Annotated in this window: 53 protein-coding genes and 10 pseudogenes (1 of these 63 only partly in view); 29 read left to right on the top strand and 34 right to left on the bottom strand. The window is 34.8% G+C overall.

Annotated features, from left to right (window positions below):
* Positions 1 to 16: 16 nt before the first annotated feature.
* The 3 pseudogenes from OOK90_RS00590 to OOK90_RS00580 all read left to right on the top strand — a co-directional run.
* Positions 17 to 868, top strand: a pseudogene (locus tag OOK90_RS00590) (IS110 family RNA-guided transposase); the annotation flags it as partial.
* 265 nt (positions 869 to 1133) lie between these two features.
* Positions 1134 to 2480 (top strand): annotated as a pseudogene (locus tag OOK90_RS00585) (IS110 family RNA-guided transposase).
* A gap of 6 nt (positions 2481 to 2486) precedes the next feature.
* A pseudogene (locus OOK90_RS00580) lies at positions 2487 to 2807 on the top strand (class I SAM-dependent methyltransferase); the annotation flags it as partial.
* Positions 2808 to 3283: 476 nt separating this feature from the next.
* Here OOK90_RS00580 and OOK90_RS00575 read toward each other — a convergent pair.
* On the bottom strand, positions 3284 to 3931 hold the full coding sequence (locus OOK90_RS00575; protein WP_010963039.1) for a heme exporter protein CcmB: 648 nt from the start codon (positions 3929 to 3931) through the stop codon (positions 3284 to 3286).
* Between the two features lie 106 nt (positions 3932 to 4037).
* Between OOK90_RS00575 and OOK90_RS00570 the strand changes: the two genes are divergently transcribed.
* Together OOK90_RS00570 and OOK90_RS00565 are read left to right on the top strand one after the other, a co-directional pair.
* Entirely contained in the window at positions 4038 to 4430 is a 393-nt protein-coding gene (locus OOK90_RS00570) for a TraR/DksA family transcriptional regulator (protein WP_010963040.1), read from the top strand.
* 296 nt (positions 4431 to 4726) lie between these two features.
* A pseudogene (locus tag OOK90_RS00565) lies at positions 4727 to 5870 on the top strand (transposase).
* 9 nt (positions 5871 to 5879) lie between these two features.
* Here OOK90_RS00565 and OOK90_RS00560 read toward each other — a convergent pair.
* On the bottom strand, positions 5880 to 6089 hold the full coding sequence (locus OOK90_RS00560; protein WP_010081834.1) for a hypothetical protein: 210 nt from the start codon (positions 6087 to 6089) through the stop codon (positions 5880 to 5882).
* A 131-nt stretch (positions 6090 to 6220) separates the two neighbouring features.
* Here OOK90_RS00560 and der point away from each other — a divergent pair, with 131 nt between their 5' ends.
* The 5 genes from der to OOK90_RS00535 all read left to right on the top strand — a co-directional run bounded on the left by der (position 6221) and on the right by OOK90_RS00535 (position 10745).
* Positions 6221 to 7546 (top strand): ribosome biogenesis GTPase Der, encoded by a 1326-nt coding sequence (gene der / locus OOK90_RS00555; RefSeq protein ID WP_010963041.1) that lies wholly within the window; start codon positions 6221 to 6223, stop codon positions 7544 to 7546.
* A complete protein-coding gene (locus OOK90_RS00550; protein WP_010963042.1) occupies positions 7543 to 8064 on the top strand; it encodes a disulfide bond formation protein B in 522 nt (173 codons plus the stop codon). Before der ends, OOK90_RS00550 begins: the two co-directional genes overlap by 4 nt.
* Positions 8039 to 8581, top strand: a complete 543-nt coding sequence (locus OOK90_RS00545) for a demethoxyubiquinone hydroxylase family protein (protein WP_006279362.1) — start codon at positions 8039 to 8041, stop codon at positions 8579 to 8581. The genes OOK90_RS00550 and OOK90_RS00545 overlap by 26 nt, the downstream gene beginning before the upstream one ends.
* Before the next feature lie 580 nt (positions 8582 to 9161).
* On the top strand, positions 9162 to 10142 hold the full coding sequence (gene mraY, locus OOK90_RS00540; protein ID WP_209472500.1) for a phospho-N-acetylmuramoyl-pentapeptide-transferase: 981 nt from the start codon (positions 9162 to 9164) through the stop codon (positions 10140 to 10142).
* A gap of 6 nt (positions 10143 to 10148) precedes the next feature.
* Positions 10149 to 10745, top strand: a complete 597-nt coding sequence (locus tag OOK90_RS00535; protein WP_010082329.1) for a ribonuclease HII — start codon at positions 10149 to 10151, stop codon at positions 10743 to 10745.
* 3 nt (positions 10746 to 10748) lie between these two features.
* On the opposite strand, the gene virB9 is transcribed toward OOK90_RS00535, so the two are convergent.
* The 3 genes from virB9 to OOK90_RS00520 all read right to left on the bottom strand — a co-directional run bounded on the left by virB9 (position 10749) and on the right by OOK90_RS00520 (position 12489).
* Positions 10749 to 11531, bottom strand: a complete 783-nt coding sequence (gene virB9, locus OOK90_RS00530) for a P-type conjugative transfer protein VirB9 (protein ID WP_010082330.1) — start codon at positions 11529 to 11531, stop codon at positions 10749 to 10751.
* 185 nt (positions 11532 to 11716) lie between these two features.
* The gene (gene mlaD, locus OOK90_RS00525) at positions 11717 to 12172 is read right to left on the bottom strand and encodes an outer membrane lipid asymmetry maintenance protein MlaD (protein ID WP_010082331.1); all 456 of its coding nucleotides are present in this window, start codon (positions 12170 to 12172) and stop codon (positions 11717 to 11719) included.
* Between the two features lie 2 nt (positions 12173 to 12174).
* A complete protein-coding gene (locus tag OOK90_RS00520; protein WP_007548590.1) occupies positions 12175 to 12489 on the bottom strand; it encodes an NADH-ubiquinone oxidoreductase subunit NDUFA12 family protein in 315 nt (104 codons plus the stop codon).
* Positions 12490 to 12553: 64 nt separating this feature from the next.
* On the opposite strand from OOK90_RS00520, the gene OOK90_RS00515 reads away from it, so the two are divergent.
* The 3 genes from OOK90_RS00515 to purF are packed head-to-tail and all read left to right on the top strand — an operon-like array spanning position 12554 to position 16588.
* On the top strand, positions 12554 to 14020 hold the full coding sequence (locus OOK90_RS00515) for a proton-conducting transporter transmembrane domain-containing protein (RefSeq protein ID WP_264705939.1): 1467 nt from the start codon (positions 12554 to 12556) through the stop codon (positions 14018 to 14020).
* A 53-nt stretch (positions 14021 to 14073) separates the two neighbouring features.
* Positions 14074 to 15177, top strand: coding sequence for a rod shape-determining protein RodA (gene rodA, locus OOK90_RS00510; RefSeq protein ID WP_253303503.1), 1104 nt, complete (start codon positions 14074 to 14076; stop codon positions 15175 to 15177).
* 25 nt (positions 15178 to 15202) lie between these two features.
* Positions 15203 to 16588 carry an amidophosphoribosyltransferase gene (gene purF / locus OOK90_RS00505; RefSeq protein ID WP_010082377.1) on the top strand — a complete coding sequence of 462 codons (1386 nt, stop codon included), beginning with the start codon at positions 15203 to 15205 and terminating at the stop codon, positions 16586 to 16588.
* On the opposite strand, the gene OOK90_RS00500 is transcribed toward purF, so the two are convergent.
* The gene (locus tag OOK90_RS00500; RefSeq protein WP_038199418.1) at positions 16570 to 17109 is read right to left on the bottom strand and encodes a DNA-3-methyladenine glycosylase; all 540 of its coding nucleotides are present in this window, start codon (positions 17107 to 17109) and stop codon (positions 16570 to 16572) included. The two genes, purF and OOK90_RS00500, sit on opposite strands and share 19 nt — an antisense overlap.
* A 60-nt stretch (positions 17110 to 17169) precedes the next feature.
* On the bottom strand, positions 17170 to 17625 hold the full coding sequence (locus tag OOK90_RS00495; RefSeq protein ID WP_264705938.1) for a hypothetical protein: 456 nt from the start codon (positions 17623 to 17625) through the stop codon (positions 17170 to 17172).
* 157 nt (positions 17626 to 17782) lie between these two features.
* On the opposite strand from OOK90_RS00495, the gene OOK90_RS00490 reads away from it, so the two are divergent.
* Positions 17783 to 18615, top strand: a protein-coding gene (locus OOK90_RS00490; protein WP_094189578.1) for an IS5-like element ISWpi1 family transposase whose coding sequence is annotated in 2 segments (ribosomal slippage) — positions 17783 to 18152 and positions 18152 to 18615 — 834 coding nt in all. Because the reading frame shifts where the segments join, the coding sequence is not laid out codon by codon here.
* On the opposite strand, the gene OOK90_RS00485 is transcribed toward OOK90_RS00490, so the two are convergent.
* The 10 genes and pseudogenes from OOK90_RS00485 to OOK90_RS00440 form a co-directional block, all read right to left on the bottom strand.
* Positions 18590 to 19006, bottom strand: coding sequence for a hypothetical protein (locus OOK90_RS00485; RefSeq protein WP_264705937.1), 417 nt, complete (start codon positions 19004 to 19006; stop codon positions 18590 to 18592). The genes OOK90_RS00490 and OOK90_RS00485 overlap by 26 nt on opposite strands.
* A 77-nt stretch (positions 19007 to 19083) precedes the next feature.
* On the bottom strand, positions 19084 to 20064 hold the full coding sequence (ruvB, locus tag OOK90_RS00480; protein WP_264705936.1) for a Holliday junction branch migration DNA helicase RuvB: 981 nt from the start codon (positions 20062 to 20064) through the stop codon (positions 19084 to 19086).
* The gene (ruvA, locus tag OOK90_RS00475) at positions 20061 to 20633 is read right to left on the bottom strand and encodes a Holliday junction branch migration protein RuvA (RefSeq protein ID WP_209472514.1); all 573 of its coding nucleotides are present in this window, start codon (positions 20631 to 20633) and stop codon (positions 20061 to 20063) included. Before ruvA ends, ruvB begins: the two co-directional genes overlap by 4 nt.
* 862 nt (positions 20634 to 21495) lie before the next feature.
* Positions 21496 to 21825, bottom strand: coding sequence for an SWIM zinc finger family protein (locus tag OOK90_RS00470; RefSeq protein WP_007548583.1), 330 nt, complete (start codon positions 21823 to 21825; stop codon positions 21496 to 21498).
* A 371-nt stretch (positions 21826 to 22196) separates the two neighbouring features.
* Positions 22197 to 23153, bottom strand: coding sequence for an IS5 family transposase (locus OOK90_RS00465; RefSeq protein WP_209472359.1), 957 nt, complete (start codon positions 23151 to 23153; stop codon positions 22197 to 22199).
* Between the two features lie 165 nt (positions 23154 to 23318).
* On the bottom strand, positions 23319 to 24866 hold the full coding sequence (gene murE / locus OOK90_RS00460) for a UDP-N-acetylmuramoyl-L-alanyl-D-glutamate--2,6-diaminopimelate ligase (protein WP_264706159.1): 1548 nt from the start codon (positions 24864 to 24866) through the stop codon (positions 23319 to 23321).
* A pseudogene (metC, locus tag OOK90_RS00455) lies at positions 24841 to 26074 on the bottom strand (cystathionine beta-lyase). The gene murE and the pseudogene metC overlap by 26 nt, the downstream one beginning before the upstream one ends.
* Positions 26075 to 26081: 7 nt before the next feature.
* The gene (locus OOK90_RS00450; RefSeq protein WP_077188332.1) at positions 26082 to 26366 is read right to left on the bottom strand and encodes a BolA family protein; all 285 of its coding nucleotides are present in this window, start codon (positions 26364 to 26366) and stop codon (positions 26082 to 26084) included.
* A 70-nt stretch (positions 26367 to 26436) separates the two neighbouring features.
* A complete protein-coding gene (gene dnaK / locus OOK90_RS00445) occupies positions 26437 to 28359 on the bottom strand; it encodes a molecular chaperone DnaK (RefSeq protein WP_264705935.1) in 1923 nt (640 codons plus the stop codon).
* A gap of 85 nt (positions 28360 to 28444) precedes the next feature.
* Positions 28445 to 30208, bottom strand: coding sequence for an Rne/Rng family ribonuclease (locus OOK90_RS00440; protein ID WP_095742804.1), 1764 nt, complete (start codon positions 30206 to 30208; stop codon positions 28445 to 28447).
* A gap of 149 nt (positions 30209 to 30357) precedes the next feature.
* On the opposite strand from OOK90_RS00440, the gene rpmG reads away from it, so the two are divergent.
* From rpmG to OOK90_RS00425, 3 genes are all read left to right on the top strand, one after another.
* Entirely contained in the window at positions 30358 to 30558 is a 201-nt protein-coding gene (gene rpmG / locus OOK90_RS00435) for a 50S ribosomal protein L33 (RefSeq protein ID WP_010082633.1), read from the top strand.
* 25 nt (positions 30559 to 30583) lie between these two features.
* On the top strand, positions 30584 to 30859 hold the full coding sequence (locus OOK90_RS00430) for a helix-turn-helix domain-containing protein (protein WP_264705934.1): 276 nt from the start codon (positions 30584 to 30586) through the stop codon (positions 30857 to 30859).
* Between the two features lie 308 nt (positions 30860 to 31167).
* Entirely contained in the window at positions 31168 to 32109 is a 942-nt protein-coding gene (locus OOK90_RS00425) for an IS5 family transposase (protein WP_264705925.1), read from the top strand.
* A 232-nt stretch (positions 32110 to 32341) separates the two neighbouring features.
* Here OOK90_RS00425 and OOK90_RS00420 read toward each other — a convergent pair whose 3' ends face one another.
* Positions 32342 to 33223 carry a zinc ABC transporter substrate-binding protein gene (locus OOK90_RS00420; RefSeq protein WP_010962934.1) on the bottom strand — a complete coding sequence of 294 codons (882 nt, stop codon included), beginning with the start codon at positions 33221 to 33223 and terminating at the stop codon, positions 32342 to 32344.
* Between OOK90_RS00420 and OOK90_RS00415 the strand changes: the two genes are divergently transcribed.
* Positions 33215 to 33955, top strand: coding sequence for a metal ABC transporter ATP-binding protein (locus OOK90_RS00415; protein WP_038199232.1), 741 nt, complete (start codon positions 33215 to 33217; stop codon positions 33953 to 33955). The two genes, OOK90_RS00420 and OOK90_RS00415, sit on opposite strands and share 9 nt — an antisense overlap.
* On the top strand, positions 33952 to 35382 hold the full coding sequence (gene ubiB, locus OOK90_RS00410) for a 2-polyprenylphenol 6-hydroxylase (RefSeq protein ID WP_070356945.1): 1431 nt from the start codon (positions 33952 to 33954) through the stop codon (positions 35380 to 35382). The genes OOK90_RS00415 and ubiB overlap by 4 nt, the downstream gene beginning before the upstream one ends.
* A gap of 416 nt (positions 35383 to 35798) precedes the next feature.
* Here ubiB and OOK90_RS00405 read toward each other — a convergent pair whose 3' ends face one another.
* The 5 genes and pseudogenes from OOK90_RS00405 to OOK90_RS00385 all read right to left on the bottom strand — a co-directional run.
* Positions 35799 to 36134 carry a transposase gene (locus OOK90_RS00405; protein WP_049973597.1) on the bottom strand — a complete coding sequence of 112 codons (336 nt, stop codon included), beginning with the start codon at positions 36132 to 36134 and terminating at the stop codon, positions 35799 to 35801.
* Between the two features lie 167 nt (positions 36135 to 36301).
* The gene (locus OOK90_RS00400) at positions 36302 to 36649 is read right to left on the bottom strand and encodes an IS630 transposase-related protein (protein WP_022626382.1); all 348 of its coding nucleotides are present in this window, start codon (positions 36647 to 36649) and stop codon (positions 36302 to 36304) included.
* 177 nt (positions 36650 to 36826) lie between these two features.
* The gene (locus OOK90_RS00395; protein WP_264705930.1) at positions 36827 to 37396 is read right to left on the bottom strand and encodes a hypothetical protein; all 570 of its coding nucleotides are present in this window, start codon (positions 37394 to 37396) and stop codon (positions 36827 to 36829) included.
* Between the two features lie 46 nt (positions 37397 to 37442).
* Complete coding sequence (locus OOK90_RS00390; RefSeq protein ID WP_264705928.1) at positions 37443 to 38441, bottom strand: hypothetical protein; 999 nt, start codon at positions 38439 to 38441, stop codon at positions 37443 to 37445.
* Between the two features lie 157 nt (positions 38442 to 38598).
* Positions 38599 to 39006, bottom strand: a pseudogene (locus tag OOK90_RS00385) (IS4 family transposase); the annotation flags it as partial.
* Between the two features lie 216 nt (positions 39007 to 39222).
* On the opposite strand from OOK90_RS00385, the gene OOK90_RS00380 reads away from it, so the two are divergent.
* Positions 39223 to 40170 carry an IS110 family RNA-guided transposase gene (locus tag OOK90_RS00380; protein ID WP_264705926.1) on the top strand — a complete coding sequence of 316 codons (948 nt, stop codon included), beginning with the start codon at positions 39223 to 39225 and terminating at the stop codon, positions 40168 to 40170.
* A 193-nt stretch (positions 40171 to 40363) separates the two neighbouring features.
* Here the strand turns inward: OOK90_RS00380 and OOK90_RS00375 are convergent.
* Positions 40364 to 41346 (bottom strand): annotated as a pseudogene (locus OOK90_RS00375) (IS4 family transposase); the annotation flags it as partial.
* 107 nt (positions 41347 to 41453) lie between these two features.
* Here OOK90_RS00375 and OOK90_RS00370 point away from each other — a divergent pair.
* Together OOK90_RS00370 and OOK90_RS00365 are read left to right on the top strand one after the other, a co-directional pair.
* Positions 41454 to 41606 carry a hypothetical protein gene (locus OOK90_RS00370; protein ID WP_155975182.1) on the top strand — a complete coding sequence of 51 codons (153 nt, stop codon included), beginning with the start codon at positions 41454 to 41456 and terminating at the stop codon, positions 41604 to 41606.
* Complete coding sequence (locus tag OOK90_RS00365; protein WP_264705925.1) at positions 41591 to 42532, top strand: IS5 family transposase; 942 nt, start codon at positions 41591 to 41593, stop codon at positions 42530 to 42532. Before OOK90_RS00370 ends, OOK90_RS00365 begins: the two co-directional genes overlap by 16 nt.
* Before the next feature lie 356 nt (positions 42533 to 42888).
* Here the strand turns inward: OOK90_RS00365 and OOK90_RS00360 are convergent, their stop codons facing one another.
* The 4 genes from OOK90_RS00360 to rlmB form a co-directional block, all read right to left on the bottom strand.
* The gene (locus OOK90_RS00360; protein ID WP_264705924.1) at positions 42889 to 43866 is read right to left on the bottom strand and encodes a quinone oxidoreductase family protein; all 978 of its coding nucleotides are present in this window, start codon (positions 43864 to 43866) and stop codon (positions 42889 to 42891) included.
* A gap of 170 nt (positions 43867 to 44036) precedes the next feature.
* A complete protein-coding gene (locus OOK90_RS00355) occupies positions 44037 to 44573 on the bottom strand; it encodes a cytochrome c oxidase assembly protein (RefSeq protein ID WP_010082343.1) in 537 nt (178 codons plus the stop codon).
* Complete coding sequence (locus OOK90_RS00350; RefSeq protein ID WP_010962942.1) at positions 44574 to 45296, bottom strand: Bax inhibitor-1/YccA family protein; 723 nt, start codon at positions 45294 to 45296, stop codon at positions 44574 to 44576.
* Between the two features lie 79 nt (positions 45297 to 45375).
* Positions 45376 to 46140 (bottom strand): 23S rRNA (guanosine(2251)-2'-O)-methyltransferase RlmB, encoded by a 765-nt coding sequence (rlmB, locus tag OOK90_RS00345; protein ID WP_038199241.1) that lies wholly within the window; start codon positions 46138 to 46140, stop codon positions 45376 to 45378.
* A gap of 92 nt (positions 46141 to 46232) precedes the next feature.
* Between rlmB and OOK90_RS00340 the strand changes: the two genes are divergently transcribed.
* Positions 46233 to 46733 carry a Smr/MutS family protein gene (locus OOK90_RS00340; protein ID WP_010082340.1) on the top strand — a complete coding sequence of 167 codons (501 nt, stop codon included), beginning with the start codon at positions 46233 to 46235 and terminating at the stop codon, positions 46731 to 46733.
* Positions 46734 to 47081: 348 nt separating this feature from the next.
* On the opposite strand, the gene OOK90_RS00335 is transcribed toward OOK90_RS00340, so the two are convergent.
* Both OOK90_RS00335 and OOK90_RS00330 read right to left on the bottom strand, forming a co-directional pair.
* Positions 47082 to 47213, bottom strand: coding sequence for a hypothetical protein (locus OOK90_RS00335; RefSeq protein WP_255356250.1), 132 nt, complete (start codon positions 47211 to 47213; stop codon positions 47082 to 47084).
* Positions 47214 to 47615: 402 nt separating this feature from the next.
* Positions 47616 to 48650 carry an aspartate-semialdehyde dehydrogenase gene (locus OOK90_RS00330; RefSeq protein ID WP_010962945.1) on the bottom strand — a complete coding sequence of 345 codons (1035 nt, stop codon included), beginning with the start codon at positions 48648 to 48650 and terminating at the stop codon, positions 47616 to 47618.
* A 140-nt stretch (positions 48651 to 48790) separates the two neighbouring features.
* Here OOK90_RS00330 and OOK90_RS00325 point away from each other — a divergent pair, with 140 nt between their 5' ends.
* Both OOK90_RS00325 and OOK90_RS06665 read left to right on the top strand, forming a co-directional pair.
* Positions 48791 to 49243, top strand: coding sequence for a hypothetical protein (locus OOK90_RS00325; protein ID WP_015589289.1), 453 nt, complete (start codon positions 48791 to 48793; stop codon positions 49241 to 49243).
* Between the two features lie 320 nt (positions 49244 to 49563).
* Positions 49564 to 50524: pseudogene (locus OOK90_RS06665) on the top strand (IS110 family transposase).
* 213 nt (positions 50525 to 50737) lie between these two features.
* On the opposite strand, the gene OOK90_RS00310 reads toward OOK90_RS06665, so the two are convergent.
* From OOK90_RS00310 to OOK90_RS00300, 3 genes and pseudogenes are all read right to left on the bottom strand, one after another.
* Positions 50738 to 52012, bottom strand: coding sequence for an APC family permease (locus OOK90_RS00310; RefSeq protein ID WP_010082345.1), 1275 nt, complete (start codon positions 52010 to 52012; stop codon positions 50738 to 50740).
* A 72-nt stretch (positions 52013 to 52084) separates the two neighbouring features.
* A pseudogene (locus OOK90_RS00305) lies at positions 52085 to 53431 on the bottom strand (IS110 family RNA-guided transposase).
* Between the two features lie 268 nt (positions 53432 to 53699).
* Positions 53700 to 54050 (bottom strand): annotated as a pseudogene (locus OOK90_RS00300) (class I SAM-dependent methyltransferase); the annotation flags it as partial.
* A gap of 139 nt (positions 54051 to 54189) precedes the next feature.
* Between OOK90_RS00300 and OOK90_RS00295 the strand changes: the two are divergent.
* The 3 genes from OOK90_RS00295 (at position 54190) to OOK90_RS00285 (ending at position 56549) form a co-directional block, all read left to right on the top strand.
* Positions 54190 to 55842, top strand: a complete 1653-nt coding sequence (locus OOK90_RS00295; RefSeq protein WP_264705921.1) for a 30S ribosomal protein S1 — start codon at positions 54190 to 54192, stop codon at positions 55840 to 55842.
* 29 nt (positions 55843 to 55871) lie between these two features.
* Complete coding sequence (locus OOK90_RS00290; protein ID WP_010963035.1) at positions 55872 to 56150, top strand: HU family DNA-binding protein; 279 nt, start codon at positions 55872 to 55874, stop codon at positions 56148 to 56150.
* A 72-nt stretch (positions 56151 to 56222) separates the two neighbouring features.
* Entirely contained in the window at positions 56223 to 56549 is a 327-nt protein-coding gene (locus OOK90_RS00285; protein WP_010082086.1) for a cell division protein ZapA, read from the top strand.
* Here the strand turns inward: OOK90_RS00285 and OOK90_RS00280 are convergent.
* Positions 56524 to 56802: an FAD assembly factor SdhE gene (locus OOK90_RS00280; protein WP_006279484.1), complete on the bottom strand. Its 279-nt coding sequence runs from the start codon at positions 56800 to 56802 to the stop codon at positions 56524 to 56526. The genes OOK90_RS00285 and OOK90_RS00280 overlap by 26 nt on opposite strands.
* Positions 56803 to 56901: 99 nt before the next feature.
* Here OOK90_RS00280 and rseP point away from each other — a divergent pair, with 99 nt between their 5' ends.
* On the top strand, positions 56902 to 57671 hold the 5' portion of the coding sequence (rseP, locus tag OOK90_RS00275) for an RIP metalloprotease RseP (RefSeq protein ID WP_010082085.1). 349 nt of this gene lie beyond the right edge of the window; only the first 770 of its 1119 coding nucleotides appear in the window; it begins with the start codon at positions 56902 to 56904; its stop codon lies off the right edge, out of view.

The following is a 57671-nucleotide window of genomic DNA, read 5'->3' as shown; positions in this document are numbered from 1 at the left end:
ACTATCGAGGTTTATTATGGTTACATCTTATCAAAATTTTATTGGCATTGACATCGGAAAATTTAAAAATGTCGTTGCAATTCACAAACAGAAGAATGCTGTCGAATTTGATAATAATGCTTCTGGTTGGCAACAATTATTTCAAGAGTTTTCAGATATTCTACCTAATGCTTTAGTGACTTTAGAAAATACAGGGAAATATGAGCTTGGCTTATCACATTTTCTTACCGACAAAAATATTGCCGTGCATCGAGCTAATACTCGTAAAGTAAAAAGCTTTATTTTATCTCACGGAACTTTAGCAAAGTCTGATAGATCAGATGCAAGAGCTCTTGCTCAATATGGATTTGAACGCCATAGAACTATCTCTCTATTTGTACCTACCTCTACAGAACAATCAACTTTGGCTGCACTTTGTCAACGTCGTGATGATATTACGCAAATGAGAACTCAAGAAAAATGCAGACTTGAAGCACCGGAAAATGATCATATAAAAGAAAGCTGTCAAAAGACCATTGAGTTTTTCGATAGTCAAATAAACGAACTCAATGATACTATACAAAAGATTATTGATGAAAGCCGCGAATTACAACAACGCCAAAAAATTCTTAAAACAGTTCCTGGAATAGGTAAAAAGTTATCACAAGATTTTTTGTGTTTAATGCCAGAGCTTGGTTACTTAAATAGAAAAGAAGTAGCAATTCTTGCCGGAGTTGCACCGCATCCAAAAGAAAGTGGTAAAGCTGTTGGTTACCGAAGGATTACAGGTGGTAGAAGTAACGTTCGTTCAAAGCTCTTTACAGCCGCTATGGCTGCTACAAGGTCAAAATCTATACTTGGCGCCTTTTATTCTAAGCTTGTTGAAAGCCCAGAACAGATAAAATCTGTAAAACCAAAAAGAAACTCCCTCTTTACTTTATGTTCTTTGGGTATAGTGTTATGAAGAAGCGCTTCTGCAGCTATAACCGAAACAATCAATGGTGCTATAAATGCCCGTTTGAAAGCATGGTTTTGGGGGAAATGGTAAAACCATTGATGGAGTTCTTTTTGGGCTACCTCGTTTAGAAGATTGTATAACCTAACCGTCCCAAGCTGAAGTGCTTCTTATCATAATAATATAGGAGGGATTTTATATGGCAGAAGCAAAAAGTAAATTAAAAACAATAAACCTTGATGCAGCAGGGATTGATATTGGCTCGACTGTACATTATGTATGTGTACCTGAAGGAAGAGATGAACAACGTATCCAAAAATTTGGGTGCTTTACAGTAGATCTACACAACTTAGCAAAGTGGTTAAAAAAGTGTCAGGTTAGAACTGTAGCCATGGAGTCAACTGGAGTATATTGGATTCCCTTATTTCAAATATTAGAATCACATAAATTTGAAGTAAAATTAGTAAATGCGCGACATGTCAAAAATGTGCCTGGTAGAAAGTCTGATGTTCAAGATTGTCAATGGCTGCAACAATTGCACAGCTATGGACTGCTTCAAGGATCATTTAGACCGGATAATCAAATGTGTGTACTGCGTAGTTACGTTAGACAACGTGCTAATCTAATTGAAAATGCAGCTAAACATACTCAACGTATGCAAAAAGCGCTAATTCAAATGAATATTCAATTACACAAGGTTATTAGTCATATTACTGGGATAACTGGTATGAAAATCATTGAAGCTATAATTGAAGGCGAAAGAGATCCTGAGAAATTGGCTAAATTCAGGGATGCACGAATAAAAAATGATCAGTCTACTATAGCAAAAGCGTTAGCTGGTGATTATAGAGAGGAACACTTGTTTGTGCTAAAACAAGAATATGCAGCATATACTTTTTTTCAAGAGCAAATAACGGGATGTGATAAAAGTATAGAAAATTACTATAAAACATTTGAAACAAAGTCGAATGAGAACAGGGCATTGAATAAGACACGAAAGAGAAAACAGAAGAATAGTCCAGATTTTGCCGTAGATGAAGATTTATATCGAATAACGGGGATGGATTTTACTAGAGTTCCAGGACTTGATGTATTAAGTATACAGGCTATCATTTCAGAAACAGGTATAAATCACAATAAATGGAGGACAGAAAAGCATTTTTCTTCCTGACTCGGATTAAGTCCTGCTAATAAAATTACAGGAGGGAAAATTATTGGAACAAGAACTCGTAAAGTTGTTAATCGTGCTGCAACTGCCTTGCTACTTGCTGCTCATTGTGTATCAAGAAGCAACACTGCACTTGGTGCATACTGCAGGAGGTTAAAGAAGCGACTAGGGATACCAAAAGCGATCACTGCTACAGCAAGGAAATTAGCATGTATTTTTTATAATATGCTAAAATATGGACAAGAATATGTAGAAAAAGGAATGAACTATTATGAAACACTCTACAAAGAGAGAGTAGTCAAAAATTTGACTAAAAAAGCAAAGGAATTTGGTTATATACTAATGAAAGAGGAGCCGATAGATGAAGAAGGTTCTTAGGAGTTTCTTAGAAGATTCTTTATTCTCTTTCCAGATCCATGGCCAAAAAGAAGTCACAATAAAAGACGATTAATTAATACGGAATTTTTAAATTTATTAGCAAAAAAAATACTTATAACAGGGGAAATATTCATTGCAACCGATCATCAGGACTATGCAGAGTGGATAGCATCACATATAAAGCAGTGTAACTCTTTAATCTATAGGGAAGACGATTTCACAAGTTATACTCTTACAAAATACCACAGAAGAGCGCTCAAAGATCAGCGTAAAGTGAGGTTCTTTAAAGTAAGTGTTATTAATAATTTGCAGACTATGGATCAATAGAGTTTTTGCATATCTCTTTTACGTTAACTATAGATTAAAAATAATAAAAAAAGAGGGAGAAATAGAGTAAATTCCTTTAACTACTTCTCCTTATGAAGGAATAGACTTCTTGCATAACCCAAACTAAGTAGAAAAAAGGTATCATCCAAGTAGCCCCTTTCTCGTCATGCCGCTGCGAATCGTCATACCGCCGCGGCGCTAACACGTAGCGGGATGATGAGGCTTATCGTCATGCCACCGCGAACCGTCATACCGTCACGGTATCTCTTAGCCGCTAACAAGTAGCGGGATGACGGTTGTCAGGTTAGCTGTTATCCCAGTTTTTGACACTGGGATGACAACGAAGGGCTACTTGGATGACAGGGAAGGATGCTGGAATGAAGGTTTTTCAAATTGTCGATAAACCTAAATCTATAATAACTATTTGCCTTTTTTCTAGGTTATGCAAGAAGTCTACTGAATAACAGTAAGATTTTTCAATCCTGTTCCACAGCAAATTTTAGTGCCATGTGAGTAGTTATGGTGCTGTTAACAATCAAAATAACAAAAACTAAGATGGTGATTAGTAGTGTATAAATATTCAAGGATAAATTTTCAAATTGAGTTAGCATTTTAAAATACACAAAGGTTGGCATTATCATTGGCAAAACAAGAATTTGCGATACTCCTGATGCTAAGTTGTTTTGACCAATCATCAATGCATTTCCAGTAGCTGAAATATTAGTGATTATCAGCGTATTAAATAATAAAGACACTCCAACTGCTATTGAGTGTTCAATACTATTGCCTAGAATTGCAAAGCTGAATATGGAAGAAATTACTGAAATCGGTAACCCAAATAATAACCAGTGAGCGAAAATTTTATAAGCAACTATAAGCCTAGAAGAGAGTGGCTGTACAAAGATTTGCTCTAATATTCCATCATGATAATCAGATGTAAACAAATTATTTGTAGAAATCTGCAAAACAAATGTAGCACATATCCATGTTAATGTTAACATAACTTCTTGTTTATTGTTGTTTTTAAGTGTAAATGAAGATAAACTTAACATTATGATAAAAATACATACTATATAGGTAAAGTTCTTATCATCTATTACTAATTTTTTTACTGAGTCGATCATACTAGGCTTTTAAATGTTTATTATAAATTATAGTGTTTACTTTGAGGTAGTATAATTTTTTGTTCATAAATTATATAGGTTTTATTATTTTTTTGATAATGCAATTATGGAAAAGTTACCAAAAATAAAGTCACCAGAAGATTACACTCCTTCAGAAGATGAAGAATATATGAGCGTAAAACAACTGGAATACTTCAGCTTAAAGTTACAATCAATACTCGCTGAGTTAGAGAAACAAGAACTAGAAGATAATAGTATTGATACATACTATTCTGATGAAGATAGTGGAAACGAGGAATTAATCAAGCGTCGAAAAGATAGAAAAGAAAAAATTAAGGAGGCGTTAGAAAAAATAAAATTAGGCACTTATGGTTACTGCGATGGAACAGGAGAAGAAATAGGAGTCGAAAGACTTAAAGCTAATCCGCTTGCTATATATTGTATTGAAGAGCAAGAGAGAGTAGAAAAAGAAAAGAACGTGTACAACATTAACGATTAATTTACACATAAGTGGTGAGCCCATTGGACTTCAAGAGGAGCAAGAGGCGCTGAAGTATGTTATGCTATAAAGAAAGTGGAAAATTGGACATTCTCAACTTGACTCCTGCAGATTAAAAATTAAGTTGTATCCGTTCAGGCAATGGCGTCAACTTAAGGAAAAATATCAGCGATAGTGTATAAAATTTCTCTCCAAATTTTTTATCATTAAATTATCCAAAGAGTGCAAGGGACAGCACTTTTGTTTCTGTTTTATTTCAACAAAGAAGTCTAAAATGTGTCCTTTTTAGGTGAAATATGCAAAAAGGAAAAAACCTTATTCTACAAATTAAAAATATAATATACTCGAAAACTTTTCAGAAAATCCATTGTGTTGAGTTTTACACGAACAAGAAAACTTCCTTTTTCGACAGTATTTTCTATGATTTTAAAGTTAGTTAAAAAAAGTTTGGGAATAGAATGTGAACTTATGGAGCCATTGACATGTACCCTCAAAGCAAGCTTTTTCTAAAGCAAGATATAAGATTTGCCATACAGGCTTTCAAGAATTTAAGCATCCAAACAGCCTATCAGGATGAACCTGAGTTGGAGAGGCTATAGACTTATTGCAGCAGATGGTTCTGGTATGAGATTACCCAGCTCTGGGGAAATTGTATCCGAGTTTGAACCAAATGGAACAACAGGCACCATTGGCAATTTGTTTGTTGATTTGTGTACTTCATTGATTTGCAGTGCTCGTCTTGCAGCTTGGAATATAGGTGAACAAACGTTGGCGGCAGAGCAATTACCCGAAGTTATCACTCAAATGCGTTTATTAAATCAAGAGAAATTATTATTTATCTATGATCGTCTTCAGTAAAATTCATTCAGCAGCATTATAATTTGGAAGTAGATTTTATTTTTCGCTTGCAAAAAAGAAATTATAGTAAGCTATGGGAACGCTGGCGAATTAGATTTTGATTTTATATTAGAAAATGAAAAGCTAAAAAATAAAATGAAAGGACAGAAAGTAAGAGTTATAGTGCTGACATTAGCCAACTGAGAAACAGAGTTTTTGACCGAGACTTTGGAGCAAAGCTTATGTGTTAAGGTGGCACATAGAGGAGTGCTATAAACGACTCAAAGTAGGAGCAGAGTTAGAGAATTTTTCTGGAGAGGCTGTATTACAAGAATTTTGGGCAAACTTGGTCATGTGCAATATATTATCGCTTCATATATGTGATGCACAAGGGCCTTGGAACCCAGATCAAATTACTGAGTATCGTTTAAATTTTTCAGTTTTATTTAGTGTAATGAGACAGAAACTCTATCAGGTACTTATTGCGCCAAAAAACTTTCAAGCCCTTTTTAAGTATACGCGCTAAAGTTAAAATCCGACCGGGACAGCCGCAATAAAGTAGATAAGCCTAAACGCCATCATGTCTTTAGGAGAGTTTGCTAATGAAAGTTCTTAAGTTGACGCCATTGGCTGTTCCGATTCGTTATATGACATAAGAGCATCATATATTTCATGCAATGTATTTGAGATGTTTTTTTCCATATGTTGATTAATATGCCCATATATTGTCGTCTCTTCCGAATACTCTGTATCTTTATGTATATGATTTTGTTGCTTTAATTCTTCTCTATCTACACTCTCTATTTGCTCTGACACTAGCATAACTACCCCATATTTTACATAACGAAATAAAAAAATTCTAACTGTAGTATGCTTATATAATCTACGAAGTCAATAGTTAAATTGAAAAGTTTCGGTTATAATTTACTTCATATAGAACATGCCCTTGAATTATGCTAAAAATCGCCATAGTAGGCCTACCAAATGCTGGAAAATCGACCCTATTCAACAGATTAGTAGGAAGAAAAGCAGCAGTAGTGAGTAACATTCCAGGAGTGACAAGGGATAGGCGAGAGGGAATGGGGAGAATTAGCGATTTGGAGTTTAAAGTTATAGATACAGGAGGATGGAACGACCAAACTAATTTTTCACTACAAGTTATTGAACAAATCGAATTTTCTTTATCCAATTCAAACATAATTTTCTTTCTTGTTGATGCAAAAGTGCAAAATGAGCGAAATGAAGAGTTTGCAAAGTGGCTGAAGAGAAAAATAAATAAACCTGTAATACTAGTAGCAAATAAATGCGAGAGTCATAAATCCGAAAATGTTGATTATTTGCAGTTTTTTGATTTTCTTGGCCCGGTGTATATCTCTGCCGAGCATAATCTTGGCATGGTTGATCTTTATGATGCATTAGCTGGTGTTATTGAAAATTTTAACGAGAACACTGAGTTACCTAACAATGAACTGAGTAGGCTGAGGATCGCGATCATCGGCCGTCCGAATGTTGGAAAATCAACTTTTTTAAATGGTTTACTTGCAGAAAACAGACTAATAACAAGTTCAGAGCCAGGTACCACACGTGATTCTGTGGATATTACATATGATCATGATGGAGAGTTAATTACTCTAATTGACACTGCCGGAATCCGCAGAAAGGCGAATGTTGTAGATGGCTTAGAATCAAGATTTGTTGAGAAAAGCATGGAATCAATCAAGCGCTCTCATGTGGTAGTTTTAATGCTAGACTCCCTAGTTGGTATTGAGCAGCAGGATTTATCAATTGGTGAAGCTGCAATTAAGGGAGGGAAAGGGATTATTGTTGTTTTAAATAAGTGGGATTTAATAGGTAAGGATGACAGAAGCAGGTTAATAAAATTTGTCAAACAACAGGAAGTAACCAGGTTATTCTTGGAAGTGCCAACTATAACAATTTCTGCGTTAAAAGGCATGCGCTGCGGTGATGTGATAGATAAGTGTCTTGAAGTGAGTGAATCCTTGAACAAGAAGATCAGCACTGCAAAACTGAATAAGTGGCTCATAGATGCTGTAGGAAAACATTCTCACCCTCTTGTAAAAGGCAAAGCAGTTAAAATGAAGTATATCGCTCAAATTGGTACTAAACCTCCAGCTTTTTCTTTGATATGTAACATACCTGAAAGTGTTGATGAAAGTTACAAACGCTATTTAATTAACGATCTCAGAAAAAATTTCTTTGCAGACGGTGTGCCAGTTAGATTGCTTTTGAAAAAAAATAAAAATCCCTATGTAAAATGAATACTCTGCTTTATACTTTCAGGGATAATTTACTTAAAGTTATGTGTAATAATTCCAGAATTCCTGCAATCTTTCTGCTGTCGAGTGCCGCTGCTCTAATTTTTGCATATGTGCTAGAATATTTTTTCAACATGCTGCCATGCAAGTTATGTACATACGAGCGAATAGTTTACTATATCGCTGGATTACTTGCAGTAGCGTGCATGCTTAAAGACAACAAAATTCTAATCTATGCAATGTTTTGCAGCTACCTCATAGGTGCAGTAATATCTTTTTATCATATAGGTCTTGAACTCCACTTATTTCATGATGTTTTAGGTTGTACAGAGCAAGCAAGTAGTAACGTTAGTATAGAAGAGCTCAGAAATAATCTACTAAATCCTAATTACTCTCCATCTTGTGACAGACCTCATTACGTTCTAGGTGTTTCCTTAGCAACATGGAATCTAATTTATCTCATAGTAGCTCTGTTCGTATCAGGTAAGGTGTATTGTGGAGAAAGAAAGAAATCTAAATAATTTAAGGTACAGCAACAATCAGTTCTTGCAACAGGCAATTAGAGTAGATCACGCTGGAGAATATGGAGCTATTTGCATTTATTCTGGTCAAAAATTTATTCTTAAGAAATCTTCTATAATCAATGAAATAATTGAAATGGAAGAGCAGGAAAAAAAGCATTTTCACTATTTTAATGAGAAAATCAAAGAGCAAAAAGTTCGTCCTACTGTTTTGTTGCCTGTTTGGCGTGTTTTAGGAGTGTCGCTTGGCGTTGCAACTGCCATTATGGGCAAAAAAGCTGCTATGGCTTGCACTGCTGCAGTTGAAGAAGTTATCGGGGAGCACTACAAAGAGCAAGTTTCACATTTAGAAGATGGGGAATTAAGAGAAACTATAAGTAAATTTCGCGACGAGGAGTTAGAGCACAAAGATATTGCAATTCAGCACAATGCTGAAAGCGCATTTGGCTACAACATTTTATCATCATTCATAAAAACAGGCTGCAAAACTGCTATTTACTTGTCTAAGTTAATTTAACTAAGCAGCTTTCTTAAAGTGTTTTAAATGTTCTGATAACAACAGAAACCAGGAAGGAATTCAAGTGTAACAATTATTTTATAACTATATTTACATATCACCATTATTAATAAATAATTAGTATTTGTAAATTAAATACATCTAAAGTATAGACTGCAAAGGAGGCAAAAGTGCGTTTTAATTTAGAAGAGGGAAATGCTCTTATGTAATACCTGCCACAGGTTCACAACTGTACGAACATTCATTTTTGAAGGTAAATTGCACAGCAAATGGTGTCATTCCAGTCTGGAATCCAGAAATTTTGCTTATAACTGAGCTGATAAGCTAAAGGTAATTGTCTTACACTAAAACAAACGTTTTTAATTAAGTTGCATAGAACCAGTGTCTGGGCACTGGGATGACACCCCACTGGTGGTCCAAACTACAACGTTCGTACAGTTGTGGATTCCAGACTGGGATGACACCCTACTGATGGGCCCAAATCACAATGTTCGTACAGTTGTGGGTCAGGCTATAGGATGACAGAAGTTGACTTTATTAGCTATAGGTGGTATGACACTTAGTCAATTTAAGTAAGTAGATGATCTTAGCTACAAAAGTATTTTTTACTTCATTTGTTTTTGGGTTTATTCTTTTTCCCTATTTTATAAAGCTTCTAAAAAAAATAAGCAAAGATGGGCAACCAATTAGATCATGTGGACCAGAAAGTCATTTAATAACAAAAAAGAATGTACCACCTATGGGCGGAATAATAATACTGATTTCTTCTTTATTACCAATTTTACTCTGGGCTCAGTTAACACCAGAAATTTTGCTGCTGATATTGATAACTCTATTTTTTGCTCTACTTGGATTTATTGATGATTATTTAAAATTGAAGACAAATCACTATCGAGGTTTAAGTGCAAAAACCAAAATACTTATTCAGTTTATTGTTGCTCTGGTTGGTGTGTTTATACTTAAGCTATACTCTGCTGAATGTTTTACAAAAACGTCCCTATTTAAAGGAGTAATAATAGATTTTGGCTATCTATATGTTCCGTTTGCTGCGTTTGTAATTGTCGGCTCTTCTAATGCTGTGAATCTCACAGATGGTTTGGATGGCCTTGCTGCAACTCAAGTTATCACTTCCTTTGCTTTTTTGGGGCTAATTGCATATATAACTCAGGCAGATATGAATATTACTTTATTCTGCATTGCATTTATAGGAGCTATTCTAAGTTTCTTGTGGTTTAACACACATCCAGCAAAAATATTTATGGGTGATGTTGGTAGCTTGTCGGTAGGTGCGGCTTTAGGGTTAACTAGTGTCCTAATTAAAAGAGAAATGCTTTTTGCCATTATTGGAATAATCTTTGTAATAGAGACTCTATCTGTTATTATTCAGATATCATATTTTAAATATACAAAGTTTAAATATGGAGAAGGAAAAAGAGTTTTTCTTATGGCACCAATACATCATCACTTTGAGAAGAAGGGATGGTCAGAAAATGTAATCGTTATGAAATTTTGGATAATTTCTATTATCTGTTCAGTTTTTACTATAACTTTCTTATTATAAAAACCTATGAAATACCCAGACTTTACATTAGAAAATAAATTATCAGGAGTGATAGCAGGAGTGGATGAAGTTGGAAGAGGTCCGCTAGCTGGTCCAGTAATATCCGCAGCCGTAGTGTTTATTGATAGAAATACAATTATTGATGGAATCAACGACTCGAAAAAGTTGACTCCTCAATGTAGGCAAGTCCTATATGAAAAAATAACATCCGTTGCAAAATTTGGTATAGGAATGGCAAGCGTAGAAGAAATAAATTCATACAATATCTTGCAAGCAACAAAGCTTTCAATGAAACGTGCGTTGATAGACTTGGACCTAGAATTAGATTATGTACTAGTTGATGGTAATCAACCACCTGAAGTGAAATGGCAAGTGAAATCCATAGTAAATGGTGATAATTTGAGTACATCAATTGCAGCAGCTTCAATCGTTGCAAAAGTTACGAGAGATCGGCTTATGCAAGAATTGCATAATAAGCATCCTGAATATAATTGGTATAAAAATAAAGGATATGGGACAAAAGAGCACCTTAACGCTATTGGCCTTTATGGAATTACAGAACATCATAGAAAAAATTTTGCACCCATATCTCGGGCATTATAGCCTTTACCCTTTTTTGAAAGGTATGGTTTCATTAAATAGGCAAACTGTACTCGATCCATTCCTTAAGGTAAACACTGAACTTACCCTTTCGATTATCAGGTAGTTATCAACTGTACGGAAATTTACTAAAGACTCATATCCTGCAGAATCAACCATAAAAACTGCCGGAAAATCAGAGTTTATTTTATTGAATTGTAGATATGTAAATTTTCCGTCATCAAAAACCTTAATTGGTATTATTGACTGACTACCTTTGACGTGCGAGATGGAATAATTAAAATTTAATCCCTTCTTTACAACTTCAATATCATTGATATCAGGAATAATGGTATGACTAGCTTGTTCGAAGATATCACCGTTATTTGTTGTGTAAATCTCATCACTGCTAAATAGTGGATAAAGAAACCTTACTTCATATGCTAATCTTGGATCATCTAGTCCAGTTGCTTCTTCAGCATGAAGTTCAAAGTAATAAACTCTTTTATTGGTAATTATAGTTGCATTAGTATCGGCAATATCATCTATAGGCTTAATAAACAATCTATTACCTTGAGGAAGGAGTTGCCAACCAGTTGAATCACCCATTGAAAGGTTTTGTATTACCTCCCCTGGTTCAAACAATATACTGGACTGATAACCATAAAAACCCGTATACTTATGTATAGCTTGTGGGTTATAATTTATCACCTTTATGTGATTATCTCCAGCTATTGAACGTGGCTCCTGTTTTGCAAGTGCATCACTACCACAGAGGAACAACAGTACGGCAAACAGTAAACCAATCATAATATCAAAATAAATTAATTTTCATTTTATCATTGATAGACATGCACTGCAACTATTAAGGCACTTTCTATACTATAAACCCCAAAGCAAGCGGTAGAAAAGGCAAGAAATAAGGCAAACTCCTTAAATACTTTAGAACTACAGGAGGCTTTACCTGAACGGATATACTTGGAATCCTGCCATTTTCACTTTGTAAACATACCAAGAATTCTGTCCATTATTCCACCCATATTTGCTTCAGCTTGAGTATACTCTATTTTACCACCATGCAAGATTAGTTTAATATCTGATCCAGGTGATATATTAACAAATTTACTGCCAACAACTCCACTGCTAGTGATCAGAGCTGAACTATCAATTGGCAATTTTATGTCTTTGCTTATACACATATCGATTCGTGCTACGTAGGTAGCTTTGTCAAGTGATACACCAGTTATGCTTCCAACATCTACACCAGAGATCTTGACACTATCACCAACTCCTATACCGTTAGCGTTAGCAAAAAGACCATATATTTTATTGCAATCCTTATAGTTTTTCTTTATGTAAGATAGCTTATCAATAGCAAAGAAAATCAGAAAAATAGTGAAAATTAATACAAATAATCCAGCGGTTATTTCAAGTATATTTGACCTTCGCATCTTTAGTTATCAGGACTCCAGCTTTTATAGTAATTTTTCACTTTTTGGTTTGGATAGTATGCATCTTTTGTACCCGTTAAATTAGGAGTATGTTTTACTTTTCTTTTTTTATTATTAACTGGTACTACATTATCAGTATAGTGAAGCCATATATGCCATTCCGGAGGCACTGTTGTAGGCTCAGAGACACTGCTATACATAACCCACCTTTTTCCTTTACTTGATTCATAGTAAGAATTTCCATTTTCATCTCTTCCTACAAATTTATCTTCTCTTCGTAATAGGCGTTTTATTGCGTTACAAATTTTAGATAACATAAGGGTATTAAAACAAAAAGTATTATATATACTAATACTTTAACGATATATTAACAACAATTTAATGCAATTACCAATTTTACAAGTTATTATCCCAATAATTGCATCAATGTTTTGCTTTCTTGCCAAGAAACACAAGGTATCTTGGTTTATTTCTTTTATTGCAACAACAATCACTCTTATCATTTCATCAATACTACTCATTAAAACATATAAAGGCGAAATTATAACTTATCACCTTGGGGATTGGGCTCCCCCGTACGGCATAGAGTTAAGAATCGACGTGTTGAACTCCTTGATTCTAACTTTGGTGAATTTTATAGCGCTGATTAGCGTGCTTTATAGCTTTTATATTAACGAAAAAGAAATTAGCAAAAACAAAATCACTGGTTTTTACTCTCTATTTCTACTGTGCTTAAGCGGACTGTTCGGGATTCTAGTAACAAACGACATATTTAACCTTTACGTTTTCTTGGAAATTTCATCTCTTTCTTCTTATGTATTAGTTTCAATGGGAAGGGATAAAAAAGCCTTGGTTGCAGCATTTGAATATCTAATTAGTGGAACAATAGGCGCAACATTTTATTTATTTGGCATCGGGCTCTTGTATTCAATGACTGGAACGCTCAATATGTCTGACATGGCTGAAAGAATAGTTCCATTACACGATAACAACATCATAAAACTTGGCACGTTGTTCATTTTTATTGGTCTCTCAATCAAAATGGCACTGTTTCCATTAAGCAGGTGGCTGGTTAATGCATATAGTGAGGCGCCAAGTTTCATTAGCATATTCTTTTCAGGCACAGTGACAAAAGTGATGATATATGTTTTCATCAGAATCTTTTATACTGTTTTTCATCAAAATTTCTTCTTATTTAAACCATCACTAAGCAACGTGATAATTATCCTCGCACTTTGCGCTGTTATATTTGGGTCGATATTTGCAATAACCGCAAAAGACATAAAAAGACTGCTTGCTCACTCTAGTATTAGCCAAATTGGTTATATAATTTTAGCACTGAGTTTTAACTCAAAAACAGGTGTATTTGCAGCAATTCTTCACATAGTAAACCACAGCATAATAAAAACATCTTTATTTATGGCTGCAGGATGTATTTCTTACAAATTTGATACAACAAAAATAGAGAATTTATCGGGACTCAAGAAATCAATGCCTTATACAGCACTTGCGTTCACTCTACTCAGTTTAGCATTAATCGGTGTGCCTTTAACAAATGGCTTTGTAAGCAAGTGGTATATAATGAAAGCAATTATCGAATCTCATGCGTGGATTTCCCTTGTAACATTTGCTGCTGGCTCTTTCCTTGCATTGATATATATGTGGAAGATGGTAGAGAAAATGTATTTTGAAAATGATGCAACGTCACGCACTGGAATGACACCGGACAAAATTAATGATGTGCCATTTCCTATGCTTTTCTGTCTATTGTTTATGGCAGTTTTAACAGTAGTAACTGGAATATATAGCACTCCAATTCGGTTAGTAGTTGAGAAGTTGGTTTTTTGATTTTTATCTTTGTTTCATATTTTACTATACTTTAAGGTTATAAGGTCTTTATTGTGGATAGACTGAAGAAGATTCATTGGTTGTTAGTCATTAACGTGATAGCGCTGTTTTGCGTTGGCATTGTTGTTCAATACTCTTCTGCTGGAGGAAAGTGGGTGCCATTTGCGATTCACCAACTGGTCATATTCTCCTTCTTTTTCCTACTTGCTATAGCTATGTCATTCATAGAGCTAGATTTTTATTTGAAGCACGCCTACTTTTTTTATGTAGCAGCAGTGATTTCGCTATTAGTAGTGAATTTTTTTGGCTCACACATAATGGGTGCAACAAGGTGGATAAGAATTGGATCAATTAGTTTGCAACCATCAGAATTTGCAAAAGTAGGCTTAATACTTGCGCTTGCTCGCTATTTTGATAAGCAGAGTGTATATAAAATGATGGAATTTAAAAGATTGCTTAAGGCACTTATAATTATTTTCTTACCCGTGTTCTTGGTGTTAAAGCAACCTAATTTAGGCACAGCTGTGATAATGTTATTTATAGGGATATCAATTATATTCACAGCAATAATAAAAAGATCTCATTCGGTAATATGTGGAACGCTTGGCATTTTTGCAGTACCGGCTATTTGGCCTTTTTTACGTCCTTATCACAAGCAAAGGATATTGTCGTTTTTGGATTCATCAGTGGATCCACTTGGAATAGGTTATAATGCGCAGCAATCTCAGATAGCTATTGGTTCAGGAGGTTTGCTTGGTAAGGGCTTTGTTAACGGAAGTCAAACTCAACTTGGATTTTTGCCGGAGAAACGTACAGATTTTGCTTTTGCAGTGCTGAGTGAGGAATGGGGATTTTTAGGTAGCATGGCTTTAATTTTGCTTTATACCTCATTACTTGGCATAATTTTCTCTATCGCTTATAGGTCGAAAAATTATTTTTCTAAGTCGGTATCTATCGGCATTTTCGCCTTTTTTAGTGCTCATTTCTTTATAAACATCGGAATGACAATGGGCCTCTTACCTGTGATAGGCGACCCATTGCCATTTCTGTCCTATGGAGGAAGTACAACTGCTGCAAGCTTAATATGCATAGGATTATTGCTGGCAATAAAAGCAGATGAACAACAAAATGCTTGTATTTTACCTATGCTAAAGTAAAATTAAATTTTACTTAATAGTTTTTATGCTAGATGAAATGCGTGAGGAATGTGGGGTATTTGGCATAAGTTGCAACCAAAGTGCTGCTTTTAACTCTATACTTGCTCTCCACGCTTTGCAGCATAGAGGTCAAGAGTCTTTTGGCGTAGTAACCAGTAACAACGATAAGCTGCACTCTTATCACTTTCAAGGTCAAGTGAGCAGCGTATTTGATGATATAGATGAAATAAAGAAATCCTTACCTGGAGATTGTGCAATAGGTCATGTTCGATACTCAACAAGTGGTAATAAATTTGGAGTGCAGCCCATGTTTAGCAAAAGTGGAAAATTTGGGGATTTCGCCATAGCACATAATGGTAATTTAATTAATATTTCTCCGATACGCGAACAATTGATTAAACAAGAGTGCGTTTTTCAGTCAGATATTGATACAGAAGTAGTAGTGCATCTGACAGCAAGCGGTGAAAAAGATAGCTTTTTAGAGAGTTTTATATATGCATTAAAGCAAATACAAGGTGCTTATTCTTTTGTTGCAATCAATCAAGAAGTAGTTATTGGAGTACGTGATTCATCTGGAATCAGGCCTCTTGTTTTAGGAAAGTTAAACGGTTCTTACGTTCTTGCATCTGAAACTTGTGCTCTTGATATAATAAATGCAGAGTTTGTTAGAGAAATAGAACCAGGCGAATTAGTTACCATCAGTTCGGGTAGTAAGCTAGCCTCAATGTTTCCTTTCCCACAGCAAAAATCAAGTTTTTGTATTTTTGAATACGTTTATTTTTCAAGACCAGACAGCATAATGGAGAATAGGTCTATATACGATACAAGAAAAGAAATAGGAAGAATACTTGCAGAAGAGAGCCCACCAAAAAACAATGTAGATATGGTTGTACCAATACCTGATTCTGGAATACCTGCAGCTATTGGATATGCAAAGCATTCAGGATTACCTATGGAACTGGGAATAATTCGTAATCATTACATAGGAAGAACTTTTATACAACCAACCGCTGAAGTACGTAAAGTTAGAATAAAATTAAAATTCAATGCTAATAAGCACACTTTGAAAGGTAAAAACATAATTTTAATAGATGATAGTATAGTGCGTGGTAGTACGTTAACAAATATAATAGTTATGCTAAAGGATGCAGGAGTAAAAGAGATTCACCTCAAAATTTCAAGCCCACCAATTAAGCATTCTTGTTTTTATGGAATAGATACGCCAGAGTGCAAAGATTTAATTGCTGCAAATAAATCTGTAGAGGAAATTAAGGAAGTTATAGGAGTAGATAGCCTAGCCTTCTTGAGTATTGATGGATTATATCAGGCTGTTAAAGGAGAAGTGCGTAACAATGCTACACCACAATATTGTGATGCTTGTTTCACTGGTGATTATCCAATTGGCAAATAGTCTACGCAAGATCTTAAGTTTTTAAACCGCCAAAATTTCTCTTGGCCTTTACTAATTCCGATTCTCGGAGTGCACACATAATCTGGTTTGAGGTGAGATTCATAAACACAAAATTCGTGGCTTATAGTAAGGTCCTGTTTGTTATGTTCTTTTGTAATATTTAATCTTTTACACAATATTCCTGGCCCACCTAAATTTGCCTCAAGCGGTTCAATGAGCTTTAATCCCCGTATTAACACTGCTGCTGGGAACCCTTCTGCTTCTGTTACAATATTTAAACAGTAATACATTCCATATATAAAGTACACATATGAAAACCCCGGCATACCAAACATTACTGAGGTTCGGTTAGTATAACCCTTAGCTGCATGACAAGCTGGGTCACTCATTCCTATATAGGCTTCAACTTCGGTTATTATTCCACTAAAGTTAGAAAATTTCAGCATCTTTCCTAGTAACTCCCCGGCTACAACCAAAGTTGGCCGCTCGTAGAAATTTCTTGGTAGTATTGTGTTGCTCATCATAAAAGTATAAGTTACTTGCAGATGCAAGCAACTTATACTGAATTTTCACTACTTTACCTATTTTGAAGCAGCAGGAGCTTGATGCTTTTGTGATGCGCCGCTCAAGTCTTCTACATTTGTTGAATGCTGCTCCAAAAATTTTACTTCTTCAGAGCTTTGTTGTAATTGTGTTTGTGGCAATTGTGATGCTAACACTTCATGTAAAGGCTTTGCTTCATATTGCCTTCCTACTTTTACTTCTTTATGTGCAGCTAATTGCTCCATAGTAACACCATTACCCTCAATAAGTTCTACGGAGCCATTATCATGAATATTAATTTTAATATTACATTCTTTTCCTTGAGCATTCCACTTTAAAGTCATTTGATATGACCCATTAGCTACTTCATAAATTCTTGTTCCATGTTCATCAACCCGGCAACGTAGCCCCCTTGCTTTACTTTGAGGTAGCAATAATGTAATTGCTTTCACGCCATATTGTTTACACAAATCGTTATTTAGAATGTCACTCATGCTTATTTCTTTTGTATTACTACCTATCGCAATTCTTACGGCAGGCTCAATAATATTATCTTCATTTTTGCTTTCTTTAAGTTTTATAAATTCTATATGAGGTTGTCCGGAAACAAGTAAAAGGCTATAATATCTGAAATTTTAGTACGGGGTAAAGATGAGAAAAAAGTATCCAACAGATCTAAGCGAAAGGGAATGGGCAAGAATAGAAAAACACTTCAGAGTATCATACAAGAAAGGAGGAAGGCCGCCAAAGTATAGCAAAAGAGAAATATTAGAAGCAATTTTCTATGTATTGCGTACAGGGTGTCAATGGCGGTATTTACCAAATGATTTTCCGCTATGGAAGACTGTGTATGAGCAGTTCAGGCAATGGAAGAAGCAGGGAATTTTTGAGAAAATGAATTATGAAATTACAAAATATAGTAGAAGAAAAATAGGAAGGAATGAGCAGCCGAGTGCCTGTATAGTAGATAGTCAATCTGTAAAGACTACAGAAAAGGGGGGATCAAAGGCTATGATGGAAGTAAAAAAGTAAAGGGTAGAAAAAGGCATATAATTACAGACACTCAGGGTTTTATACTAGGTTGTTACGTAGGCGCTGCTAACGAAAATGATAGAGATGGTATTAAAATAGCATTAAACAATATGAGAACAAAATATACTAAAGTTAAAAAAATGTGGGCTGACATGGGATACCAAGGAAGAAATTTAAAGAATCACATAAAGGAAGAATATGACATAGATATTGAAATTGTTAAAAGGCCTCCATGTAGATTTTGGGTGCACAAAGATACGCCACCTGAGCTACTACCAACAAGAGAACAAGGGTTTAAAGTACAGCCAAGAAGATGGGTTGTAGAAAGGACTTTTGCTTGGGTTAATAGGAATAGAAGGCTATCGAAGGAGTATGATTTACTCACAACATCCACTGAGAATTTCATATACCTAGCTATGAGTAGGGTTATGTTAAAGAGGGAATATGCTTGAATTTACTAGTTTCCGGACAACCTCTATCATTATTTTCTATATTTTTAGATATCTCTTCTTTAATTTGTTCAGCAATTTTGCCTATAATGTTCTTACCACCATATTTATTCTCATCCCGAGCAGTATATGTACATATACCATTACTATCCTTATGAATATAAGGTTTTGGTTTCTTTTTATTAGTGGTATTAGTAGAAGTGTTGTTCTGCATTATAAAGAACTCATTCCATTCTTCTGCATTATTAAGAGTGACGTATTTAGGTACATTCTCATCTAGTGTTGATTTAGGTACATTTTTAGTATCCGAAATCGAATTATTATCAGAAGGACTGATATTTAGATTAGAAGAAGTTTCAATTAAAGATACAGTTTCAGTGCTATTAGTTAACATATATGCCTCCATTATTTTTAATATATAAATGTTAGCATGTAGATACCACGCCAATTAGTCAATATAAATTATGATGTTTAATGTTGAAAGCTCAAATACTCCTTTGCTTGATCGGTTAGAACGCGCCCTCTTGGTGTGCGCTTTACAAAACTAATTTTGATTAAATAAGGTTCTACTGTTTCTTCAATATTGCCAACATCTTCGGATAGCGCAATAGATATGGTGTCAATTCCAACAGGGCCTGAAGTGTTGAATAAAAATCTTAGATAATTCATATCAAGTTTATTGAGTCCCATTTTATCTACACCCAATTTTAGTAATACAGAATCAGCGACTTCATAAGTAATTTTTTTATCATCTTTCACTTCAACAAAATCCCTTATTCTTCTGAGTAACCTCAAAGCAATTCTTGGAGTGCCGCGCGCACGGCAGGCAATTTCCCGTGCTGCATCCTCTTCAATTTCAGCAGAAAGAACTCTTGCGCCTCTTTTTATAATATTAACCAGCTCCTCAAAGGAATAAAACTCAAGATGCAAAGGAATGCCAAAACGATCTCTGAGTGGCGCAGAAAGTAATCCAAGCCGTGTTGTTGCTCCAATTAGCGTAAATGGTGGTAGATCTATCCTTAAAGTGCGAGTAGATGGACCTTCACCTACTAATATGTCCAGGCAAAAATCTTCCATAGCAGTATATAAAACTTCTTCGATGCTGCGATTTAATCTATGAATTTCGTCGATAAATAGAACATCTTTTGCATTTAAAGTGGTAAGCACTGCGGCCAAATCTCCAGCTTTACTAAGTAAAGGACCAGAAGTTGCGCGAAAGCTAACTCTTAATTCTTTAGAAACAATTTGTGCTAAAGTTGTTTTGCCAAGCCCTGGAGGACCATATAATAAAACGTGATCTAAAGCTTCAGTTCTCGTCTGTGCAGCGTTTATAAACACTTTTAAATTTTGTATTAAGTCTTTTTGCCCGACAAAATCATCAAGTTGTTCAGGCCTGATGTTGATATTGTGCACATCTTCAGTATATTCTTTACCGCACGATATTGATTTCATAGTATTGAAAGCTCCTTAAGCGCCATGCGAATAATATCCTTAGTGTCCAGATTTGGCCTGTATTTTTTTATCGTATCATAAGCTTTCATTTTTTCATACCCAAGATTGATCAATGCTGAAAGGGCATCTTCATTAATTGGATGAAAATTATTGTTATTTATTTCTAGTTTACTCACTTTGCCACTCAATTCAGTGATGATTCGATTTATGAGTTTCAGGCCAAGTCCGCTCATCTTGAGTGCTACTTTATCTTCATTCATAATTGCCAAAAATAGCTGTTCTGGAGTTAATTTGCCCAAAATTGACATTGCAGTTTTATAGCTAACGCCGCTTACTTTAACTAGCAACCTCAAGCACTGCTGTTCTTCTTCGCTTATAAAACCATATAGCTGAGTAGTGTTTTCTCTGTTATTTGCATAGGTTTCGATAAGTAATTTGATTCTACTTCCAATTGCACAAGCACTTAAAGTTTTGGCTGAAAGATACACCATATAGCCAACATCATTCACATTCAGGATTATGTGATCACTGCGCACTTCATCAACTATTCCGCTTAGATTTCCTATCATTTTTAACACTATATAGAGTTCAGTTTAAATACTCCCGGATCTTAGGTCAAGCAAACGAACATTATAACAGGGAAACGTGGCTAAAAAACCACTTGACAAACTCCGCCAGCCCCCTTATCATAAACACTGAAGCTATTTATTTATCTTCTCTGTACAGATTAAATGACAAAAAAACTCACGTATCTGGCGTATCATGTTTAATTTTTTGCACTATGTGCACCTTATGTCTTATAAAATTTCTACCTACATAAGCTGAAACGCGCTTATAAAGCGTTTAAAACATAAAAAAACGCCAACTTAAAAAATGGATAGTGAATAACTAGCTACCCTAGGGTTTCTTTTGCCTTTTTTTCTGTTTAGTAAATTTCTTAACGTTTATAATTTAGATTAGTTGCGGTTTAAAAGTAGCTGAATCGCGGTTATTAAGTGTTTAGAATAAAAAAATGCCATACTTGAAAGTATAATGTAAGTAATTAGCCAATCATGGGGCTTTTTTTGCCTTTTTTTTCGTTTGGTAAATTTCTTAATGTTTATAGCTAAACGACAACCGTCATCCCGCTGCTTGTTAGCGGGATCTATGCTAAGAGATACCGCGGATGAATCGCGCGGTATGACGGTTCGTGGTGGCATCTCGTCATCCCGCTACGTGTTAGCGGCTAAGAGATACCGCGGCGGTATGACGTCTTAGCCATAGATTACCTGATCTCACCATCTTTCCGGTTGTTTTATACATAATTCTCGGATTTTGAAAGTTCACTTTGAATAAATTGCTCATATTCTTTATCCTCTAGTTCTTCAAAAATCTCAGGATAATGTTTACTGGAACGAGTAATTATTGAAATTAGCTCTTGCTTTGTTTTTCTTAGTAAAACCTTTCAAAGAGAGTCTGTTCATCTGGGCGCGCAGACGATCGATACTCCTTTCTATCAAGTGCAACCAAAGCAAAACCTGTTGCAGCCATATGCTTACATGGACCATAATACACAAATGCAGGACAGGAACATGTTCCACTCAAAAGAGGACCATCGTGCTTTAGTGTTACTCGATATACATTTGATCCAACTACCTTTGATTTAGCTTGAGATTCATTAACAGATATAATCTGTACCTTTCTTTTGTCAAAATAATCCCTTCCTCTGGAGCGGTAGGGTTCTTTGATAAGACCTGTGATATCTTTATAATACAGTCTCATTTTTACCTCCTTTAAAACCCTCAATTTTCTAATATATCCTTTCTTCCATAAAAATTTATTAACTCACCACGACTTTTATATGGCCCTGCGGACAATTTTATAGTGCTATAGCTAACTCAAGAAAGGTTTCCCTACGTCATACCGCGATTCATTCCATAACTGTATGAACATTCATTTTTGAAGGTAAATTGCACAGCAAATGGTGTCATGAAAGTAGCTGACACTGGAATCCAGCCTTGCCGTAATCTCATCAAGAACGTTGTGTTTTAACATAAAACGGCTACTTTTATACTTACCAACTTAATAAAATTCCTGGATCCCAGTGGGCTTTGTTGCATCGCTCTTCGGATAGTAGGTAACGCACAATAAATTTATGAAGCTATCTCAAATTTAGCCATACCAATATCAGTGAACTTATTGAGCAAATAGCATTTAACAAGTAGTTCCTTCTCTCTATTTGTCTCAGATTTATTCCTAAAACTAAACCCGAATGTTTGTTTCAGTCGCGAGAAAAAACTTTCTATATAAGATCTTTTTCCATAACTCATCTCTTTTTTCCACTTCTTTATACTATCTTCATCATATGACTTTATGAGCTTGACTGCAGAATTTCTCTCAGCCATATAGTCTAACTTTGGATGCTCTGCTGCGTTGTTTTTCGGAGGAATTTTCGTTTTTATACCATATTGATTACACAGCTTATAGAGCTTTTCTCTGTCATATGCCCTATCTGCATATAGTACTTTTATGACATACTGAAAATCGACTTCTTTTAGCAAATCACAAGCTCCATAGTGATCAGAGTAGACACCGTTACTGTATTTTACAGCTATGGCTTTTTTGCTGTTTGTATTCAACATTACATGCAATTTTCTTGTCTGTTCATAGCTGCGATACTTTCTATCTTCGCTATTTTCTTTGCTATGACCAGGAGTGTTGTTGTATATACTAATTCCTGTACTGTCTATAGCAATTTCGATATCTTCCATATTATTTTTATCAATTCTGCAATCATTGATCTTAATATTGAGTTTCTTAAACCTTCTTGATGATTGTGAATAGCTGATAACTTGCAAATTTTTCCCAATTTGCTCAAGGTATCCTGCTATAAACCCAACTGTTTGCCTCAGGCCTATTCTAAATAAACAAGTTATTATGTGCACCAAAATTACAACTTTATCGCTATAAATATTGTTGCCACCTGGTATTTTTGGACCATTCTCGTACCACTTTTCTATGGCTTCGTTGATATAATGAAAAATATTTCCTCTTTTTTCTAGAAATTTGTTATATTCGCTATGGTTACTGACCCTCATTTTTTGTGGCATATTTTTTCTTTCAAGGTTAAATGGCTATTTTATAATGAATTTTGTCAGTAGCCACCAGATTTTTTCAGTTGCTATGCAACAAAGCCATCCCAGTGTCAAGCACTGGGATGACATCACTTTTGCTTCAATATTCGCACATTAGCGGAGGTAAGCCCATTGCGAAAATCAGTATGTTAAGGCATGATTTTTAATAACCTCAACATCGCTAAATTCAAAAGTTTGGTTGCCTATAATTTGAAATTTCTCATTTCCCTTTCCTGCAACTAGCAGAATCATACCCTCGTTATAGGCAATATCTACGCCTTTCTCTATAGCTTCTCTCCTACCTCCTATCTCCAGTGCATCAGGGCAATGTAGCAAAATATCGTGGCGAATTTTTGCCGGATCTTCATCACGCGAATTATCATCTGTAATTATTACTTTATCTGCATACATTTGTGCTATTTTGCCCATTTCTGAACGTTTCGTCTGATCGCGATTTCCACCGCATCCAAAAACTAGAATTATTTTTTTGTTGATATGCCATTTTAAAGACAATAGGGCTTGTTTAAGCGCACTTGGAGTATGAGCGTAATCCACGAATGCAAAAAGTTTCACTTTTTCCATTCTTCCTGGTGGAGAAACGAGTTTTTCTACGCATATTTCTCTGTAATTTAATCCAGATATACCAATTGCACATAGCAGATTATATGCTTGAAATTTTCCTAAAACTGGGAAAAATGTATTGTAAATTTGGTTATCAATTTTTACTGTAAGATGTTGACCATTAGGGGTTGATGTTTGCTCTAATAAAGTAATATCAGAGCCTTTTTTTCCATAAGTCACAACTTTATTACTGCGTTTTTCAGCTATTTTAAGCAATGCGCCGTATTCATCTATATCCGCATTTAAAATCGCTGTTTTTCCTTCTGGTAATACTTCGTAAAATAACCTTTTTTTAGTTTCTAAATATCCACCAAGACTTTTATGGTAATCTAAATGATCTTGCGAGAAATTAGTAAAAGCTGCAGCACTCAACTTTAATCCATGGATTCTGTATTGATCAATCCCATGACTTGATGATTCCAACACTAAGTGTTCTACACTTATACCACGCAATGTTGCGTAAAGGTCTTCTGCACCTGGAGTGGTAAGGCTGTTGCTATTACCTTTTCTGCCATTATTGATGCATGTTCCAAGTGTTCCAATAGACGCAGCATTATAGCCAGAGTTTTGCCAGATCTGGCGGCAAAATTCTACTACTGAAGTTTTACCATTTGTACCAGTTACAGCAGCAACATATTTGGGCTGTTTGAATTGATAAAACCTGCTGACTATTTCGCTGTATATTTCTTGAGGGTTTGGGTGTTCAAGCACTGCAAAGCTCGAAGTATCTGTCATTCCAGTGCGTGACACTGGAATCCAGTTTTTATTATACAATTGCCTAGTGTGCTCATTTGCAATTAAATTTTCTGGATCCAAGTAGTCAAGCACTGGGATGACATCTTTCTTGGCCCCTTGTATCACAACGTCTACACAGTTGTGTACGTAACACTGTGATTCAGTAGGAAGGATATGGATTCCAGTATCGCATGTTGCGTATTCTTTACTCCTTTCTGACACACAAACAAAAAGATAACCTTCCTTGACTCTCTTGGGATTACATGTAACGCCCTTGATTTCAATATCAAAGTTAACATCAATAATGTTATGCAGTAATTCTCTCAGTTTCATCTGCCAGCTTTGATATTCAAACATGGCAGTCTTGCTAGTGCAGCATTTAAATCAGAGATCAAATCCTCAGAATCTTCTAGTCCACAAAATATCCGCATGAAACTTCCACCATAATCTGAATTCATTACAGATCTTGACATAGATCTACGATCTATTGGTAATATCAAACTGTCGCACCCTCCCCAAGAAGCACCAATACTAAAAATTTTCATATGATCAACCATGCAGCTTAGTTCTTCACATGAATATTCTCTATCCAGTATTATACTGAATACGCTACTTGCTCCTTTGAAGTAACTTTTCCATAATTCGTGTTGAGGATGGGAGGGAAGTGCTGGGTACAAAACTTTTTTGATTTTTAAATGTTTTTCTAGCCACTTTGCCACTTCCATTGCTGTATTTTGGTGCCTTTTTATACGTGTGTGCAGTGTTCTTAGTCCCCTATGTGCAAGGTAGCAGTCGTGCGATTGAATGGTTACTCCATAATTTTTATAGCTCTCATAAAGCAATTTAAAAGTTTCACCTTCAGCAACCATAGCTCCCATCACTAAATCTGAGTGACCGGCTAGATACTTTGTCACCGCATATAGTGCAACATCAACTCCATAATCAAGCGGCTTAAATAACAAAGGAGTGGCCCATGAATTGTCACAAACGGTCACAATTTTATGTTCCTTAGCAACTTTTACTATATGCTCTATATTCGAAATCTCAAACGTTACAGAACCAGGAGTCTCGATCATTATCAATGAAGTATTACTCTGAATTAAATCAGTTATATCCTGTGTTGGATCATAAAAAGTTACTTCTGTTCCTCTTTTTGGTAGCTCATTTTCTGCAAACCTCCTAAGCCTATAATAACTATTATCTTGAATTAAAACGTGCGAGCCTGCTTTAGCGAAAGTTAGAATAGCAAAAGTAAGTGCAAATAGTCCGGAAGGATAAATAAGCGCTTGTCCACTCCCTTCAATTTCAGCCAGTGCATTTGAAAGATAATGAACAGTAGGAGTACCAACATTACTGTAGCTATAATCCCTTGCAACACCATCATTGATTACATCGTATATACTTTCTCCATTTGCTGCATTTAAGTAGTCCTTGTAAGTAGGGAATAATATGGTAGAAGAATGATAAACTGGCGGGTTCATGGAACCTTTATAGTCATTAAATTTTCTTCCTGCTTTAACTAATATAGACTCTTCCTTCACATTTTTATTATTTATTTTTTAAATTGTACTCATCTTGCGTATACAAGTGAAGAGAAATTGCATGTATTAGCTCTATCTCACCCTTCAATAACTCATAAATCAACTTGTGTCTTTTTAGAACGCTCATTCCAATAAAGCCGTCAGATATTAATATTAATTTAATGTGCGAAGGTAATGTTGAAGATGAAGCAAAATAATGATCAGCATGCTTTGCTGATTCATCGATAATGTTGATATCAATTACATCTATCGAATCGCGTATCTTTTCTTCTATTGTTTTAATAATATCCATAATGGTTTCTTTAAGCAACAATATGCTCCTCTTGTCATCCCAGTATCAGCTACTTGGATGACAATCGCAATTACTTATTCTCTTCTTTATTATCTATGTCTTGATAATCAGAATCTACTACTTTTTCCTCTTTATCATTTGGATTTCCTTCTGATGAAAAGCCATTTTCAGCACTATTTTGTTGAGATGCTTGATACATAGCTTCTCCAAGTTTCATAGATAATTGAGAAAGATTAGTGACTTTCTGCTGTATTGAATCAGCGTCATCAATGTTATCAGATTTACTAACTTCTTTTAATTCGTTAACTGCATTTTCAATAGCAGATCTATCTTCTGGTGAAACTTTATCACCATACTCTGTCAGAGACTTTTCTGTAGAATGGACTAAGCTATCCGCTTGATTCTTCACTTCAATAAACTTTTTGCGCTTTTCATCTTCTTGCGCTTTTTCTTCAGCTTCTTTTACCATGCGATTTATTTCATCATCAGATAAACCACCTGAAGATTGAATGCGTATTTTTTGCTCTTTTCCAGTAGCTTTATCTTTTGCAGAAACGTGTGCTATTCCATTTGCATCTATATCAAATGTCACTTCAATTTGTGGCCTTCCGCGCGGAGCAGGAGGTATCCCTTCCAAACTAAACTGACCGAGTAGCTTATTATCAACTGCCAGTTTTCTTTCACCCTGATGCACCTTAATTGTAACAGCTGTTTGGTTATCTTCTGCAGTTGAAAACACCTGAGATTTTTTAGTAGGAATTGTAGTATTACGCTCAATAAGTGGAGTGAATACTCCTCCTAGAGTTTCAATACCAAGAGAAAGTGGGGTCACATCAAGTAGTAACACATCTCTTACATCACCTTGAATGATCCCCGCCTGTATTGCAGCTCCAATTGCTACAACTTCATCAGGGTTAACTCCTCTATGTGGATCTTTGCCAAAGAATTCTTTAACTTTCTCTATGACTTTTGGCATACGAGTCATGCCACCAACAAGAACCACTTCGCCAATTTGACTAGCAGATAAACCAGCATCCTCAAGAGCTTTTTTACAAGGAGCCATAGTTCTTTCGATTAAATCATTCACTAAGCTTTCAAGTTTTGCTCTCGTTAATTTCATATTTAAGTGTTTTGGACCACTTGCATCAGCTGTAATAAACGGTAGATTTATTTCCGTTTCCATTGCACTTGATAATTCAATTTTCGCTTTTTCAGCAGCTTCTTTGATTCTTTGCATAGCCATTGGATCATTTTTCAAATCAATGCCATTACTTTTCTTGAATTCATCTAGTAAATAACTCACTACTCCATTATCAAAGTCTTCACCTCCAAGATGGGTATCACCGTTTGTTGCTTTCACTTCGAAAACTCCATCACCTATTTCAAGTATTGAAACGTCAAATGTACCACCACCAAGGTCATATACTACTATTGTGTGCCCATGTTTCTTATCAAGACCATAAGCAAGTGCTGCAGCAGTCGGTTCATTTACTATTCTGAGTACATTTAATCCGGCAATTTTTCCTGCATCTTTTGTTGCTTGACGTTGAGAGTCGTTGAAGTATGCTGGCACTGTTATCACAGCATCTTTTACTTCCTCTCCAAGATAAGCTTCTGCTGCCTCTTTCATGTTTTGTAGTATAAATGCACCAATTTGACTAGGAGAATATTCTTTATTATCAGTTGTTTTAACCCATGCATCACCACTTTTTGCTGCAAATACTTTGTATGGTACACTTAGATTTTTCATCTCAGGATCACTATATTGACGGCCTATTAATCTCTTAGTAGCAAAAAAGGTATTACTTGCATTGGTGGTTGCTTGCCTTTTTGCTGAAGCACCAATCAACCTTTCTCCTGAAGAAGTCAATGCAACTATAGATGGAGTAGTTCTTGCCCCTTCTTTATTTTCTATTACCTTTGTATCCTTGCCCTGCATTATTGCAACACAAGAATTTGTTGTTCCGAGATCTATGCCTATTGCTCTTCCCATAATGAGTACCCATTGTAAATATTATCTGATATAAGAATATATAAGTATAGGGCTCATTAATTACAAGCCCAATTTAGGTTTCTAATTAGTTATTAGAACTTAAAAGGCGCGAAAGCCACTTAGTCAGCCAAAAATTGCCTCGTAGTTTATTTGAATTATCAGCTTCTTCATTGCTGCTATCCCCAATTTGGTATCCAGAGTTCTGTAATGGCTTATAACCGTTTAAATTAACATCATCTCCTTGTTTTAAAACAAATGTATTTACATCTAAACTGTTATCAATACTAACGTTCAATGTAATATTAAACTCTTTTTCGATTGTAGAAACTGTATTGCGTTTGTTATTAAAAATGTGCGCTATAACTGCACTGTGTGCTACTAAATCAAAAGACTTATTTCGATTCTTGTTAGCAATATGTTGTAAATCCCTTAGTATTGATGAAACAATTACTTCGTTTGATTTTACTCTTCCAGTACCTTTGCAGTGTAAACACTCTGTAGTATTAATTTCTTGTATGTTTGGTTTAATTCTTTGTCTTGAAAATACCATTAAACCAAAGTCATTTATGTAGCTAAATTGAACTTTAGCTTTATCATCTTTAAACGCTTGCTTTATAGCAGACTCAACAGCTCTGCAATACTGATATTTCAACATATCAATAAAATCGACTACTATTAATCCTGATAGGCCCCTAAGATTCACCTGTCTTGATATTTCAGGTACTGCTTCCATGTTGGTTCTATAAGCTGTTTCTTCTATGCTATCTTCTCCTGTCATCTTTCCTGAATTTACGTCTATTGAAACAAACGCCTCAGTTAAAGTTATTATCAAAGACCCACCAGATGGCAATTCTACTCTATTGCTATATAACTCAGAAATTTGATCTTCGATTCCGTAGTAAGTAAAGATCGGAGCATAACCTCTATACAATCTATAGCGCAACTTACTACCTTTTAGTGCATTGTTAGCATATTGCCTAACTGCCTCAAAAGCTTCCTTTCCAGACACTATAACTTCTATACCATCGCTACAAAAATCACGAACAGATCTCATAATTACATCTGCTTCATTGTAAATTAATGATGGAACGTTTACAGAGAAGGCATTTTTTTGAATGCTCTGCCATAATGAGGATAAGTAATTGTAATCCTGCTCAATTTCTTTCTTATTTTTTCCTGAACCAACAGTTCTTACTATTAAACCTGATCTTTTTGGCAAGTTTATTGAACTCAGTATCTCCTTTAACTGCTTTCTGACATTAGCATCTTCAATTCTGCGGGACACTCCACCTTTGCTCATGGAATTTGGCATGAAAACACAGTATCTACCCACTAAAGTTATGTATGTTGTAAATGAAGCTCCTTTATTGCCTCGTTCCTCTTTAGTTAGCTGGACCAATACTTTTTGATTTACTGAAATAACATCTTGTAATTTGTATTTTTTATATAAAGGTACCTCTCTTACAAAACCACTACCTGATCCGTTGACATTCTTACTAGCTGCAGAATCTGAAGAAACATTTGCTGAGGCTTCTTCTATACAATCGTCATTTGAGTAGCCCTCAAAGATAGTTTCCTTTTCTTTTTCTGGAATGTTGAAGTAATCTAGAGATATCTCGGAAAAAGACAAAAAACCTTGCTTATTTTTCCCATATTCAATAAATACGGCTTGCAAAGAAGGCTCTATACGCTTTATATAAGCAACGTATATATTACCTCTTAATTGTTTTTTTTCCTTGAATTCTTGTTCAAATTCTACAACCTTGTTATTAATTGACAAGGCAACTCTTACCTCATTAGAACAGATAGAATTTTCTATCAATAATACCCTTTTACCACTATTTGTCACTTATTTACCGTTTGCTTTTTATTCTGAAGTTAACTTTATGCTACTTAATGCACTGTTGATTGTCAAGGATTTTGCAATCTGCATTATTCGATTGACTTTTAGTATTTTGCGTAATAAACTCGCATAGAATTTATTATATCATTATAAGTATGGCGAAAAAAAATGCTTCTTTGCTCGTTAAGTTAGTCAGCACTGCAATCAAGATAACAAAAACTGGTGAAGAAAAATCAACTGGCTATTTTTATGTAAAAAAGCGTAATCCAAAAAAGCTCACCAAAAAACTGGAGTTTAGGAAGTATGACCCAGTAGTCAGAAGGCATGTGTTATTTAAAGAAGAAAAACTAAAGTAATTTTTTTATAAGGAGTTTTATTATTATGCAAAATTTACAATTAAGTTATCCTATAATAGTAGAGTTGGGGGATGTGAAAGATACAAGACTGAAATTAATAAAGGTCATTGCACAATTAATAAGTAAGAAGTACACAACACAGAAAAAAGCAGCAAACGCTCTAAAGATTGATCAACCTAAAGTATCTCAAATCAATAGGTCAAAAATCAAAGGGTTCTCCTTAGAATACTTGCTTAACTTATTGATTGTATTGGGCCAAGACATAAACGTAAGAATAAAGCATAATTCTAAACCTGCATAATATGGTATCCGTTCAGCGGAGTGGCAAAATAAGGTAGACAAGATAAATCAATCTCGGTGTCAAGCACTGGGATGACAAGGTATAAACCTTATCGTCATGCCGCCGCGAACCGTCATACCGCGATTCATTCGCGGTATCTCTAGATCCCGCTAACAAGTAGCGGGATGACGGTTATCAGGCCAGCACCCCTACGATGTCATCCCAGTTCTTGACACTGGGATGGCTTTGTTGCATCGCTCAAGTGAAAAGAACTGGCAGTTACTGACAAAATTCATTATAAATAGCCATTTAACTGTTGAAGAAAAAATATGCCACAAAAAATGAGAGTCAGTAACTGCCATGAATATAACAAATTTCTCCAAGAAAGAGGAAGCATTTTTTGTTATATCAATGACGCCATAGAAAATTGGTACGAGAATTGTCCAAAAATGCAGGGCGGCAACTATATTTATAGTGATAAAGTTGTGATTTTGGTGCATATAATCGTCAGTTTCTTTAGAATTGGTTTAAGACAAACAGTCGGGTTTATAAAAGGGTATTTGCAACAAATAGGAAGAGATTTGGCAGTTATCAGCTATTCACAAGCATCAAGAAGGTTTGAGAAACTTAATATTAAGATAAATGATTGCAGAATTGATAAAAATAATATGGAAGATATCGAAATTGCTATAGACAGTACAGGAATTAGTATATACAACAACACTCCTGGTCACAGCAAGGAAAATAGCACTGACAGAAAATATCGTGGCTATGAGCAAACGAGAAAATTGCACGTAATGTTGAATATAAACAACAAAAAAGCCATAGCTGTAAAATACAGTAACGGTGTCTACTCTGATCACTATGGAGCTTGTGATTTGCTAAAAGAAGTTGATTTTCAGCATGCCATAAAAGCACTATATGCAGATAGAGCATGTGATAGGCACAAGTTTTATAAGTTGTGTAACGAATATGGTATAAAGACAAAAATTCCACCAATAAACAATGCGGCAGAACATCCAGAAATAGATTATATGTCTGACAGGAATGCTGCTATTAGGTTAATAAAATTATACGGTGAAGATGGCATGAAAGAATGGAAAAAAGAAGTAAATTATGGGAAAAGATCTTATATTGAAGGGTTTTTCTCAAGATTAAAGCAAATATTCGGATTTAGTTTTAGGAATAAATCTGAGATAAATCGAGAAAAAGAACTAAATGCTATTTGCTTAATAAATTCACTGATATTGGTATGGCTAAATTTGAGATAGTTACATGAATTTACCATAAATCACCATCTCATAAAGTGTGATGCAACAAAGCCCACTGGGATCCAGGAATTTTATTAAGTTAGTAAGCATAAAAGCAGCCATTTTATGTTAAAATACAACGTTTTGATGATTATGAAAAAGCTGGATTCCAGACTGGAATGACACCATTTGTTGTAAACTCACTTCTTCTTGATTTGTAGAACAATAAAACAGTAAGCTAAAAGGGAACTTATTACTCAACAAAACAAGACTTAAAATTTTGTGCAATGCTATTGATTATAGCTAGATATGCATCTTTTCCAGGCTCTATGTCTGATCCAATAGGATCAAGAACTACCATTTTTGCGTCATTAGAAAGGGCGTTAGGCTTTATGCTATCTTCCTGTGAATGAGCAAATATACATTTAACGTTTTCTTCCTTCATTATCTTTTTTAGCTTCATTAAACTCTTCATACCTATGTAAGAATCCTCTTCTATGGAAAGAATAGCGCTTGGATGATTTAGACCGAAATATTTTTCAAAATATTGATAAGCATCATGAGTAACGATGTATTTTTGATTTTTAAAATCATTCAGTTCTTTCATGATTTCTTTTACTTCTTGGTCTATTTTTTTTATAGCTTTTGTTGCATTAGAACTGTATCGATGGGAATTTCCTTTATCTATGTCAGACAATGTTGCACTTATAGAAAGTATCATGCTCTTTGCATTTTCGGGACTCAGCCACATGTGTAAATCTTTTTCATCTTGAATGTGAGTGATTTTTCTAGAAAATGAATGTGGCCGAGTAGGAAGTAGGTTGATTGCCTTTGACAATTGCACTAGTTCTTTATTATTTTTGGCGAAAGTTTGAACAAACGTCTCTAAGTTATCGTCAACATAAAATATAACGTCACTTGATTCTAAATTACTCGCATCAGATGGCTTTAATATATAATTATGTGCAGATGTTGCATAGCCAAGCAATTCCGGTTCTAAAATCCCTTCTGTAACAGAAGCTACAAGTGAGTGGATAGGTTTGATTGTAGCTACAACTTTTAAATTGGATGAAAAGGCAATATTATAGTATAGTGTAAGTGAAAGTAATAGAAAAAAAGCCAGTAAATGTCTCATATAAACGTTGAGAAGAAGTTAAATTTTGTCAATAAATTGAATAATGTCAATAATCGTGTTCTAAAAATAGAAAATCTTGCTCTCGCATATGATGGTAAAAGAATCCTTGACAATATCAATATGTTCATGGAAAGAGGAGACATAATTACAATACTTGGTCCAAATGGTGGAGGTAAAACCTCTTTAGTGAAAGCAATTGCTGGTATAAATAAAAATTATACTGGAAATATTGTGTTAGCTGAGAACACAAAAATTAGCTACATGCCGCAAAATTTTAGTATTAGTAATTTGATGCCAATAACAGTTGAATATTTTCTTTTAAATAGCTCCTTGAAAAGACTAAAGAAAAATCAATCCATTATTACAGAAACGATAGAGTTGGCTGGTATCGGTAACATTTTGAAAAATCAAGTGTTAGAAATTTCTGCAGGGCAAACACAATTATTACTGCTTGCACGTTGTTTAATTGCAGAGCCTGACTTGATCATTCTAGATGAACCAGTTAGTGCAATGGATATTAACGCGCGGGCTAAATTTTATGATATTATAAATAAAATAGCAAAAAAACGATTGGTATCGATTCTTATGACTTCTCATGATCTTAACTCTGCTCTACCATCCTCAGATTACATAATTTGTATAAATAATACTATCTATTGCCAAGGCAAGCCTGATGAGATTATGAAAAATAGAACCCTAAATGAAATATTTAGCAGTTACGCAGCGAAATGATTCAAAATATTTTGCGTCTTCTGCACATAACTACGGTGCTGACGCGTTACAATATATTACCTTATTTACTTCCACCATCAAAAAAATCAATAAATAAAATACAAGGCCACAAGCTAAAGTGTGCTCTTGAAAAATTAGGTCCGGTGTTCATTAAGTTTGGGCAGTCTATCTCATCACGTACTGATGTTTTAAATGAGGATATAACAAATAACTTGTTATTGATATGTGATAGATTGCCATCATTTTCACATAAAATAGCAGTTAAAACTATAGAAAGTGAGTTTAATTGTAAATTGAGCGACATTTTTTCAAGCTTTTCTGAAAAGCCAATTGCAGCAGCATCGATTTCTCAGGTGCATAGAGCGGTTACAACTGAGGGTAAGGAAGTTGCTGTGAAGGTTTTAAGGCCAAATATTGAGAAAACATTCTCAAGGGATATAAAAATGCTTTCTTGGCTTGCAGAAATTGCAGAAAAATTTAGCGAACAATCAAAAAGGCTGAGGCCAATTGAATTAGTCAAAACTTTTGCTGAAATTTGCCGATTAGAGTTAGATCTACGTTTTGAAGCTGCTCACTCTTCGGAACTAAAGGAAAACACAAAAAATGACAGAGGTTTTTACGTACCTGAAATAGATTGGAATAGAACTTCGAAAAAGGTTTTAACATTAGAATGGATAGAAGCAACGCCAATATACGAAGTTGAAAAACTGAATAATCGTAAGCAAATAGCTATCAATCTTATAGAATCGTTTTGCAATCAAGTATACAGGGATTGTTTTTTTCATGCTGATATGCATCCTGGAAATCTAATGGTTGATAGTAATAACAATATTATTGCCCTGGATTGTGGAATCATGGGTAGAATAGATCGTGAGACATGCTATTACGTTATAGAGATACTCAAAGGCTTTTTAAATCGGGATTATGATCACGTTGCAAAAATGCACTTTAGGGCTGGTTATGTTTCATCACAGCATAGAAATTTTGTCACAGCTTGCAGGGCAATAGGTGAACCCATTATTGGGCAGCCTATACAGAAGATTTCATTTGCTAGTTTACTTGCTCAGCTATTAAAAATAACTGGTGATTTTGATATGAAAGTTCAAACACAATTGTTATTGCTGCAGAAAACTATGATTTTACTGGAAGGGACATGTAGAAAGATCTACTCAGAAATCAATATGTGGAAAGTAGTTGAAGCGTGGATAAGCAGTCAACATGAAAATAAAATAGGGTATAGGGAAAAAATTAGAAGTTCTTATCCTGTAAAAACAATCCAAGGGATATTTAGCCTTATAGAAAAATTAAACCTAATAGCTGATAAAAAATTAGAAAACATCCAAATTAAAAATAAATCAAATGGAAAAGTCTATTTTTTATTGTGGTTTGTAATTATAATTCTAATCGTTAAACTTTTAATTTCTTAAACTATGGGAAAAAACTGCGTCAAATCCAATTTTTATTCAACTTAATTTTTAATCTGCAGGAGCCGAGTTGAGAATGTCCAATTTTCCACTTTCTTTATGTATCTGTTCAGCAGAGTGGCAAAATAAGGTAGACGAGAAAAGACAACTATAGGAACAAATGGGTGTCATGCCAGTGCGTGACACTGGCCTCTTGTTTCAATGTTAAACAAAATACCATAGAATTCAAAAAGACAATTCCTAGAAAATTTCTACATCCAAAAAAGGCATAAGTTATGTTAATGCTGTTTGAATGAGATGATATAAAGATAAGCCAAATTTTTACAAAGAAAACATTTCAAGCAGCAAGACACCTTTGATTGAAAGAGAGCACCAAATTTATGGGGTGAGTAACTGCGCTATTTCAACTATAGTATTTTCTAAAACGAATGATAAACGTCTAAAATGGTATTACCAACTAAAAGGTGTAAGTCTGTACATTGATGCATTAGAGGTCTGAGGCAACTTTTGATGGTGTGCCAACAATGCTCTATCGGATTTAGATCAGGTGAATATGTTGGAAGATAAAGCAAATGACAGCCAAAAGACTCTATTAATGACTTTGTTTTGGGAGTTTTATGGAATGTAGCATTATCCATAACTATGGTTGTATCACGCTGTAATTGTGGAAGTAATCTTCGCTCTAACCATACATTAAATATATCTTTATTACACCCTCCTGTGAAGGTCATTGGTGCAATAAACTTCTCATCCACCTATTATACCCACTCTTTCCCGCTTTTTTCCTGGAACATCAGCATATATTTTTTCTCCTCTTGGAGCTCGTGCATATTCTCGGTATAGTCTATTATCAACTCCTGCTTCATCTATATATAAAATGCTACAGTGGTCTATTTTTGAGACTTTATCGATAAATTGCTGCCTATCTTCTTGATTGCGCTCTTGATAGAATGTGACTTTTTTTAAAGGTTATTTTTAGCTGTCTTAATCTATACCAAATTGCACTTATCCCAAAGCCAAGGTTTTGTTTCATTTCTGCTAGTGTGTGATCTGGGTGTTTTTTGACATATTCTTTGAGTATTTCTGGATCTATTTTTCGAATAAAACCAGTACTTTTTACCGCTTTGAGACCTTGGCCAGTAGCTTTCTTTTTTAGCCATCTATATAGTGTTGCTATCCCTATCTCAAAAACCTCTGCAACTTCAACCTTTGACTTTCCTTTTTCTACCAAAGACACTGCTTTTTCCCTTAAATCTACACTATATACCATCGCTTTCCCTACTTTAAAAAAACATATTATACCTTTATCATTCGCTTTTGAAAATACTATAGTTAGCGGAATGACGGTTTTTCAAATTGTCGGTAAATCTAAGTCAGTTTAGCTATAATTTCCTAAATTTGCTCACAATCTCTTGACTTGACACATATGTTTTTTTCCCAAATGTTACTATCTTCCTCCTTTTCCTTTCTCAATTTGTGCAACCATTTCCTTTACATTTGCATGCGTGAGAAGGGAATTTTTGCTGACATGAGATTTTGGATCAGATTTTGCTGTTACGTGTTTCGTTGCAGATCTTTTATTCTCTGTTAGAAATGAATGAGATTGTTTTTTCTTCACACCGATATCCGCTTGTGCTGCTGGAGTGGTTTTGCTTTCAGCAAGCTGTACATTAGCATTTCCTTTTGCTTGATTTTGCTCAAATTTTTCTTTTAATGCCTTTACTTTACTGCCCATCTCGCGATTAGCTCCTCCTTTCATAGTAGCTGCTGCTACTTTTGGTATCGCCTTACCAGCAGCTTTTTGTGCTGATTTCCTATTGTCTTGATTTTCAGATTTTAGTGGTACTCTTTCAGCTGATTTTTTAAGAATTACTCCTACTACTTTTGGCTCTGTGCTTACTTTTTGATTAGCACGGCTTAGATTTTTAGGCTTTGGCGGTACTGCAGGTTTATCTTTGATTACCACTTTCGATTCTTGTCTAACTTCTTGACCAGTAGTAAACATTTTTTTTGGCACTTGCGGTGGTTTTGGTGGTACGAGGGATTGAGGTTGTTGTTTCTGCTTACGGTTCTCTTTTTGCTTCTATATGTTCTTTAGGAACTGTTGCATAAATTGGCTCTTCTTTGGGCGATTTTGAACTCTGCGAATTTTCTATTAAAATTTTACTCTTCTTCTCTTGATAATTTGATATCTCTTTGTATACAGACTCTTCATTTAATGAACTTCCATAGCCTGAATCTTCTCTCTGCTCATATAAAGGATTTTCCTTTTGCTTTTTCTCTTGATAATTTGATATGTCTTCATATTCAGACCCCTGATCTAATGAACTTTCATAGCCTGAATCCTCAGAAGGATTTTCCTTAGCATCAGGCATACTAAAACTATTAGCTCCTTTTAGTAAAGAAGATGTAGACTTTGCCTTGCTTTCTCCATCTGAGGATATTTCTGATTTAAAGCGTACCTTCCTCGAATCTGGAGCAGCCGGAGGTGCTGTTGTTGGTCGCTTTATTTGCCTCATGCGATTACCACCTAATTTTTCTTTCGGCTGTTCTTCTTTTCGCAGCTCAAAAGTAACTTCCTTTTGCTTTCTACCTTCCAAACTCACTTCGTGTGATCTATCTTTTCCTTGACTCTTTTCACTTTGTTCTAAATTTAAAGAATCTTTTAAAATATTATTTTTTCTGAAATCTTTTTCTAATTGTTCCAAGAGATCAATTTTTTTTAAAATTCTTGTATACTTAGCTGCTGTTTCTAAAGTGAAACTTGACAACTCATCATTTACAAAATTACTTATACTACTGTTCTTGGTTGGAAAATTTTTTCCCAAAATTCTATTCATTAATGTTTTAAAAAGACCTAATGGCTGTTCTACATAATTGTTCAAGTCAGTATATATAACAAACTCAGCTATACCTTTTGCCTCACCTGTAAAACCTTCTAATGCATGAGATAAATCCCTTAACGTTTTGTTATATTGTTTCTCTGCATTTCCTAGCTTTACAGCTTTGATCAGAGAATCGAGATTTTTTTTATAGTTCTCACTTTTAAATGGATTATTCATACTAATTACAGCTCATTATTTATTAAAATATAGATCTAAAATATTAAGATCTAGTAAATATTACTTTTGTAATTCATGTAGAACTATAGCTATAATAAGTAAGATTTCCCTACGTCATACCGCCGCGGTATCTCCAGATCCCCCTAACAACTTACTATTACCCACAAATATAAAGTTCGTGAGCAAGTCGCCATCCTTCTGCTAAATCAAAGAGACGTTTATATCCTTTCCAAAGAGTAATTGGTCCTGGTTTTGGGTCATTTTTTCTTGCTAAATGGCCTCCAAGTTCATGAAACAGCTTCTTTTATGTTGGGAACTACACTTGGACATGGTTTTCTGTGTATTTTAACGTATAAAACTTTCCATTCTTCTTCAGCTAATAAGGTAGTACATGGTAATGTTGGGTTAGCTCTTGCAATTGATGTAATAAAGAAGATCCTCCAAGCAATAATACTCATAACTGTTAGATATCTCATTAGTCTTTCTGCTATTCCAAGCCTACATTCTTCAACTTTGAGACCGGATTTAAAATTTTATGTAATATCTCTATTTTCCATCTAAGGCAATTGTAAGTTAAAAACGTGATATAAAAGAGATAAGAGAGAAAGATAACCCTGCTCACTAGGAATAGCGGGCGTGCGCGACCGAAAGGAAATTGGTATTACAACCGTTGGTATCAAGGTACGCTAGCCCTATCTCTCGATACGTTTGAATAGTTGCTTGGGACATATATATGCACCCGTTTACAATCTTAAATTAACTAAAACTATCGAGGTTTATTATGGTTACATCTTATCAAAATTTTATTGGCATTGACATCGGAAAATTTAAAAATGTCGTTGCAATTCACAAACAGAAGAATGCTGTCGAATTTGATAATAATGCTTCTGGTTGGCAACAATTATTTCAAGAGTTTTCAGATATTCTACCTAATGCTTTAGTGACTTTAGAAAATACAGGGAAATATGAGCTTGGCTTATCACATTTTCTTACCGACAAAAATATTGCCGTGCATCGAGCTAATACTCGTAAAGTAAAAAGCTTTATTTTATCTCACGGAACTTTAGCAAAGTCTGATAGATCAGATGCAAGAGCTCTTGCTCAATATGGATTTGAACGCCATAGAACTATCTCTCTATTTGTACCTACCTCTACAGAACAATCAACTTTGGCTGCACTTTGTCAACGTCGTGATGATATTACGCAAATGAGAACTCAAGAAAAATGCAGACTTGAAGCACCGGAAAATGATCATATAAAAGAAAGCTGTCAAAAGACCATTGAGTTTTTCGATAGTCAAATAAACGAACTCAATGATACTATACAAAAGATTATTGATGAAAGCCGCGAATTACAACAACGCCAAAAAATTCTTAAAACAGTTCCTGGAATAGGTAAAAAGTTATCACAAGATTTTTTGTGTTTAATGCCAGAGCTTGGTTACTTAAATAGAAAAGAAGTAGCAATTCTTGCCGGAGTTGCACCGCATCCAAAAGAAAGTGGTAAAGCTGTTGGTTACCGAAGGATTACAGGTGGTAGAAGTAACGTTCGTTCAAAGCTCTTTACAGCCGCTATGGCTGCTACAAGGTCAAAATCTATACTTGGCGCCTTTTATTCTAAGCTTGTTGAAAGTGGTAAGAAGAAGATGGTGGCTATAACAGCCCTAATGCGTAAAATTATAGTAATTGCTAATACAAGACTTAAAGAAGCAATTAATTTGCATACTTAAAAATCTTCACAACGGTAACTGAAATTGGCTAATGAATATGTGCGTCCACACAGACTTAAAGCACATATTCATTAGCTTAAGCAGAAATTGCTGTGGTAGCTGTTTGATATAAAATTCTATTTCTATGACAAACGGGTTTTTATTGCCCATATAATTTGCAAAATTACACAAATAAAAAAATTTTTAAAAAACATAGTTGATACCAACTAATTTTTTCAACAGCTTCATCGAAAGTATTAACTGAAAGATTCGTTAATAGCATCCATTCTAGCGGTTTTTTTTAAGGGAAGGGGAGTTTTCTCAACAACATAAACTGCATAAAGTGGTAATTTAGGTAGTTCTTCCGTCTTATGCCTAATATTATTCTTAGATGGATTCATCATAAACTTTCCAAATCTAACTTCCAAACGTGCTGTTCTTTTTGGCTTATTATCTTTTACAGGAACTTCAACTTCTACCGTACCTGCACAATGAGAGGATTTAATAAATGCCCATAACTTCTGCTCACCTTTTTCAGGATATCGAGATTTTCTATTTACTGCTCTATCTCTGCATGCTCTAACTAGCACTGCCGAATTAAGATTATGTGCAAGCTCAAAAAAGTCATATATATCTGCTTCTCTATCGCATACAGTTATAGTCTCAGTTTGAGTTGGATCAATAATATTATTTGTTTTTCTTAAAGTTTCCAACCACTTTACGCTTTCTTTATCTTCAATGCGATCGCTCTTTTTTTTAAGGTTCTCAGTTTCTTCAGGTCTTGAATAAACTTTTTGATCTAGTATCCCTAGTACCAAACCTTCTATACTAACGGCAAGAGCTGTATGCATTATAATACCTTTTGCAGTATCATAACTGGACAAATTTGCTAATCCGCTTGTTTTTTTATGGTTATTATATACAATGTAACTGGTATCTTGAATGACAAGAACCCTCTTGTGAGCTTTTGTTCTCTCAACCGTCTTATTAATATGTGTAGCTAAAATATCACTTTCTTTTACATTCTCATTTTGAAAAAAACGTTATGCTGTTTTTGCTTCTGACCAACTTTCACATGCTTGATTAATCTAACTTTCAGGTAATTTTGTCAAACATATCAGCAATCTTTACTAATCGCTCAGTTAACCTTTTATCTCCAAATTCATTTTTAGCCCATTCACTACTTTTACTTGCCATTTTACACCCTCAATATTTGCAAACTTTAATATTGTAATATTTTACTTTTTAGTCCATTTATATTTGTGGGTAATAGTAAGGAATGACACCGTCTTGGATGGAAACCAGTGTCAGCTACTTTCATGACACCATCACAAGGTGAAACTGGATCCCAGTGGGCTTTGTTGCATCGCTCAAGTGAAAAGAACTGGCAGTTACTGACAAAATTCATTATAAATAGCCATTTAACTGTTGAAGAAAAAATATGCCACAAAAAATGAGAGTCAGTAACTGCCATGAATATAACAAATTTCTCCAAGAAAGAGGAAGCATTTTTTGTTATATCAATGACGCCATAGAAAATTGGTACGAGAATTGTCCAAAAATGCAGGGCGGCAACTATATTTATAGTGATAAAGTTGTGATTTTGGTGCATATAATCGTCAGTTTCTTTAGAATTGGTTTAAGACAAACAGTCGGGTTTATAAAAGGGTATTTGCAACAAATAGGAAGAGATTTGGCAGTTATCAGCTATTCACAAGCATCAAGAAGGTTTGAGAAACTTAATATTAAGATAAATGATTGCAGAATTGATAAAAATAATATGGAAGATATCGAAATTGCTATAGACAGTACAGGAATTAGTATATACAACAACACTCCTGGTCACAGCAAGGAAAATAGCACTGACAGAAAATATCGTGGCTATGAGCAAACGAGAAAATTGCACGTAATGTTGAATATAAACAACAAAAAAGCCATAGCTGTAAAATACAGTAACGGTGTCTACTCTGATCACTATGGAGCTTGTGATTTGCTAAAAGAAGTTGATTTTCAGCATGCCATAAAAGCACTATATGCAGATAGAGCATGTGATAGGCACAAGTTTTATAAGTTGTGTAACGAATATGGTATAAAGACAAAAATTCCACCAATAAACAATGCGGCAGAACATCCAGAAATAGATTATATGTCTGACAGGAATGCTGCTATTAGGTTAATAAAATTATACGGTGAAGATGGCATGAAAGAATGGAAAAAAGAAGTAAATTATGGGAAAAGATCTTATATTGAAGGGTTTTTCTCAAGATTAAAGCAAATATTCGGATTTAGTTTTAGGAATAAATCTGAGATAAATCGAGAAAAAGAACTAAATGCTATTTGCTTAATAAATTCACTGATATTGGTATGGCTAAATTTGAGATAGTTACATGAATTTACCATAAATCACCATCTCATAAAGTGTGATGCAACAAAGCCATCCCAGTGTCAGCTACTTGGATGACAAGAAAGGAAGCACTGGAATGACAGGAGAAGGGGGGCTACTACCGTCATAAAGGAACCAGTGTCAGTTACTCGGATGATACCTTTTTCTACTTAATTTGGGTTATGCAAGAAGTCTATTCGCGGTATAGATTCCGCTAACACGTAGCGGGATGACGGTTGTCGGTAAATCTAAGTCAGTTTAGCTATATGCTTTTAATTCCCCCAAAAGGAGAATTAAATATGTGAAGTTCTAGTTGATATGACTTAATGAATGGTTAGTTTAAATTACTAATTTATTTAAGAGATTTTGATAATATTTAACCCACTCGCTTTTCTATTTTCCATATCACGATGTGCTTGAATTATTTCATCAAATTTATATTTTTTATTGATCCGTACAGTTAAAAGTTTTTTTCTTATCATCTCGAAGATTTCCATTGTGGTAAGCACTAATGTGAATCTATCATGCTTATAATGGTATATTGAGGTTCCAGTTGCAAATAACGAACGTGAACTAAGTAAAGAAAAACTAATAGGAGCGTTACCTGATATCTGCCCATAGGAAACGTATATGCCGAACCTGCCTAAAGATTCAAAAGAAAGCTTGCTTGTAGCGTAACCTATAGGGTCATACACTGCACCTACTCCTCTGTTTTGCGTAATCTCCATAACTTTAGAAACGAAGTCTTTATCATTGTAGTTTATTGCGTATGTGCAGCCACTTTGTAAAGCTATCTTCATTTTTTCATCAGAGCTTACAGAACCTATCACTACACCTTTTTTATCCTTTGCCCATTGGCATATTATTTGTCCTAAACCACCATTAGCCCCATAAACTAGCACGAAAGCACCAGGCCTAACTTTATAAGATTGATTAACTAAATAGTGAGCTGTCATACCTTTAAACAGCACTGCAGCAGCAACTTCATCAGATATGTCATCTGGAATTTTTATCAGATATTTCTGGTGTATAATGCGCTTTTCACAATATGCCCCTGGAGGAGCTGTGCAATATCCAACTCTGTCTCCAACCTTCAATCCATCACTGATTTTTTTACCAAGCTTTTCAATAACTCCCACTGCTTCTACCCCAAGCACTGATGGTAAATTTTTAATTTTGCGTGTACCTTTTCTGTGCTCTAAATCATAACGATTTAAGCCGATAGTTGTGTGACGTACTAAAACTTCCTCGCCTTTTGGCTCACCTATACTCTTATCTACAAATTCTAATACTTCTGGTCCCCCAGTTTTTTTAATTTGTATAGCTCTAACCATGATGAATATTAAGATAAAAACTTTGATTATGTTATCTAACAATTAATATTTTGCAAAGTTATTGTTTTCACAATCAATAGACTTCTTGCGTTACCTCCTGTCATTCCAGTGTCAGCTACTTGGATGACACCCTATTGATTACTGAAATGACACGGTTTGCAAACATTCTGTTACTTAAGCTTAAAGAACGTGTATGATAGTGTTATTTCGCCCAAATCTTTTGTATTACTATCAAGCATTATCTCAGGATCTATATAGAAAGATACGGGCATAGCTGCTTTTTGTTTTGGTAGCAACATTTGCTCTTCAAAACAAAAGCATGCAACTTTATTGAAATACTTACCTGCTTTGAAAGGCGTAACATTATACACCGCCATACCAAATGAAGGCTGATCAGATAGATTTTTTGCGTAATAAAACGCTAAACTTTGTTCTCCTATGTTTACGTCAACGTAGTTAGTTTCTGATTTAAACTCCCAAGGTAGATCGGACATTATATCAGCATTGAAATGGACCCTGATCTTTTGGTTAGTTATATTTGTTGTTGTGTTAGTTACTTTTCTTATTGTGCCACCATACCCAGTAGCTTTACAGAAAATGCTATATAGAGGTACCGATGCATATGCAAGACATATCATCGACACAACTAAAGATACTAAAAAGAAAACTATAGAATTCTTACTGCCTTTCCTTAAAAAGGAAAACATCTAATCCCTATTGTTGAACAAGTTAAGTAACCTGAGTAGATTGAGAAATATATTAATAAAGTCAAAATAAAGATTAGTTGCACCGAGTATTGCCAATTTAGTAGTAGCAACTTCTGATCCGTCATTATGTTTATAATAAACGTCCTTGATTCTTTGAGCATCATACGCAGTCATTAAGGTAAAGACTATTACTGATATGAACGATATTGCAAAGTGGAGAGGACTACTTCCAAGAAATAAATTTACTATAGACGCAATGATTAACCCCCAAACTCCCATAATCAAGAAAGAGCCCATACTTGTAAGATCTCTTTTTGTAGTATTGCCATATAAAGCCATAGAGCCAAACATGATTGATGTAATGAAAAACGCCCTTGCTATATTTTCTGCAGTATAAACTATAAAAACATAAGATAAGGAAAGCCCCATTAACACTGAGAACGAGAAAAATATAGTAACGGCAGACTGAGCACTTAGGTGTTGAATTCTATAAGACATGTAGAACACCAATGCAACCGGAGATAACATTACCACAAGCGATAGAACGGGATTAGAATAAATTACTTGAAAAAGACCAGAAAATACTGTTAAAAATGCAACAAGCCCTGTGACGCCCAAAGCTAAAGCCATGTAATTATATACTTTAGTTAGGTAACTTCTAAGCCCAGCACTATAATAAACGCCTTGAGAGCGAATATCCTGTTCATTTCTCATATAAGACATAATATAACTCCTTTTATCCATTACTTAACATATTATAATATAAAACCATATTTTTATCAAGTGTTTTTATTATAAACAGCTATGCGCTGGCATTTGTTTTAATATAAATAGAATATAGGCCTATTGCTGCTGCGTTTGAAACATTTAAACTGTTAATTGCATTTGACATTGGGATTTTTAAAAGATAATCACAATTTTCTTTAACTAACCTCCGCATTCCTTTCTCTTCAGAACCAAAAATAATTACTCTTTTTTTCTCAAAACTCTTTATTTCATCTATATTTTCTTTAGCATTGCAATCAAACCCGTAACACCAGTAGCCGACCTTTTTTAAATACTGCATAGTTTTTACTATATTTGTAACGTATATTAGCGGAACAATATCTAAAGCCCCACTTGCTGCTTTTGCAATAGATGCATTTTCACTCGGTGAATGGTTATGTGGTAAAACCAATGCGTCGACATTAAAACAAGCTGAAGTTCTTAAAATTGATCCAATATTGTGCGTGTCAGTGACTTGATCTAAAATGACTATAGTAGAACTGTCGTTTGAGCTTTCAGCTACTTCTTCGATGCTTAAGTTATAAAGAATAGGGGCAACATTTAAAGCAATTCCTTGATGGTTAGCACCTTTGGGTAAAACGTCATTAAGTATTTTGTTTTCTACTAATCGAACTTTAATGCCCTTACTATTTGCATATTGCTTAATTTCTTTTTCGTGTTCTCTATAGAAATTTTCTGTTACTAACAGTTCTATACACCGCCTATTTTTATTCTTCAGTGCTGACATGCAGGTGTGCTTTCCATACAGCCAAAAATTCTCATTAGTTTTTGACGATTTCATCGTATTATTGAAAATCGGGTTTTTATAGAATAAGCAACATTTTACTATGTTTGAATATTGTTGTAAAATTATACAATTCGATTAATGCGTTTATGTCGGACGATGAGTTGGATTGGCAAAAAAATGTTAAGCCAATAAAATGTGGAAAAGTTACTTTGAAAGTTGATCATAAAGTAAATATAAAGTCTATGGTTGATAAAGGTACCTCCGACTTACAAGGGAATTTTCTTAATACCAATAATAGTAACTCATCATTTTGTCTTGACCAAAACACAAAATCAAAAGTTGATAGGGGTAAATATTTTATAAGCGATAAGCTCGATTTGCATGGCTATAATATAGAGGATGCTTACTGTAAATTGATAGATTTTATTATCAAAAATTATCGAGCAGGAAATAGATGTTTATTGGTAATTACGGGATACGGCAGTGCAACAAACAAAACAGACACTATAAAGAGTAACTTAAATAAATGGTTAAATGACACTAAAATCCAGCATATGGTTCTATACTACCAACAAGCTACGAAAAAACATGGTGGTAAAGGGGCTTTTTATGTTTTATTAAGAAGGAATAAAAACCTTGAGTCCTGATACTTAAAATTCCTTTTAAGCCTTAATTTTTCTTGTATAACCATACAGTGTTCGGCAGCGCGTGACGCACAACTGTGCGAACATTGTGATTTGGGTCTACCAGGAAGGATGTCTCCCAGTACCTCTTTTCCCGTCATCCCGCTACGTGTTAGCGGGATCTCATTTCACTTTATGAGGGTGTCATCCGAGTAGCCCCTTTCTCGTCATCCCGCTACGTGTTAGCGGGATCTCATTTCACTTTATGAGGGTGTCATCCGAATAGCTTGACTACTTGGATCCAGATTGGATACTGAGTTGGTGAGTATAAAAGTATAGCTTCTACGTCATACCGCCGCGGTATCTCAGCCGCTAACAAGTAGCGGGGTGACGAGTTACTATACCGCTGCGAACCGTCATACCGCGATTTATTCCATAGCTGTACGAACATTCATTTTTGAAGGTAAACTGCACAGCAAATGGTGTCATTCCAGTGCTTGACACTGGAATCCAGCCGGCTTTGTTGCATCGCTAGCTATGATGGATTAAAGATAAAAAAGGTGGAGAATATCAGTAGCTTATTATTCTGGTATTTATAACAAGAACGGTCAGTGAATACCTAAATTTGAGTAAAAGAAATTTCACTACCACTCACTAATCCGGCTAAAATTCAAGAATTTCAATGCTTTAGCTATTTTCAATAGAATTAAATTTATTAATATAAATAACAAGTTACTATTCTTAAATTTGATCAGATTGATTGCAAAAAAAACAAGATTTTCAATAAGTTGCTTATAATCCTAATTATAGTTAGCCTTTCATAAGTAGCGATGCAACAAAGCCATTCCAGCGTCACGCGCTGCCATGTGATATACAATTTCCTTCGAATTACAACGTACGTGCGCTCTATATGCACTTGATTGACAAATGCTCTCTTATCAAAATCTCAAGAATCTGCACTATATTTAATGCTGCGCCTTTGCGCAGGTTGTCAGCCACTATCCACATATTTAATCCGTGCTCAACAGTATTGTCTCTTCTAATACGCGATACATATACAGCATTCTCCTGTACAACATCAATTTGAGTTATGTATTCACTATCTTCACGCCTGTTGTACACTAAAACTCCACTATCTTCGGCTTCACTTAGCACTTCACGAGCTTGTTCTTCAGTGATATGTTGATCAAATTCCACATTTACTGCCATAGCGTGACCGATAAAGACGGGTACCCTTACACAAGTTGCAGTAACTTTTATATCTTCCTCTAAAATTTTTTTTGTCTCCTCTTGCATTTTCCATTCCTCTTCTGTAGAGCCATTTTCCATGAATTCTCCTACATGGGGAATGCAATTGAATGCTATTTGCTTAGAGAATATCTTGGGTTTTTTAGCTTCGTTCATAAAGATTTTTTTTGTCTGGTCATAGAGCTCATCCATTGCTGCTTTGCCTGCACCAGAAGTTGATTGATAAGTTGAAGCAACGATTCTCTTTATTTTTGCTTTTTGGTGTAATAGATGTAGTACTAGCAGCATCTGTATTGTAGTACAGTTTGGATTGGATATTATGTTGTGGTTTTTATATTCCATAATTTTTTCTTTATTAATCTCTGGAATAATGAGTGGCACACCCTCTTTCATTCTAAAATGGGAACTGTTATCTATCACGATGCATCCAGCCTGTGTTGCAATTGGTACATACTCTTCAGAAACATGAGATCCAGCACAGAAAATGGCTACATTAGTTCCAACGAAGTCATAATCCTCAAGGCATAAAACTGTTAACTCTTTGTCACCAAAGCTCACCTTCTTCCCTTCTGATTTTTTCGATGCAAGTGCAATAACGCAATCTATCGCCTCATCTTGAAATTCAGCAAGCGTGCTTAATACCTCACGCCCTACTCTTCCGGTTGCTCCAATAACAGCAATTTTGTATCTCATATAGATGAACCTCTAATTTTAAAGTTCTATTATATTTTTACTGACAAAATTTACAATTGTTTTAATATTTTTACCTTGCAATTAATTGTAATTTAGCTATTATTATGCAATATTAGTAATGTTACATAATGAAATGAAAGATGAGTAAGGAATACGATGAAACTAAGGTTAAACCTGCAATGTCTACACCTCAAGGGCCTGAAGGAACCAATGGATCAAAGGCCCAAAGTGTTCTTTCGAATAAAAGAAAGCCTACAATAAATTTTGATGATAAAAAGTATGGTGTAAAAACCTCTAAAATAGACCAACAGTCTCTAAACAAAAGACAAGAATCTTCAAAGCTAAGAGATCTCTTAAGGTCAATACCAATAATAAGGAGATTTTTAGCAAGGATTTTCACACCTGAAAAAATAGAAATCATCAGTAACCCTATATATGACAACATGGAAGCATATAAAAAATCGCAGGAAGATTACCCTAGTAAGATAAAAGATGAAACTAGTATAGATGATGAACACACAAAAGAAGTAGATAGTAAACTTGAGAAGGGTAATGTTGAACAAGTGGACAACAAGAAAAGTCGTAGTTCATAAATATCAATCATTTAAAAATTATCTCTAGTTATAACATTGTATCTGTTCAGATGCATGGCTCATGTACAAATATTGAAACAAAAATTCCAGTGCTCCTTTCTCGTCATCCCAGTGCGTGACACTTGTATCTTTATGATGTGAGGCATTAGAGCTAAAATACCTCACAGGGAGGGTGAAGCTGATGCGACACTAATGCCATTAAGCCAGATTTTGCTTCCCTCCCATAGAGTTAAAGACTGAACAGTATCTTTTGGAATTATATCCCGTATTACAAGGTTAGTCTAAACTCTCAGTTTATTTATAGTCTTGGAGGCAATTTTATGCAAGTAAATGCTATTTTGGGTGTGGATATTTCAAAAAAGAAATTTGATGTTTGTTTGTTAGTGGACAGTAAAAAACGACACAAAGTCTTTCAAAATAATCAAGATGGTTTTGCAAAACTTGTAGTTTGGTGCAATGGCCATGGAGCAAATCTTACTCATTTATGTCTTGAAGCAACTAGTTGGTATGGAGAAGATTTGGCTACTTTTATGCACGATTTAGGACATAATGTCAGTATAGTAAACCCAGAAAGCTTTTGGCAAAAGTGAGCTGCTCAGAAATAAGACAGATAAATCAGATGCAGCTATGATAGCTAGATTTTGTATCGCCAACAAACCTGCTCTTTGGAAGCCCATTGCACCTGAAATGAGGCATTTGAGGGAGCTTTACCGTTGCATGCAATCGCTAAAAGATGATAAGGTGCAACAGACAAATCGCTTGGAAAACAAAAATATGCATTCCAGTTGCAAAGAAGCTATATCTAAAGTAATTTTGGCAATAGAGGAGCAAATTATTGTTCTCGAAAAAGAAATTAATGAGCATATAAATAACTATCCACATCTAAAAAATATGGTGGAAAACCTTAAGACTATAAAAGGTATAGGATATCTTACTGCTGTTGCTGTTGTCGCAGAAATGCCATCAGTTGATAACTTTGACAATGCTAAACAATTTACAGCTTTTGCTGGTCTAAATCCAGGACATTATCAATCGGGATCGTCAGTAAGTAAGAGAAGTTGCATATGCAAAATAGGATCTGAGCGTATTCGAAAAGCTCTTTATATGCCAGCTATAGTAGTCAAAAACCATAATAATCATTTTCAAAAGTTTTGTCAGCGTCTAGCAAGTAAAGGCAAATGTCCAAAAGTCATAGTTCTTGCGTTAATGCGAAAATTAATGCATGTCTTTTTTGGTATTCTTAAAAATAATCAACCATTTAATTGTAATTTTGTTGGATAATTTGTTTGACAGCAGAGACAGTATCTGGGATCCAGATTGGGCACTAAGTTGGTAAACACGAAAGCGATTAATCCTTTACAACGTTTTTGATGGAACTGCGCGAAAGAACTGGATGCCAGTGTCACGCACTGGCATGACACCCATTTCTTCCTATAGTTGTCTTTTCTCGTCTACCTTATTTTGCCACTCTGCTGAACAGATACATAACATTTGCTATACAGAAACTCTGCGATACCAAAATAAATAAAGAGGTACGCCACTTGCAGTGAATAAGCTTGCGATCAGCAAGGTATTCACAGAAGTTTCAAATATTACCCAGCAGCAAAAGGTTGTTGCTATACTGCCAATTAAAAATTTGTAACAACTCTTTTCTTGCACAATAACTTTGAGAAAAGCAAGACTGCATGCAAGGTAAACAAATAAAAATGAAACTACAGAAAAGTCGATAATTGATGTGATCTGCTTAGCAAAATTGTTGCTTGAAGTGAGGATTAGTAAAGTTGCAGTTCCAACTGAGCTAGTTGTTATGCCCCAGAAAGGAGAACCGTGCTTGTTTCTTTGAGCAAAAAACTGTGGCATCAGTTTATCTTTTGCAAGGCCAAGGGCCACTTGTCCACTAGCTAGTACCCAAGCGTTTAAAGTACCAACACAAAAAATGAACGCAGTTATAGAAATAATCAAGTGCCAATTGCCAGAGGCCATAATTTTTATTGCGTCAACATATGGTGCTCTTGAACTTGCTAAATCATTGCCATTTATTAATCCCATAATTGCAAGATTGTTGATAAAATACACAACAGCAACAGAGATTGTTCCAAGTACCACAGCTCTTGGTATTGTTCTAGCTGGATTATCAACTGACCCTGCAGGTGCTGTTGCCAATTCAACTCCAATAAAACCCCATAGAGTAATAAGTGTAGAACGGGCAAGAATCTGCGATGTTGTAAGATTTGATATTTCTTCACTTATGATGAAGTTATTTCTATCAAAAAAAAACAATGCTGCTATAGGTATTACAAGCAATACAGAAATTTTTATCACCGTCAATAAAAACTCAACACGTCCAGCAGTAGCTACTCCTCTAAAATTTATTAGTGTAATAATTGTAAGTAATAACATCTCTAAAAACAGATGTACGTTTTGAATATCTTCATGGAAAAATGGTGTAAGATAACCAACACCCACAACTATTACGGCTGTTGTGCTAACCCATGAGATCACCCAATACGTCCAACCAACAAAAAAAGCTGCAGCAGGGCCAAAAGCATGCTTTACATAGACGTGAGGGCCACCCGTTTCCGGAAATTTTGCGCAGAGTGAGGCAAAAACTAAAGCAAGAGATATAGCACCAAGCCCTGATATTATCCAGCTTATAAGGCTATACATGCCATATGGAGCAAGGCTAATTGGAAGCATAAAAATTCCAGAGCCAATTTGGCTGCTAATCACTAAGGCAAAAATAGCCCAAAAACCTATTTTATTTGACACAATAATTCTTATCTAAATAGATTAACAATATACCCTAAACTCAGAAATTTCAATTGATCTTCTAAGAAACTCCTAAGAACCTTCTTCATCTATCGGCTCCTCTTTCATTAGTATATAACCAAATTCCTTTGCTTTTTTAGTCAAATTTTTGACTACTCTCTCTTTGTAGAGTGTTTCATAATAGTTCATTCCTTTTTCTACATATTCTTGTCCATATTTTAGCATATTATAAAAAATACATGCTAATTTCCTTGCTGTAGCAGTGATCGCTTTTGGTATCCCTAGTCGCTTCTTTAACCTCCTGCAGTATGCACCAAGTGCAGTGTTGCTTCTTGATACACAATGAGCAGCAAGTAGCAAGGCAGTTGCAGCACGATTAACAACTTTACGAGTTCTTGTTCCAATAATTTTCCCTCCTGTAATTTTATTAGCAGGACTTAATCCGAGTCAGGAAGAAAAATGCTTTTCTGTCCTCCATTTATTGTGATTTATACCTGTTTCTGAAATGATAGCCTGTATACTTAATACATCAAGTCCTGGAACTCTAGTAAAATCCATCCCCGTTATTCGATATAAATCTTCATCTACGGCAAAATCTGGACTATTCTTCTGTTTTCTCTTTCGTGTCTTATTCAATGCCCTGTTCTCATTCGACTTTGTTTCAAATGTTTTATAGTAATTTTCTATACTTTTATCACATCCCGTTATTTGCTCTTGAAAAAAAGTATATGCTGCATATTCTTGTTTTAGCACAAACAAGTGTTCCTCTCTATAATCACCAGCTAACGCTTTTGCTATAGTAGACTGATCATTTTTTATTCGTGCATCCCTGAATTTAGCCAATTTCTCAGGATCTCTTTCGCCTTCAATTATAGCTTCAATGATTTTCATACCAGTTATCCCAGTAATATGACTAATAACCTTGTGTAATTGAATATTCATTTGAATTAGCGCTTTTTGCATACGTTGAGTATGTTTAGCTGCATTTTCAATTAGATTAGCACGTTGTCTAACGTAACTACGCAGTACACACATTTGATTATCCGGTCTAAATGATCCTTGAAGCAGTCCATAGCTGTGCAATTGTTGCAGCCATTGACAATCTTGAACATCAGACTTTCTACCAGGCACATTTTTGACATGTCGCGCATTTACTAATTTTACTTCAAATTTATGTGATTCTAATATTTGAAATAAGGGAATCCAATATACTCCAGTTGACTCCATGGCTACAGTTCTAACCTGACACTTTTTTAACCACTTTGCTAAGTTGTGTAGATCTACTGTAAAGCACCCAAATTTTTGGATACGTTGTTCATCTCTTCCTTCAGGTACACATACATAATGTACAGTCGAGCCAATATCAATCCCTGCTGCATCAAGGTTTATTGTTTTTAATTTACTTTTTGCTTCTGCCATATAAAATCCCTCCTATATTATTATGATAAGAAGCACTTCAGCTTGGGACGGTTAGGTTATACAATCTTCTAAACGAGGTAGCCCAAAAAGAACTCCATCAATGGTTTTACCATTTCCCCCAAAACCATGCTTTCAAACGGGCATTTATAGCACCATTGATTGTTTCGGTTATAGCTGCAGAAGCGCTTCTTCATAACACTATACCCAAAGAACATAAAGTAAAGAGGGAGTTTCTTTTTGGTTTTACAGATTTTATCTGTTCTGGGCTTTCAACACTGTTATCAGGAAAATTTGCAATCAATTCTCTTGCATCTTCTGTCCACATTAAAATATTTTTTATGTTCTGTATTTCTATGTTTGTTAGCAAGCGAGAAACCCCCTTTAAGTAGGGCTCACATCCTATAAATAATAGATCAGGTTCATTGAGCACCTGGTAAAGCATATTTTCACCGTTGCCAAAGCCTATTTCTACCCATATTCTTTTTTGTGAATTTACAATTTTCTCTATAGATTCCTTGCTGTTTTGAATAGAATATTTTTCCAATATTTCATCAACATCAGGTTTTAGCCTGGACCTTCTGGAGAACGATCTAATCCACTTGCTATTCTTAAATAGCATATTCTTGATACATATATAATTTTCTCACTATATTTTATATAGCTTAAACAATTCTCGAAATGAGTTAATGAAAAATTACTTGTCAATAATTGTTAATATTATATAATATATGAGTTCTAATAAAGTTTAAGTTAAAGGTATGAATAATAATAATCCAGTCGTAAATCTACCGGTTACTATCAGAAAGCTATCATCAAACAAATTTATAGAAGAGATATGTCAAGGCCAATTTGAGGATCAAGATAATACCTTGTTTGAAGATTCTTTTGTTAACAAAATTAAAGAAGGAGATGTGGTAGAAGGTGTAATTACAAGAATAAACCCTAACGACGTTGTGGTTGATATTGGTTTAAAATCTGACGGGAGAATTCTGATCAAGGAACTCGGTTGTAATGATGAGGTCATTATTGGCTCGAAAATCAGAGTTTATGTGGAAAGAATTGAAGATTATCATGGTAATGTTGTTCTTAGTCGTGAAAAAGCAATTAGGGACGAAAAATGGAATAAGTTGGAAGAAGGTACAGTTACAAGGGCTGAAGTAAGCGGAGTTATTAAACGCTCAATTAAATGTGGCTTTATTGTTGATCTTGGTGACGGAATAAGCGCTTTTTTACCGCTGAGTCATGTGGATTTGAAGCAAGTAAAAGATGCGAAGCACCTTATTGAAACTGAACAAAAGTTCATCGTGCTTAAAATGGATAAGAAGCAGGGCAATATTGTAGTATCAAGAAAGCTGGTGTTAGAAAAATTGCACGCTGGTGAAAAAATTAAATTTTTAGAATCTTTAAATGAAGGCGATATAATAGAAGGGAAAATAAAAAGTATCACTCATTACGGTGTATTTGTCGGTATTCATGAATCAGATGTAGTGGGAGTTATAGATGGATTGTTACATATTACAGATATCTCTTGGAGTAGGGTAAGTCATCCGTCTGCAGTTTTTACTTGTGGTCAGACTATAAAAGTTAAAATTATAAAAATAGATAAGGAAAATGCTAAAATTTCCTTGGGTGTGAAGCAGCTAGAAGATAGCCCTTGGCAAGATGCAGAGTCAAAATATCCAGTTGATAGTGTGCATAAGGGTTATGTAACAAGCATAGAAGATTATGGATTATTTGTTGAGCTTAGAACTGGAATTGAAGGTTTAGTGCACTCGTCAGAAATAACTTGGGTTAAGAGTAATTTACCAGTTAGTAGTCTCGTAACAAGGGGACAAGAAGTATATGTAAAAATTCTCAGTATTGACATTGCTAAGAGTAGGATGAGTTTAAGCATGAAAAGGTGTGTAGACAACCCTTGGCAAGTATTTATCAATAAATATCCTCCTGGTTCTATTGTTTCTGGTGAAGTGAAGAATAATACCGGCTCATATGTATCTGTTGCTTTCGGTGATTCTGAAATAGATGAGAACGTAGAAGGGACAATATATGTGAAAGATTTTAGTTGGTCTAAAAATGGTTCAGATGAGATAAAGAAGTATAATGTAGGTGATAAAATAGAAGCAAAAGTAATAAGGGCTAACGTGAATCGGGCAAGAATTTATCTTGGAATAAAACAAATAGAGTATGATCCTCTTGAAGAACTGATAAAGAAAGTTAAGGTAGGTGATAAAATACAGGTTATTGTAGGTAAGAGAGAAGATAATGGACTAGTCGTTGAAGTTGAGAACGATGTAACCCTTCTAATAGATCAAGAGCATTTACCAGAGAATAAAAAATTCTCTATATCAGAAAAAATAGAAGTTGAAGTATTGGGTGTTGAAGAATATAACATAGCATTATCTGCTAAGTGATAAGGTTTACTTATTTTGGCTTCATATAAATGGCAACAAAGTCTGATATAATAGCGAGGGTAGCAAAAAGACATCCTTTTTTAGATAAGATTGTTATAGCAGCTATAGTTGATAGATTTTTTGGGATACTTTCAAGCACATTGAAACATCATAATAGAGTTGAAATTAGGGGGTTTGGTTCTTTTTCAGTTAGAAGTTATAACTTGAAAGAAACAAGCCATTTAATGTTACAGAAGTTTACAAAGAATCAATACTTTAAAACATATTTTCGTAGCAGTAAAAAATTATCTGATTTGATAAATGAATAAAAATTTATACCATAAATAAGATGAAAGTAGGGGTTTGAGTTTATACTGTACGATAGAAATTTTTAGCACCATATGCAAGTAGTAGAAATAGTTATACGTAATAACACATATAAAATATCTTGCGAAAGTGGGAAGGGGAATCATTTATTACGCCTTGCTAATAGTTTTGACAAGTTAGTTAGTTCTGTATCTCAAAAAACTGGAGGTAAGGGTTCGGATGCATTAAATTTCTTACTTGCAGCACTAATTCTTGAGGATAAAATTTTAGAATTAACAAAGCGATTAGATGAAGTAAATCAAGAGCGCGAAAAGTATAGAAACGAGAAAAGAATAGAATATACTGAGGTACTAGATAAGGTAAATAAGATTATCACTAATCTTGAGTGCATAAAGGATTAGCTTCAATAAAGCAAGCAATTAAATTGACTATCTGACTATTCAAGCCAGGAGGGAGGTTTGTCTTACGAGTTATGTAACAATATAATTCGTAATCATCAAGATCAACTATTTTTTCGTATTCGATTAGTTCGCTTAAGGAAAATTTATCAAGATATTTCAATGCGAAATGCCCTAAAAGTATATCGGTTTCTTTGCAACCCCTATGCCAGCTTCTATATATTAATTTTCTTCTGAGTAGTGAGGTATCTGTCATTACAATTAAACTTTTTTTAATTTAAAAGTTAAACTAAATACTTGTCAAGCGAGGCGCATTTTAATATACTTAACATTTTGTTAAGATCTAAATATACAGGTGGAATTAATTTCTAATCTTATCCATCAATTTAGCGATGGAATATATTATTTTTTATCATTTTCTTTAATAATTTCTGTCATAGTATTCGTGCATGAATATGGGCATTATGTTGTTGCCAAAGCATGCAAAGTTAAAGTTGAATCTTTTTCCATAGGTTTTGGTCCTGAAATTTTTGGTTTTAACGATAAGTCTGGAACTAGATGGAAATTAAGCGTTGTTCCATTGGGTGGTTATGTTAAAATGCTAGGAGATACTAATGCAGCGAGTGTTCCAGCTGATCAACAAGAATTAACGGAAGAAGAAAAATTGTATTCATTTCATACAAAACCGCGTCATAAAAAAGCAGCAGTAGTTTTTGCAGGGCCTTTTGCAAACATGGTATTTGCTGTTATAGCTTTTACAATATTTTTTAGCATAGCAGGTTATTATCGCACTCCACCGGTGATTGAAAATGTAATCGAAGGTAGTGCAGCTAAGCAAGCTGGTTTGTTGCCAGGTGACACTATTACACAAATCAATGAGCATAAAATAAAATACTTTGAAGATATTTCACGTGTGATAATGTCGAATCCTAAAACAAGAATGGAGATTGAGTATAGCAGAAATAATGAGAAGCACAGGACCAGTTTAACTCCATTAATAATCAAGGACAAAGACGTTTTTGGCAACACAATAGAAAGAGAAACTATAGGGATTATTTCAGTCAATACATTAAAGCAGTCGTCTTTTCTTGGGGCTGTGAGCTTATCAGTAAGTGAAACTTACCA

The sequence above is a fragment of the Wolbachia endosymbiont (group A) of Ancistrocerus nigricornis genome (assembly GCF_947250785.1).
Classification (GTDB): Bacteria; Pseudomonadota; Alphaproteobacteria; order Rickettsiales; family Anaplasmataceae; genus Wolbachia; species Wolbachia pipientis.
The sequence above is the reverse complement of the archived record's forward strand: the minus strand, read 5'-3'. Positions and strand labels throughout refer to the sequence as shown.

What these genes read in the sequence shown, in the direction of transcription:
- OOK90_RS00520 (WP_007548590.1), bottom strand. Translation starts at nt 12,489, where the DNA reads ATGTTATCTAAAATTTGTAACGCAATAAAACGCCTATTACGAAGAGAA.
- purF (WP_010082377.1), top strand. Translation starts at nt 15,203, where the DNA reads ATGCTAGATGAAATGCGTGAGGAATGTGGGGTATTTGGCATAAGTTGC.
- OOK90_RS00560 (WP_010081834.1), bottom strand. Translation starts at nt 6,089, where the DNA reads ATGCTAGTGTCAGAGCAAATAGAGAGTGTAGATAGAGAAGAATTAAAG.
- OOK90_RS00430 (WP_264705934.1), top strand. Translation starts at nt 30,584, where the DNA reads ATGCAAAATTTACAATTAAGTTATCCTATAATAGTAGAGTTGGGGGAT.
- rlmB (WP_038199241.1), bottom strand. Translation starts at nt 46,140, where the DNA reads ATGAAATCGTCAAAAACTAATGAGAATTTTTGGCTGTATGGAAAGCAC.
- OOK90_RS00500 (WP_038199418.1), bottom strand. Translation starts at nt 17,109, where the DNA reads ATGAGCAACACAATACTACCAAGAAATTTCTACGAGCGGCCAACTTTG.
- OOK90_RS00325 (WP_015589289.1), top strand. Translation starts at nt 48,791, where the DNA reads ATGAGTAAGGAATACGATGAAACTAAGGTTAAACCTGCAATGTCTACA.
- virB9 (WP_010082330.1), bottom strand. Translation starts at nt 11,531, where the DNA reads ATGATTGGTTTACTGTTTGCCGTACTGTTGTTCCTCTGTGGTAGTGAT.
- OOK90_RS00470 (WP_007548583.1), bottom strand. Translation starts at nt 21,825, where the DNA reads ATGAGACTGTATTATAAAGATATCACAGGTCTTATCAAAGAACCCTAC.
- ruvA (WP_209472514.1), bottom strand. Translation starts at nt 20,633, where the DNA reads ATGATAGGAAATCTAAGCGGAATAGTTGATGAAGTGCGCAGTGATCAC.
- OOK90_RS00550 (WP_010963042.1), top strand. Translation starts at nt 7,543, where the DNA reads ATGAATACTCTGCTTTATACTTTCAGGGATAATTTACTTAAAGTTATG.
- OOK90_RS00575 (WP_010963039.1), bottom strand. Translation starts at nt 3,931, where the DNA reads ATGATCGACTCAGTAAAAAAATTAGTAATAGATGATAAGAACTTTACC.
- OOK90_RS00495 (WP_264705938.1), bottom strand. Translation starts at nt 17,625, where the DNA reads ATGAGTGACATTCTAAATAACGATTTGTGTAAACAATATGGCGTGAAA.
- OOK90_RS00465 (WP_209472359.1), bottom strand. Translation starts at nt 23,153, where the DNA reads ATGCCACAAAAAATGAGGGTCAGTAACCATAGCGAATATAACAAATTT.
- OOK90_RS00280 (WP_006279484.1), bottom strand. Translation starts at nt 56,802, where the DNA reads ATGACAGATACCTCACTACTCAGAAGAAAATTAATATATAGAAGCTGG.
- mraY (WP_209472500.1), top strand. Translation starts at nt 9,162, where the DNA reads ATGATCTTAGCTACAAAAGTATTTTTTACTTCATTTGTTTTTGGGTTT.
- rpmG (WP_010082633.1), top strand. Translation starts at nt 30,358, where the DNA reads ATGGCGAAAAAAAATGCTTCTTTGCTCGTTAAGTTAGTCAGCACTGCA.
- OOK90_RS00535 (WP_010082329.1), top strand. Translation starts at nt 10,149, where the DNA reads ATGAAATACCCAGACTTTACATTAGAAAATAAATTATCAGGAGTGATA.
- OOK90_RS00285 (WP_010082086.1), top strand. Translation starts at nt 56,223, where the DNA reads ATGCAAGTAGTAGAAATAGTTATACGTAATAACACATATAAAATATCT.
- der (WP_010963041.1), top strand. Translation starts at nt 6,221, where the DNA reads ATGCTAAAAATCGCCATAGTAGGCCTACCAAATGCTGGAAAATCGACC.
- OOK90_RS00485 (WP_264705937.1), bottom strand. Translation starts at nt 19,006, where the DNA reads ATGTTAACTAATAGCACTGAAACTGTATCTTTAATTGAAACTTCTTCT.
- OOK90_RS00330 (WP_010962945.1), bottom strand. Translation starts at nt 48,650, where the DNA reads ATGAGATACAAAATTGCTGTTATTGGAGCAACCGGAAGAGTAGGGCGT.
- murE (WP_264706159.1), bottom strand. Translation starts at nt 24,866, where the DNA reads ATGAAACTGAGAGAATTACTGCATAACATTATTGATGTTAACTTTGAT.
- OOK90_RS00425 (WP_264705925.1), top strand. Translation starts at nt 31,168, where the DNA reads ATGCCACAAAAAATGAGAGTCAGTAACTGCCATGAATATAACAAATTT.
- OOK90_RS00390 (WP_264705928.1), bottom strand. Translation starts at nt 38,441, where the DNA reads ATGAATAATCCATTTAAAAGTGAGAACTATAAAAAAAATCTCGATTCT.
- OOK90_RS00295 (WP_264705921.1), top strand. Translation starts at nt 54,190, where the DNA reads ATGAATAATAATAATCCAGTCGTAAATCTACCGGTTACTATCAGAAAG.
- OOK90_RS00415 (WP_038199232.1), top strand. Translation starts at nt 33,215, where the DNA reads ATGTCTCATATAAACGTTGAGAAGAAGTTAAATTTTGTCAATAAATTG.
- OOK90_RS00290 (WP_010963035.1), top strand. Translation starts at nt 55,872, where the DNA reads ATGGCAACAAAGTCTGATATAATAGCGAGGGTAGCAAAAAGACATCCT.
- OOK90_RS00355 (WP_010082343.1), bottom strand. Translation starts at nt 44,573, where the DNA reads ATGTTTTCCTTTTTAAGGAAAGGCAGTAAGAATTCTATAGTTTTCTTT.
- OOK90_RS00420 (WP_010962934.1), bottom strand. Translation starts at nt 33,223, where the DNA reads ATGAGACATTTACTGGCTTTTTTTCTATTACTTTCACTTACACTATAC.
- OOK90_RS00400 (WP_022626382.1), bottom strand. Translation starts at nt 36,649, where the DNA reads ATGGTATATAGTGTAGATTTAAGGGAAAAAGCAGTGTCTTTGGTAGAA.
- OOK90_RS00570 (WP_010963040.1), top strand. Translation starts at nt 4,038, where the DNA reads ATGGAAAAGTTACCAAAAATAAAGTCACCAGAAGATTACACTCCTTCA.
- dnaK (WP_264705935.1), bottom strand. Translation starts at nt 28,359, where the DNA reads ATGGGAAGAGCAATAGGCATAGATCTCGGAACAACAAATTCTTGTGTT.
- mlaD (WP_010082331.1), bottom strand. Translation starts at nt 12,172, where the DNA reads ATGCGAAGGTCAAATATACTTGAAATAACCGCTGGATTATTTGTATTA.
- ruvB (WP_264705936.1), bottom strand. Translation starts at nt 20,064, where the DNA reads ATGAAATCAATATCGTGCGGTAAAGAATATACTGAAGATGTGCACAAT.
- OOK90_RS00350 (WP_010962942.1), bottom strand. Translation starts at nt 45,296, where the DNA reads ATGTCTTATATGAGAAATGAACAGGATATTCGCTCTCAAGGCGTTTAT.
- ubiB (WP_070356945.1), top strand. Translation starts at nt 33,952, where the DNA reads ATGATTCAAAATATTTTGCGTCTTCTGCACATAACTACGGTGCTGACG.
- OOK90_RS00340 (WP_010082340.1), top strand. Translation starts at nt 46,233, where the DNA reads ATGTCGGACGATGAGTTGGATTGGCAAAAAAATGTTAAGCCAATAAAA.
- OOK90_RS00450 (WP_077188332.1), bottom strand. Translation starts at nt 26,366, where the DNA reads ATGGATATTATTAAAACAATAGAAGAAAAGATACGCGATTCGATAGAT.
- OOK90_RS00515 (WP_264705939.1), top strand. Translation starts at nt 12,554, where the DNA reads ATGCAATTACCAATTTTACAAGTTATTATCCCAATAATTGCATCAATG.
- OOK90_RS00365 (WP_264705925.1), top strand. Translation starts at nt 41,591, where the DNA reads ATGCCACAAAAAATGAGAGTCAGTAACTGCCATGAATATAACAAATTT.
- OOK90_RS00380 (WP_264705926.1), top strand. Translation starts at nt 39,223, where the DNA reads ATGGTTACATCTTATCAAAATTTTATTGGCATTGACATCGGAAAATTT.
- OOK90_RS00360 (WP_264705924.1), bottom strand. Translation starts at nt 43,866, where the DNA reads ATGGTTAGAGCTATACAAATTAAAAAAACTGGGGGACCAGAAGTATTA.